Raw genomic sequence first — 57268 nt, 5'->3', positions numbered from 1 at the left:
CGTTCTGGAAGCAGACCGTCCCCGTCGCGGAGCTCGATCGCGCGTGACGACCGACCACCCCTCGACCGGCGGCCCCCTGGCGCCGGACGACCACCGCTCCACCGACGCGCCGGCGGCCCCCCGCACCCGCCGGCAGTGGATCACCCTCGGCCTGGGTGCCGTGCTCCTCGCCGCCGTGTGCGTGCTGGCCGCCGTGTGGCAGTGGCACCGCTACACCTGGCGCGAGGCGCAGATCGACCTGGTGCAGTCCAACTACGCGGCGGCGCCCGTCCCCCTCGCCGACGTGCTGCCCGAGCCCGGCGCCGTCCTCGACCCGGACGACGAGTGGCGACCCGCGGCGGCCACCGGCACCTACCGCCCCGAGGACACGGTGCTGCTGCGCAACCGGCCCGTCGGCGGCCAGCCCGGCTTCCACGTGCTGGTGCCGCTCGAGACCACCGGGGCGGACGGGGAGCCCGTCGTCATCGTCGTCGACCGGGGGTTCGTGCCGCTGGGCGAGGACGCGAGTGCGCCGTCCTCCGTGCCCGACCCGCCGGCCGGCGAGGTCGAGGTGACGATGACGATGCGGCCCGACGAGCCCGCCTCGGACCGCGGCACCCCCGCGGGCCAGGTGCAGGCCATCCACACCGACCAGGTGCTCGCCGCGGGCGCGGACGGCGCCGCGTGGGCCGACGGCGCCACCGTGGGCGGGTACGGGCAGCTGCGCTCCGAGGACCCGGCGGCCGCGACGACGCCGGGCGCGCTCCCCGAGCCGGACACCGATCCCGGCTCCCACCTCAGCTACACCGTGCAGTGGTGCATCTTCGCGCTCGGCGCGCTGGGCGGCTACGTCGTGCTGTGGCGGCGCGAGACCCGGCCGGTGCACGTCACGGCGGGCGACCTCCTCGCGGCGGGCGAGGGCCCGGACCCGCTGGACGGGACCGGCCGGCCGGGCGCCGCCGTGCGTCCGCAGCGCGCCCGGCGGCCGCGGGTGGACGAGGACTACGAGGACGCGCTGCTGGACGCCGCCGAGCAGCCTCAGGCCAGCGACACCAGCTCGGCGTAGTCCGCGGACCACAGGTCCTCGTCGCCGTCCGGCAGCAGCAGCACCCGCTCCGGGTTGAGCGCGTCGACGGCGCCGTCGTCGTGGGTGACCATCACGACGGCGCCCTCGTAGGTGTCGAGCGCCCCGAGGATCTCGGCGCGCGACGCCGGGTCGAGGTTGTTCGTCGGCTCGTCGAGCAGCAGCACGTTCGCGCTGGAGACGACGAGCGTGGCGAGCGCGAGGCGCGTCTTCTCGCCGCCGGACAGCACGTTCGCCGGCTTCTCCGCGTCGTCCCCGCTGAAGAGGAACGACCCGAGCACGGAGCGCACCTGGGTGTCGGTGAGGTCCGGGGCCGAGTGCCGCAGGTTCTCCACGACGGTGGCGTCCATGTCCAGGGTGTCGTGCTCCTGGGCGTAGTAGCCGATCTTCAGGCCGTGCCCCGGCACGACGCGGCCCGTGTCGGGCTCCTCGACGCCGCCGAGGATGCGCAGCAGCGTCGTCTTGCCCGCGCCGTTGAGGCCGAGGATGACCACGCGGGACCCGCGGTCGATCGCGAGGTCGACGCCCGCGAAGACCTCCTGCGAGCCGTAGCTCTTCGACAGCTCCTCGGCGGTGAGCGGCGTGCGACCGCAGGGGGCGGGCTTCGGGAAGCGCAGGTGCGCGACCTTGTCCGCGCGCCGCTCCCCCTCCAGCCCGGAGAGCATCCGCTCCGCGCGCTTCATCATGTTCTGCGCGGCCGTGGCCTTCGTGGCCTTGGCACGCATCTTGTCGGCCTGGGCCAGCAGCACGCCGGCCTTCTTCTCCGCGTTCGCCCGCTCGCGCCGGCGGCGGCGCTCGTCCTGCTCGCGCTGCTCCAGGTACGCGTCCCAGCCCAGGTTGTACTGGTCGAGCTCGCCGCGGTTAGCGTCCAGGTGGAACACCTTGTTGACGGTGGCGCGCAGCAGGTCGACGTCGTGGCTGATCACGACGAACCCGCCGTTGTACGACTTGAGGTAGTCGCGCAGCCAGACGATCGAGTCGGCGTCCAGGTGGTTCGTCGGCTCGTCGAGCAGCAGCGTGTCGACGCCGGAGAAGAGGATCCGCGCGAGCTCGATGCGACGGCGCTGGCCGCCGGACAGCGTGTGGAGGGGCTGGGCGAGCACGCGGTCGTCGAGGCCCAGGTTGCTGGTGATGCGGTGCGCCTCGGACTCCGCGGCGTACCCGCCGGCGGCGAGGAAGCGCGCCTCGAGCTTCGGGTACCGCTCCAGGGCGGCGGCCTGCGTGTCGGCGTCGGCCGAGGCCATCAGGCCTTCGGTCTCGCGCATCTGCGTGACGATGCGGTCCAGCCCGCGCGCGCTGAGCACCCGGTCCATCGCGATGACGTCGAGGTCTCCCGTGCGCGGGTCCTGCGGCAGGTACCCGATGTCGGTACCCCGCGTGATCTGCCCTGCCGCGGGCAGCGTCTCGCCCGCGAGCGTCTTGGTGAGCGTCGTCTTGCCCGCGCCGTTGCGGCCGACGAGCCCGATGCGGTCGCCCGGGGCGATGCGGAACGTCGCCTCGTGCAGGAGGGTACGGGCGCCGAAGCGCAGCTCGACGCCGTGGGCGGTGATCAAGGCAGGGGTGTCCTTCGAAAAGCGGGCGGGGTTCTGCGTCGAGTCTAGTGCTCGGCGCCCCGTCCGACGACGACTTAGGTCACAGGGGGTCCGGCCGCACCCCGCTGTCGATAAGGTTCCCCGCGTGACACGCGCCCCCCGCCCGGCGACCGCCGGCCTCGCCGTCGTCGTGGTCCTCGCCGGCCTCGGCGGCCGCACCCTGCTCCCTCCCGCGGTCGGCGGGCCGCTCGGGGACGCCCTCTACGCGACGCTCGTGGTGCTCCTCGTGGCGTTCGTCGCCCCGCGCACCCGCCCGGTCGTGGCCGGCGTCGTCGGGCTCGTCGTGTGCGCCGGGATCGAGGCCGCCTGGCTGACCGACGTCCCGGCCCAGGTGGTCGCGCGCTTCCCGCTCGCGCGGTATGCGCTCGGCACGGCGTTCACGCCTGCCGACCTGGCCTGGTACGCCGCCGGGGCCGTGGTGGGCGCGGCGCTGCTCGCCCTGGTCCGCCCCCGGTCGCGCGGGGTGGACCTCTCGCTGCGGCACGTGCGCGCCGCGGGCGGGCCCCGGCGGCTGCGCGCGTCGCGCGTGGTGCCCGTCGGGCTCGTCGTCGCGCTCGCCGCGGCGGGCGGGGCCCTCGCCTGGGTGCTGCGCTCCGAGACCCAGGACCTGTCCGCGCGGCTCGTCGTCGCGCAGGACGCGCTCGACGGCTCCGCCGACAAGGTGACCGACCCCGACGTCCGCGAGGACCTCGCCGCGACGATCGTCGACGCCCGCGCGCTGATCGACGCGACGCCGGTCCTCGACCGGCTGCCCGGCGACGCCCCGGCGCTCGGCGCGCGGCTCGACGACGACGTCGCGGCCGTGCAGGCCGCACGGCTCGCGTTCGCCCGCGCGCAGGCCGTCGAGTCCCGCGACGCGCTCGCCCCGGTGGCGCGCCGCGCGGGTCGCGTGCTGGCCGCGACCGACGAGCTCGCCGAGGACGGGAAGAACGCCGGCGAGACGCTGCGCGCCACGTCGCGCGATGCCCTCGGGACCGCCGACGAGCTGACCTCCGAGACCCAGGACGACCGGCTCGCCACGGCGTCGCTCGCCGACCTCGAGTCCGCCGCGGCGGACCTGTCCGCGCTCCGCGACGACCTGGCGGGCACGACCGTGGACCTGCTGACCGCGCAGGACGCCGTCGTGTGCCCCGAGCCGGACCAGGTGTGGTTCCCGGAGGCCGGGAAGATCTCGGCGAAGCGGCTCGCGCCGATCCCGTGGGCGCCGCAGCACTCGGTGCGCGCGGACGTCCTGGACGGGCTGGTGGCGCTCGACGCCGCCTACCGGGCCGAGTTCGGTCAGCACCTCACGGTGAACTCCGCCTACCGCAGCTACGACCAGCAGGTCGCGGTGTACAACCCCGACGACCCCAACCCGCTGGCCGCGCCGCCCGGGTGCTCGAACCACGGCCTGGGCACCGCCGTCGACATCGCCATGGGCCCCGAGGGGTTCGACAGCGCGCGCTACGCCTGGCTCAAGGAGCACGCCGAGGAGCACGGCTGGACCCACCCGGGCTGGGCCGAGCCCGACGGCCGGCTGCCCGAGCCGTGGCACTGGCAGTCGGTCGAGACGCCGACGGAGTACTGACCCGGCACCGCCCCGCCGTCAGGTGCCGGGGAGCCGGCGCACGTCGAGCGGGACCTCCCGGACGCCGTCGCCGTCGCGCTCGACGCGCAGGACGGGGCGGTCCGGGCGCTCGCTCACCGCGTCGACGGGCACGCCGTCGACGAAGCGCAGGGCCGCGTACTCGTCCACCGCGTAGCCGCCCGGGAGCGCCCCGGACGCCACCCAGCCCAGGTAGGCGTCGCGGCGGTCCTCCTCGCCCAGGTAGTGCGGGCACGCGCTGCCCGGGACGAAACCCAGGCCGTCGTCCAGGGGCGCGAGGGGGCCGAAGGAGTCGGTCGAGGAGGACTCGAACCAGCAGTTCATCCCGGCGCTGATGCCGGCGAGGACCGTCCCCTGCGCCGCGGCGCGGGCGAGCAGGTCGGGCAGGCCGTGCCGCCGCCAGACGACCAGCAGGTTCGCCGTCGAGCCGCCGCCCACGTAGACGACGTCCTGCTCGAGCAGCAGCTCCGGGTCGGCGTAGCCCCACGGCTCGTGGCAGAAGAGCGAGAGCACGGACGTCCGGGCCCGCCCGGCGAACGCCTCCTCGAAGCGGTGCGCGTACCCGTTGTCGTCCCCGCTCGCGGTCGGCACGAAGCACACCTTCGGCGTGTCCTTGCCGGTGAGGTCGAGCAGGTGGTCGTCGATCGCCGAGGAGCCGTCGTCCGACATCGAGAACCCGCCCCCGCCGAGGGCGAGCACCGTACCGGTCGTTCTCGTGGGCCTCGTCGTAGGCATCGTCGCGGGCATCGTCGCGGGCATGGCCGGAGCCTACGGAGCGGGCACCCGTCGGCGCTCCCCATTTCCCGCGCGATCGCTCCGGCTGGGGCCTAGCGTGGTGCTCGTGACCTTCAACGAGGGCGGCGAGTTCGAGGGCGGCCGGGTCCGCAAGGGCACGGGCGGACGGCGCGGCGCGGTCGTCGGCGGCGGCATCGGCGCCATCGTCGTCGCGCTGCTGGCCGTGTTTCTCGGCGGCGGCGACCTGGGCCAGCTCACCGGCGCGCTGGGCGGCGCCGTCCAGGACGCCGGGGCGCCCGCGGGGGACGGACAGGAACAGTACGTCGAGGGCTGCACCGCCGAGCAGGCGAACACCGACCGCGAGTGCCGGCTGTCCGCCACGGTGCAGTCGCTCGACGCCTACTGGGACCGCGTGCTGCCGCAGCAGGCCGGGGTGGAGTACGTGCTGCCCCCGGTGGAGAGCTTCTCCGGGTCGACGACGACGGGGTGCGGCTCCGCGACCAGCGCGACAGGGCCGTTCTACTGCCCGCCCGACCAGACCGTGTACGTCGACGTCTCGTTCTTCGACCAGCTGAGCTCCCAGTTCGGCGCCGAGGGCGGGCCGCTCGCCGAGGAGTACGTCGTGGCGCACGAGGTGGGACATCACGTCGAGCAGCTCACCGGCGCCATGGACGCCGCCGACCGCCGCGGCAGCGGGCCCGAGTCCGACTCCGTGCGGATCGAGCTCATGGCCGACTGCCTCGCGGGCATGTGGGCGGGCTCCGCGGCGACGGAGGTCGACCCCGACACGGGGGTGACGTTCCTCGACCCGATCTCCCCCGCCGAGCTGCGGCAGGCTCTCGACGCCGCCGCGGCCGTCGGCGACGACCGCATCCAGCAGCAGGCCACCGGCCAGGTCAGCCCGGAGGGCTTCACCCACGGCACCTCCGAGCAGCGGGTGCGGTGGTTCACCGTCGGTTACGAGGGCGGCACCCTCACCGACTGCGACACCCTGTCCGCCCGCACGCTCTGACGGGGCGCTCCTCGGCGTCGACGCCCGTCAGCCGGCGGTCTCGCCCTCTCCCCACGCTGACCCGGGCAGGCGCACGGTGAACGTCGTGCCTTCCCCCACCACGCTGGCGATCGTCAGCGTGCCGCCGTGGGCGTCGATGATCGCCTTCGAGATGGACAGCCCCAGCCCGACGCCGGGGATGCGTCGCTCGGTCGCGGTGGACGCGCGGAAGAACCGGTCGGTGAGGCGCCGCACCTCGTCGCCGGGGATGCCGACGCCCGTGTCCTGGACGGTCAGGACTGCGGCCGGTCCGCCGTCCTCGGCCGTCCCGGGGGCGGCGCGGACCGTGACCGTCCCGCCGCGCGGCGTGAACTTCAGCGCGTTCGACACCAGGTTGTCGACCATCTGCCCGAGCCGGGTGGCGTCGCCGTCCAAGGGCACCTCGGCCTCGGTCCCGTCGACGAGGTCGACGCCGGCGGCCCGGGCCTGTGGCGCGGCCGTGCGCAGGGCGCCGGCCGTGATCGTGCGCAGGTCGGTCGGCTCGGGCGCCACCGTGAACCGTCCGGCGTCCACCTGCGCCGTGAGCAGCAGGTCCTCCACCAGCCGCAGCAGGCGCCGCGCGTTGCGCTCCACGACCGCGAGATAGTCCCGCTGCTCGTCGGTGAGGTTCCCGTCGTCGAGGCCCAGCAGCTCCAGGTAGCCGAGGAGCGAGCTGATCGGGGTGCGCAGCTCGTGGCTCACGTAGCCGAGGAACTGGTCCTTGGCCCGTTCCGCCTCGAGCTGCTCCGTGATGTCGGTCGAGACGAAGAGGTACCCGGTGTGGCGCACGGACGGCTGCGGCAGGCGGCGGGTGACGGTGACCCGCACCGTCCCGGCGCTCTCCCCGCGCCGCAGCAGCGTCCAGTCGCGCACCTGGACCCCGCCGTCCATCGCGGCGCCGAGCAGGCCCTGCAGGCGCACCGACGCCGGGTCCTCGTCCGGCATCGGCCGCAGCCCGGCCTCCGCGGCAGCCACGTCGAGCTCCGTGGGCAGGCGCAGCTCCAGGATCGAGTGCCCCACCGCCTCACCGGCCGCCCAGCCGGTGAGTCGCTCGGCGCCCTGGTTGAACACCTCGATCCGGCCCTGGACGTCCGTGGCCACGATCGCCTGCTCCGTGGCGGCGTCGACCAGCCCGGCCATGAGGTCGCGCGACGTGCGCAGCTGGCCGGTCAGCTCCTGCAGCCGCGCGTTCCGGCTGCGCTGGCCCTGTGCCGCGGCCGCGACGAAGGACGCGAGGGCGAGGCTGATGAGCGGGATCAGGACGGCTCGCACGATCGAGCTCTGCTGGTCCACCACGTGGCCGTGCCACAGGCGCGGGGCCGCGACCACCGCGGAGGCCGTGATCGTCGCCAGCACGATCCCCCGCCACCCCCCGTTCCAGGCCAGCGACACGACCGGGAGGAGGACGAGCGACGTGAAGTAGATCGCCGTGAACGACGTGCCGCGCTCCAGGAGCACGATCGCGAGCGCGCTGACGATCGGGAGCACGTCCTGCGCCGCCGGCGGCCACCGGTGCCACGGTGCGAACGCGGCCGCGGCGAGCACGAGCAGCTCCACGAGGGCGCCCGCGACGATGAACCAGCCCGACGCGACGGGCACCCCCGCGAGCGGGACCAGCGCCAGCGACACGGCATACAGGACCCCGAAGACGACCTGGCGCTTGAGCACGGTGTCGATCCGCGCCCACGCTGCGCGCACGGGGGCGAACCGTCCCAGCGGCGCGTCGACGCTCACGAGAACAGGGGCCCCGCGTGCAGCGCCAGGACGACCAGGGTCGCCGCGAGGGCCACGCCCGCGGACAGGAAGAGCCAGCGCTCCCGGCGCCGGTTCGTCCGGGTCTCGTCCTCGAGCGCGTCCGGGGCGAGCGTCGCCCACCACTCCTGGCGCTCCCGTCGGGTGCGGGGCTCCGCGGCCGTGCCGGCCGGCCGCTCGTCGGGCGAGGTGCTCATCCCACGACCTTCCCTGTCTTGATCGTCTTGTCCCAGGCCGTCGACGCCCCGCGGGCCTCCTTGACGTACGCGTCGAGGGTGATCGCGCACAGCAGCGGGCCGAACCCGACCACGTACAGCAGCAGGTTCGCGAGCCAGTGCAGCCGCGTCACGCCGTCCACCGCCCGCACGAGCCACGCCAGCAGCATCGCCACCAGCGGCCACGCGTACAGGAGGTACAGGAGCACCGACCGCCCCGTGGGGGACACCTCGAGCCCGAACAGCGACGGCAGGCGCTGGTCCCACAGCCCCGGGTACCAGGCGGCCACCATGACGACCAGCGACCCGATGCCGGGGAAGGTGAGCGCCTCGAACCAGGTGCGTCGCGCGGTGCGCGGGTCCACGAGCACCGTGAGCACGGTGACGTACACGTAGGCGACCACGGCCACCCACCACAGCGTGCGGAAGACCGCGATCGCGGACACCTGGTCGATCGCGTGCAGCACGACCAGCCCGACCGACGCGGCCGTGGCCGCGACCGGCAGCAGGTAGACCGAGAACCAGATGAGCCCGAACGACAGCGACCCCAGGCGGTGCCGGCGCGACGGGCGAAACCACACCCGGCGGAACCGCGACGTGATCTGCACGTTCCCCCGCGCCCAGCGCACGCGTTGCTTCCACAGGGCGCGGACCGACTCCGGCTCCTCGGCGCGCACGATCGCCGTCGGGTCGAAGACGACGCGACGCCCGGCCAGCTGAGTGCGGAAGGTGGTGAAGGTGTCCTCCGCGAGCGTCGTCGTGTCGATCTCGCCGCCGAGGTCCTCGAGGTTGGCCCGCGAGTGCAGCTGCGCGCCCCCGGCCAGGCAGGCGAGCACGCCCAGCACGTTCTGGGCGCGGCGGGCGGCGGCCTGCGCGGTGACGTACTCGTAGCCGATGAACCGCGCCACCGGCCCGGGCCGCTGGCTGCCCTCGGTGATGTAGCCCGTGACGGCGCCCACCTCGGGGTCCGCGAGGTGGCGGGTCATCCGCCGCAGGGAGTCCGGCCGGTAGACGACGTCGGCGTCCATGATGAGCAGGGCCTGCATCCAGTCGTCCGCGAGCGCCGCGCGGATCCCGTGGTTGAGGGTGTGCGCCTTGCCCTGCCCGCCCTGTTCGCGCCGCAGGTGCTCGATGCGGCCGGGGTAGGCCTCGGCCATCGCCCGCGCGACGTCCGGGGTCTCGTCGGTGCTCGCGTCGTCGACGACGAACACCCGCAGCCGGTCGGGCGGGTACTCCAGCCGCATCAGGCGCTCGAGCGAGGCGGCGAGCACGGCGCCCTCGTTCCACGCCGGGACCACGACCACCACGCGCGGCAGGTACGGTCCCGATCGCTTCCAGTGGTTCTTCACGGCGTGGAACGGCAGCAGCAGGTACTGGTAGACGCCGGCCGCCACGGGGACCACGCCGCACACGACGAGGACCATGCAGACGATCGTCACGATCCTCGTCACCGGGTCGTCGCTGAGCTCGAGGGTCATGCGTCACCGGCCAACCAGCGGTAGCGCCCGACGTCGCGGGCGTCGTGCGCGTCCGTCGACGCGACGAGGTCGACCCCCGCGGCCCGCAGGGCGCCGGCGACCCGCGCGCCCGGGCACCGCCACTTCTCGTTGACCTCGACGACGCCGCCCGCGGCGCGCAGCGCGTCCGCCAGGGCGTCCAGGTGCTCGGCCGTGACCTCGTCCTCGGCCAGCCCGATCTTGGGCAGGATCGAGAACGGGTGGGCGAGCTGCGCCGGGCCGCTCGCGGCGAGCGCACGGGCGTAGGCCGTGACGAGGAAGCCCACGGCGTCCGCGGCCGGGAGGCCGGCCGCGAGGCGCTCCCGGGCCACCCGCGGGCTCCACGGCCCGTCGGGGGCGGGCAGCTGGTGGTCGGCCAGCAGCACGCGCCCCGGCCCCCGCGGCGCGCCGACGGCGGCCAGCACCTCCGGGGGCGCGTCGACGGAGCCGGTGGTGTCGAGGAGCTTGGCCTCGACACCGGTGAGGACCGTCAGCCCCTCCGGCGGGTCGAGCGCCTCGGCCGCCCGCAGGAAGTCGGGCACGTGCGTCGCGCCGCGGCGCACGTGCTCCACCATCCGCACGACCGTCAGCCCGCGGTCCCGGGCGGCGTCCAGGTTCTCCGCCAGCGTGCTCACCGCGTCGTCGGAGAACGTCGAGTGCACGTGGTGGTCGCCCCTCAGGTCGAGGCCGCTGGGAGCGGGGCCGCCCGCGGGGGTGGTCACGAGGGCGCACCGTCGTCGGCCCGGCCGACGCGGGGCTCGGGCAGGATCTCCCCCACCGGGAGGAAGCGGTCCTCGAGGAAGCGCACGTTGGCCAGCTCCCGGAAGTCGACGTGCCGCGGGACCTCCCGCCCCAGCACCGCGTCGAGCGTGAGGGACGGCATGTCCACCCCGGCGGCGATCGTGAGCGGCATCGCACCCGGGAACCGGGGGTTCACCTCGAGCAGGGCCGGCACGCCGTCGCGGTCCCGCTTGAGCTGGACGTTGGCCACGGTGGTGAGGCCGATGACCCGCGCCACCTCGGCGGCGGTCGCGACGAGGGCGTCGTCGTGCAGGGTCACGCCGGCGACGGACACCCCCGAGTCGACGCGCAGGCGGGCCCTCGGGACCGCCGCCACCACGTGCCCGGACGCGTCGGCGAGCACGTCCACGGAGTACTCGTCGCCGGGCAGGAGCTCCTGGACCAGCAGGTCCTCGGTGCCGCGCACGGCCTCCAGCTCGGCCTGGTCGGTCACGAGGCGCACCCCGCGGGAACCGGCACCACGGCGCGGCTTGACGATCACGGGGAAGTCCCAACCCTGGTCCGCTCCGGACTCCCCGAGCAGCTCGGTGCGCGGCACGCGGACGTGGCCCGCGCAGGCGCGGGCGAGCGCCAGCTTGTCCAGGGCCGTCTCGAGCGTCGCGAGGCTCGGCGACGCGAGCGTGGTGCCCGCCCGCGCGAGCCGGTCGCGCGCGGCGGCCAGGCGAGGCAGCTCGACGTCGACGGTCGGGAACAGCACCTCGATGCCGTCCTCGGCGCACAGCAGCGCGACGCGCTCGACGAAGTCGTCCGCCAGCCCCGGGGGCACCAGCCGGCGGCGCCCGTCCGGCACGAGGTAGATGCCGCTGGCCCAGCGGTCCATGTCCGCGGCATAGACCTCGACGTCCCCGCGCGCGAGCAGCGAACGGATCACCGCCACCCCCGCCGGTCCCCCGGCCCCCGTCACGAGCACCCTCGTCATCAGGCTCCCCCTCGTCCCTCGGAGCGGGACGCCGGGACGGCGGCGCCGTGCTCCTCGTCCTCGTCCTCGTTCGCGCCCGCGGACTGTCGTCGACCGAGCAGCTGGCTGGCGCGCAGCATCTCGAGCGGCTCCACGTACTCGCCTCCGCCGTACCGCGACCAGTAGCGCGCGGTGGCCCGGACCAGGTCCGGCTGCATGTAGTCCCGGTGGGACTGCGACACGAACGCCGCGAGCATGCGCAGCTTCGTCTCGACGAACCCGTCGACGGGCACGAACCGCGTGGGCCGGAACTCGATGGTCGCCGACGGGCTCTGGTAGCAGGCGACGGTGGAGACGCGCCGCGCCGCCACGTCCACGGCACGGTGCACGGTGCGGTGGTCCTGGTGACGGTCGTTCGCCGAGTGCGTGTAGACGATCGTCGGCCGCACCTCGGCGATCACCTCCTCGATCGCGGTGATCGCCGTCGCCAGGTCGATCCGGGTGTCCTCGAGGTCGCGCACGACGAGCCCCGCCCCGATCTCGGCGGTCGCGGCGGCCGCCTCCAGCCGCCGGTCGGCGGCCACACCGCCCACAGCACCGCCCGACAGGACCAGGACCGTGACCTCGTCGCCGGCGGACCGGTGGGACGCGAGAGTCGCCCCCACCCCGATCTCGACGTCGTCGGGGTGCGCGCCCACGGCGAGCACCCGGTCGGTGGGCCTCGCCCGCCGGCGCGCGGCGTCCACGAGGGCGTGCGCCCGCTCGACGAGCCGCGCGGAGTCCAGCGGCTTGACCAGGAACTCGTCGGCGCTCTCGCGCAGCGCCTCGACGGCGTACTCGACGCTGGCGTGCGCGGTCATGACGATCACGGGGATACCCGGCACGCGCTCCCGGGCCTCGTGGATCAGCTCCAGGCCGGACAGGCCCGGCAGCTCGACGTCGGTGACGAGCAGCTCGGGGTGCTCGTCCAGGCGCTCGAGCGCGGTGTCGCCGTCGCCGGCGACCGCGACGTCCATCCCGCCGAGTCGCGTCAGGACGGTGCGCACGTACGCGGCGGCGTCCGGGTCGTCCTCCACGACGAGCACGCGCGGGCGGTCCTGCCGGCCGTCCGCCCCTCCTGCACCCGTCACGTCGACCACGATGCCAAAGGACCACGCCGACCGCGCGCCGGCGCCGTCGCGTCAGTGGTCCACGTCGCCGTCGCTCCGCGCGGGTCGGGGTGTGGGGGCGGGCCTCGACGTGGTGGGCCGGTTCCCGGCCGCGACGACCGCGGTCACGAGGTGATGCCCGCCCCTGGCGGGCACGAGCCAGGGGTCGGGCCCCCGCTCCCGGCGACGCCGTCAGGCCTCCGTCGGGCCGAGGTCGGGGGCGGCGACGAACCTGGCGCGCGGTGCGGCCGCGCCGTGCAGCTCCAGCAGCAGCAGCTCGTTGCCGGTGGCGCGCACCAGCGGCCCCGGCACGGCGAGCGTGCCCGTGGGGCCCTGGCTCGAGTACCGCCCGAGCAGCTCGCCGTTGACCCAGGCGAGCCCCCGCGTCCAGCCGTCCAGGCGCAGGAAGTGGTCGGCGCCCGCGACGGAGTCGAACGCGCCGCGGTGGAACGACGGCCCGCCGACCGGTGTGTCGGCGCCGCCCGCCGTCGCCCACTCGGCGTCGGCCAGGAGCGCCGGGGCGTCGTCGAGACGCAGGGGCACGGCCTCCCAGTCGGTGAGGGCGCGGGTGGCGGTGCGCACCGTCCCGACGATCCCCTTGGGCTCGCCGATCCGGGGGCCGTAGTTGACGCGGCCGCGGTCCTCGACGAGCAGGGTCAGCGTGCCCGCCCGGCGCGGCAGCGGCAACGACCAGGCGTGGGTGGTGCGGTCGAGCACGCCGACCGGGTCGCCGTCGAGCGCCACGAGCGCCCGGTCGCGCACCTCGTCCACCACGAGGACCGCGTCCTCGGCCGTGACCCGCGTGCCGTACAGCACGAACCCGGACCACTGACGCAGGTCGTCCATCGTCGGCGGCCGGGCGGACGACGTCCGCGACCTCGGCCCGGACACCAGGTCCAGGACGGCGTCGAGCGCCGCGCTCCGGTCGAGGACGACGTCGAGCGCCGGCGCCGGCGCCGGCTCGACGGGCACCTCGTCGGGCACCGGAGCGTGCTTGGCGATCACCGCGCGCAGGGCGTGGAACTTCGCGGTGGGCGCGCCGTGCTCGGACAGCGGCGCGTCGTAGTCGTACGACGTGGTGATGGGCAGGTACGTGCCCTTGTCGTTGGCCCCGTTGGTCAGGCCCAGGTTGGTGCCGCCGTGGAACATGTAGAGGTTGACCGACGCGCCCGCGCCGAGCAGGTCGTCCAGGTCGGCCGCCGTGGTCTCCGGTGCGGTGACGTGGTGCTCCAGACCCCACGAGTCGAACCAGCCGTCCCAGAACTCCGTGCACATCAGCGGCCCGGTGGGCTGGTGACGACGCAGCACGGCGAGGCGCTCGAGGGACCGAGAGCCGAAGTTCGCCGTCTTGTGCAGCTCCGGCAGGCCGCCGAGCGAGAGGTGCTCGTCGTCGGCCTGGTCGCACGTGAACAGCGGCACGTCGATCCCCTGGGCCCGCGTGAGGTCGACGAGCGCGCGCAGGTAGCGCGCGCGCTCGTCGCCGGGCACGCCCGGGTAGGCGCCGTACTCGTTCTCCACCTGCACCAGGAGCACCGGGCCACCGCGCGTCACCTGCCGCTCGGCCACCAGCGGCAGCAGGTGCGCGTAGTAGGTGCCGATCGCGTCCAGGAACGCCGGGTCGTGCCGGCGCACCCCCGTGCCCCCGTCCGCGAAGAGCCACGCCGGCAGCCCGCCGCCGTCCCACTCCGCGCAGATGTACGGCCCGGGGCGCACGATCGCGTGCAGCCCCTCCGCCGCGACCAGGTCCAGGAAGCGGCCCAGGTCGCGCCGGCCGCTGAGGTCGAACCCCTCCGGCTCCGGCGCGTGGAAGTTCCACGGCACGTACGTCTCGATCGTGTTCAGCCCCATCAGCCGCGCCTTGCGGATCCGGTCGGCCCACTGGTCGGGGTGCACGCGGAAGTAGTGCAGCGCCCCGCTGATCACCTGGAAGGGGCGGCCGTCGAGCAGGAAGTCCCGCTCGCCGATCTCGAACGTGGGCATGGGGCGGGGCACCTCTCCGGGTCTGCGGGGCGAAGGTCGGGCACGGGTGTCCCTGCGGTCAGGCCTCCGGGGCCCGGGAGCCCGACCGCAGGGACGCTCGCCGGGACTACTTGTTGACGGTGAAGCCCTGGCCGTTGCCGTACGTGGCGGACTGCTCCTGCCACGTCGCCAGGCCGTCCGTCAGCGTGGTGCCGGAGACGTACGCCTGGCCCACCGTGTCGTTGAAGATGGAGTTCGCGTAGACCTGGAACGGCAGGTACTGCCAGCCCTCCACGACGTTCGCGGCGGAGTCGGCGAGCACCTCGTTGATCTTCTGGCCGCCGAAGTACTCGGACTCGGCGCCGCGGAACTCGTCCGACTCGAGGTCGGCCGTGGTGGCGGGGAACGCGCCGCCGTCGAGGCGGGCCTGCACGCCGTCGCCGTTCGTGGCGTAGTCGACGAAGGCGTAGGCGAGCTCGGCGTTCTCGCTCGCGGCGGGGACGGTCAGCGACGAGCCGCCGTTCTCCGACGTGGCGTGCTGCCCGGCGTCCCACTGCGGCATCTCGGCGACGCGCCACTTGCCCTCGCCCTGCGGGACGCCGGACTCGAGGTTGGCGGGCATCCACGCGCCGATGGTCAGGGTGGCGATGGTGCCGTTGCCGAGGCCCTGGTACCACTCGTCGCTCCACGAGCCGACGGGGGCCAGCAGGTCCTCGTCGATCAGCTGCTGCCACACCTCGGCGAACTTCTGGGTGCCCTCGTCGCCGGCGAAGTCGATCGTCACGTCCGTGCCGTCCACCTGGTACGGGTGGCCGCCCGCCTGCCAGATCATGCTGGTGGTGAAGCCGGCGTCGCCGATGTCGTTGGCGATGTAGGCCTTCGGGTCCTTCTCGTGGATGGTCCGGGCGGCCTCGAGGTACTCGTCCCACGTGGTCGGCACGTCGACGCCGTACTTGGCGAAGACCTCCTCGTTGTAGAAGAGGGCCATGGGGCCGGAGTCCATGGGCAGGCCGTAGACGCCGTCGCCGCTGTGCACGGAGTTCCACGGGCCGGTGCTGAACGTGCCGTCCAGCTCGTCCGCGCCGAGCGGGCCGAGGTTCGTCAGCGCCTCGGAGATGGCGAACTGCGGCACGGCGTAGTACTCGACCTGGGCGACGTCGGGCACCCCGTCGCCGGCCGAGATCGCGTTCTGCAGGGCCGTGTACTGGTCGTTGCCCGTCCCGACGTTCTCGAGGTTCACCGTGACGTTCGGGTACGTCTTCTCGAAGTCCGTCACGACCTGCTCCAGCGTGGGCTCCCACGCCCAGACGGTGATCTCGCCGCCCTTCTCGAGGACGGCGGCGGTGTCGACGGGCGCGGCGTCGCCGCCGCCCGAGCCGGCGTCGTCTCCGGAGCCGCAGGCGGCCAGGCCGAGGGCGAGCACGCCGGCGAGGGCGGTACCGCGCGCCAGGTGGCGGGATCGTGCGTTCATGGGGTCCTCACTTCATCGTCAGACGGGGATACGCGGGGAGGTACGGGGGTCATTCCTTGACGGACCCGGCGGCCAGGCCGGACTGCCAGTAGCGCTGCAGCAGCAGGAAGGCGGCGACCAGCGGCAGGATCGTCAGCAGGGCGCCGGTGATGACCAGGTTGAAGATCGCCTCGCCGCCGGCGGTGGCGGCCTGCGCGTTCCAGGCGTTGAGCCCGAGCGTCAGGGGGTACCAGGACGAGTCGCGCAGCATGATCAGCGGCAGGAAGTAGTTGTTCCAGGTGGCGACCATCGTGAACAGCAGCACCGTGACGATCCCGGGCGCGAGCAGCGGCAGGCTCACGCGGAAGAAGGTGCGGAACTCGCCCGCCCCGTCGATCCTGGCCGCCTCGAGCAGCTCGCCCGGTATGGCCTCCGCCGCGAAGGTCCACATGAGGTACAGCCCGAACGGCGAGATCAGGGACGGGATGATCACGGCCCACGGCGTATTCGTCAGGCCCAGCTGGCTGAACATGAGGAACGTCGGGACGGCGAGCGCCGTGCCCGGCACCGCGACGGCGCCGATGACGAGGGCGAACACCCCGCGCTTGCCCGGGAAGTCGAACTTCGCGAGGGCGTAGCCGCCCAGGATGGCGAGGAACGTCGCGCCGCCGGCGCCCACCACCACGTACAGCACGGTGTTGCCGAACCACCGCACGAAGACGCCGTCGTCGTAGGTGAGCGTGGTGACGATGTTGTCCCACAGCGAGAACGAGTCGCCGAACCAGAGGCCGAACGAGGAGAACAGGTCCTCCTGCGTCTTGGTCGCGTTGATGAGCAGCCAGGCGAGCGGCACCAGCGAGTACACGAGCACGACGGCGGTGAGCACCGTGAGCAGCGGGCTGCGACGCGGCCGGGCCACCGAGTGGTGGCGCGGGGTGCGCAGCCGCGGGGCGGGACGGGCGGGGGCGGTCAGCGTCGACACGGGTCACGGCTCCTTGCGCATGCCGCGCAGCTGCACCACGTAGGCGATCACCATGGTGATCAGGCCCATGATGATGGCCACGGTCGCGGAGTAGTTGTACTGCTGGCCGGAGAACGACAGCGAGTAGGCGTACAGGTTGGGCGTGTACGACGTCGTGATGGCGTTCGGGGCGAGCGACTGCAGGATGCTGGGCTCGTTGAACAGCTGGAAGCTGCCGATGATCGAGAAGATCGTGGCGATGACGAGCGCGCCTCGGATGGCGGGCAGCTTGATGGCGCTGATGACGCGCCACTGGCCGGCGCCGTCGATCTCCGCCGCCTCGTACAGCGAGTGCGGCACCACGCGCAGCGCGGAGTAGAAGATCAGCATGTTGTAGCCGACGAACTCCCAGGTCACGATGTTGCCGATCGAGGCCAGGACGAGGTCCGGCGACAGGGGGTTCGGCAGGCTGATGCCGAAGGCGTCGTTGAGGTTGCCCACCAGGCCGAACCGCGTGCCGTACATGAAGCCCCACATGAGGGCCGCGACGACGGCCGGCACCGCGTAGGGCATGAAGATCGAGATGCGGAAGAAGCTCTTGCCGTACAGGCGGCCGCTGTCGATCGCGAGGGCGACCAGCAGCGCGATGCCGAGCATGATCGGCACCTGCACCACGAGGAACAGGCTGACGCGTCCCAGCCCCGCCCAGAACTGCGGGTCGGCGAGCGCCTGCGCGTAGTTCTCGAGCCCGACGAACGTGGTGCCGCCCACCATCTGCGTGCGGAACACCGACAGGTAGAGCGAGTAGGCGATCGGCGCCAGGAACACCAGCGCGAACACGACCATGAACGGGCCCACGAACATCCATCCCGTCCAGCGCCGACGACTGCGGCGCACGACGGGCACAGCGGTGCGGGCGGGCGGCGAGGATGCCGGAGCGTCAGCGGTCACGAAGCAACTCCCAGGAGGACGGGCGGGCCAAATGTTTACGTAAACATCGTGGCCGGACTAGAGTGTCGCGAGGCGCCAGGGATGTCAAGCCCTCGGACGCCGGCGGAGTCACGAGAGGCGGCACGAGAGGCGGCGATGGTGGAGACGAACGGCGCTCCCGGCGTGCGGTCCCGAGGCCGCGGACGCCCCCGGACGGCCCCCTCGATGGCCGAGGTCGCGGCGCTCGCGGGCGTCTCCTCGCAGACCGTCTCCCGCGTCTCGATGGGGCTCGACAACGTCAGGCCCGCGACGCGCGAGCGCGTGCTCGCCGCGATGGCCGAGCTGGGCTACGCCCCCAACACCGCCGCCCGCGCGCTGCGGTACGGCAGCTTCCGCACCCTCGGGGTCATCGCCCACCGGCTGGCCCGCACGGGCGAGTCGCGCACCGTCGAGGCCGTCGTCGAGGCCGCCCGCGCGGAGGGCTACACCGTCACGATCGTCGACGTCGAGAGCCCCTCCCCCGACGACGTCTCCGCGGCCGTCACGCGCCTCTCCCACCAGGCGATCGACGGGCTCGTCATCGTGCGCGCCGAGTCCGCGACCCCGGACACGCTCGCCCTGCCGGCGCAGCTGCCCGTCGTCGTCTCCGACTCGCGCTTCGTGGGGACGCACCCCGCCGTGCGCGCCGACCAGGCCGAGGGCGCCCGTCTCGCCGTGCAGCACCTGCTGGACCTGGGCCACCGCACCGTGCACCACGTCGCGGGCCCGGACGACTCGCTGCCCGCCCGCAGCCGCACCGACGCCTGGCGCGCCACGCTCGAGGCGGCCGGCCGGACCGTCCCCGAGCCCCTGCACGGCGACTGGACCGCGCGGACCGGGTACGCCGTCGGCCGCGAGCTCGCCGCCGACCCGGACGTCACCGCCGTGTTCTGCGCCAACGACGAGACCGCCGCCGGCATGCTGCACGCCCTGCACGAGGCCGGGCGCCGCGTGCCGGACGACGTGTCCGTCGTCGGCTTCGACGGCATCACCCTCGCCGAGCACCTGTGGCCGCCGCTCACCACCGTGGAGCAGGACTTCGCCCGCATCGGCAGCAGCCTCGTCGACCTGCTGCTGCGCCAGGTGCGCGACGACGTCGACCTCAGCGGCACGCACGAGACCGTGCCCGTGCGCCTCGTGGTGCGCGAGAGCACCGGTCCGGCGCCGCGCACCGGAGCGCGCACCCCCTGACGCCGTCGGGCGGGCTCGCGTCACGCGCCACGATCCGTCGTCCGAGCCGGGGACACGCACCGGCGCCAGAAGTTAACCGTCATTCACATGGTGGGCGTAGGGTGCGCAGCACGACGCCCGTCACGCTCGGCGGGCCGGGCGGCTCGAACGACGAGATCCTGGACCTCGGAGGTGACGGCGGATGACAGCACTCCGGGCGACGTCCGGCGACGACGCCGGCACGCCGCCGCCGCGCGAACGGGCGGTCTACTTCGTCTCCGACGGCACGGGCATCACGGCCGAGACGCTGGGCAGCGCCCTCCTCGTCAACTTCCCTGGCATCACGTTCCGCCGCCACACGGTGCCGTTCGTCGACACCGACCGCGCCGCGCGCGACCTCACCGCCGAGATCGACCGGTCCGCGGCGGACGGGCTGGCCCCGATCGTCTTCACCACGGTGCGGGCGCCGGCGGTCCGCGAGGAGCTCGACCGGTCGCGGGGTGTCCTGATCGACCTCCTCGGCGGGCATCTCGTGGAGCTCGAGCAGGCCCTGGGCACGACGTCCAGCGAACAGCTCGTCCCGTCCCACGGCGTCGGCGACCTGGAGCGGTACTTCGCCCGCATGCGCGCGGTCGAGTACGCCATCGAGCACGACGACGGGCAGAGCCGGCGCGCGCTCGACCTCGCCGACGTCGTGATCATCGCGCCCTCGCGCTGCGGCAAGACCCCCACCACGATGTACCTCGCGCTGCAGCACGGGCTGCTCGTCGCGAACTACCCCCTCACCGAGGACGACTTCCCGGCCGACGGCCTGCCACCCGCCGTCGCCCCGTACGCCGCGCGGTGCTTCGGCCTCACCACGACGCCCCTGCGCCTGAGCCAGGTGCGCCACGAGCGCCGCCCGCACTCGCGGTACGCGAGCCTCGCCCAGTGCCGGCTCGAGCTGCGCCAGGCCGAGGACCTCTACCGCCGCACGCGCGTCCCGTTCCTCAACTCCTCCACCAAGAGCGTCGAGGAGATGTCCGCCGTCATCCTCCAGACCATGAAGCTGCGCGGCTGACGGCACCGCACGATCCGCACCCACGATCCGCACCCACGAAGGGACCGACGATGGCCCATATCCTCTGGTTCGACGAGATCGGCATGGACGACCTGGCCCGGGTAGGCGGCAAGAACGCCTCCCTCGGGGAGATGGTGTCCCGGCTCGCGGCGGCCGATGTCCGCGTGCCGCGCGGGTTCGCCACGACGGCCGAGGCCTACCGCCGGTTCCTCGAGCACGACGACCTCGCCGGACGCATCCGCGCCGCCGTCGAGGGCCTGGACACGGACGACGTCACCGCCCTCGCGCAGGTGGGGTCCGCCGTGCGGGGCTGGGTCGAGGCGCAGCCGTTCCCGGCCGACGTCGAGGCGGACCTCCGCGCGGCGTTCGCGAGGTTGGTCGCCGAGGACCCCGAACCGGAGCAGGTGACGTGGGCGGTGCGCTCGAGCGCCACCGCCGAGGACCTGCCCGACGCGTCGTTCGCCGGGCAGCAGGAGACCTTCCTCAACATCGGGGGCATCGACAACGTGCTCCACGCCGTGCGGTCCGTCTTCGCCTCCCTGTACAACGACCGCGCCATCGCCTACCGCGCGCACCACGGGTTCGACCAGCACGACGTCGCGCTCTCGGCCGGGGTGCAGCGGATGGTGCGCTCGGACGTCGGCGCCTCCGGCGTCATGTTCACGGTCGACACCGAGTCGGGGTTCGACCAGGCGGTCTTCGTCACCAGCTCGTACGGGCTCGGGGAGGCCGTGGTGCAGGGCGCGGTCAACCCGGACGAGTTCTACCTCTACAAGCCCGCGCTGCGCGCCGGCAGGCCCGCGGTCCTCAAGCGGTCCGTCGGCGAGAAGGCGGTCGCCATGCGCTACGCCGCCGGCCGGCACGTCGGCGGCAGCACGGTGTTCGCCGACGTCGACCCCGCCGAGCGCGCGCGCTTCTCGCTCACCGACGCCGAGGTGACCGAGCTGGGCCGCATCGCCCTCGTCATCGAGGAGCACTACGGCCGCCCGATGGACATCGAGTGGGGCAAGGACGGGGTGGACGGCAGGCTCTACGTCCTGCAGGCCCGCCCCGAGACCGTGGTCTCGCGCGACTCGGGGAACGTCATGCGCCGGTTCACGCTGCGCGAGCAGGGCACGGTCCTGCTCGAGGGGCGCGCCATCGGGCAGAAGATCGGCGCCGGCCGCGTCCGGGTGCTGTCCTCGGTCGACCAGATGCACGACTTCGCCCCCGGCGACGTGCTCGTCGCGGACATGACCGACCCGGACTGGGAACCCATCATGAAGCGCGCCGCGGCGATCGTGACGAACCGCGGCGGGCGCACCTGCCACGCCGCGATCATCGCGCGCGAGCTCGGCATCCCGGCCGTCGTGGGCACCGGCTCCGCCACGCACGACCTGCCCGACGGGCACGAGGTGACCGTCTCCTGCGCGGAGGGCGACGAGGGACGCGTGTACGCCGGGCTGCTGGCGTTCGACGACGAGGCGACCGAGCTCGACCGGATGCCCGAGCCGCCCGTGAAGATCATGATGAACGTCGGCACGCCCGACCAGGCGTTCTCCTTCGCCCGGCTGCCGAACCACGGCGTCGGGCTGGCCCGTCTCGAGTTCATCATCAACCGGCAGATCGGCATCCACCCCCGCGCCCTCCTCGACGCGGACGACCTGCCCGCCGAGCTGCGGGACGAGGTCGCGAACCGCGTCGCCGCGTACCCCACCCCGCGCGAGTACTTCGTGCAGCGTGTCGCCGAGGGGGTGTCCACGATCGCCGCCGCCTTCGCGCCCGAGCCCGTCATCGTGCGGCTCAGCGACTTCAAGTCGAACGAGTACGCCAACCTCCTCGGCGGCACGCTGTACGAGCCCGACGAGGAGAACCCGATGATCGGCTACCGGGGCGCGTCCCGGTACCTCTCCCCCGACTTCCGCGAGTGCTTCGACATGGAGTGCGAGGCGCTGCGCCGCGTGCGCGACGACATGGGGCTCACCAACGTGCGGGTCATGATCCCGTTCGTGCGCACCCTCGACGAGGCGGAGGGGGTCGTCGCCCTCCTCGCCGAGAACGGGCTGCGGCGCGGCGAGAACGACCTCCAGGTCGTCATGATGTGCGAGGTGCCGTCCAACGCCCTGCTCGCCGACCAGTTCCTCGAGCACGTCGACGGCTTCTCCATCGGGTCCAACGACCTGACCCAGCTCACGCTCGGCCTCGACCGTGACTCCGCGCTCGTCGCCCACACGTTCGACGAGCGCGACCCCGCGGTCCGCGAGCTCCTCGGTCTCGCCATCGACGCCTGCCGACGCCACGGCAAGTACATCGGCATCTGCGGGCAGGGGCCGTCCGACCACGCCGACTTCGCCCAGTGGCTCGTCGAGCGCGGCATCGGGTCCGTGTCCCTCAACCCCGACACCGTCGTCGACACCTGGCTCGCGCTCGCGGCCGCCTCCGGAGGCGAGCACTCCCGCATGCTCTGACCTGAAGGTTCGCGCACGGTCTCGACGGGGAGCCCCGCGTCGTCGGGTTGCCGTAGGGTCGCGCGCATGACCGACCAGAGCGGTGCCGCCGCCACCGACGGACGGCCTCGGATCTTGGGGCCGGTGCGGACGATCGACTACCACACGGCGGGCGAGCCGTTCCGCATCGTGCCGGCGCCTCCCGTGCCGATCCCCGGCGCGACCGTCGCCGAGCGGCGTCAGCGTGCGATCGACGACCCGGACGTCGACGGGCTGCGCCGCCTGCTGTGCTTCGAGCCGCGCGGTCACGCCGACATGTACGGAGGCTTCGTCACCCCGCCGGACGACGACGGCGCGCACCTCGGCGTCCTGTTCTGGCACAAGGACGGGTTCTCCACCGCGTGCGGTCACGGCACGATCGCGCTCGGGGCATGGGCCGTGCGCTCCGGCCTGGTGCCCGCCGACCCGTCCGGGGTCACCGACGTGGTGATCGACGTGCCGTCCGGGCGGGTGACCGCCCGCGTGCGCACCGGTGACGACGGCCGGGTGCGCGAGGTCGACTTCGTGAACGTGCCGAGCGCGCTGGTCGACGCCGGGGTGCCGGTGGCGACGAGCCGCGGCGAGATCCGCGCCGATCTCGCCTGGGGCGGCGCGCTGTACGCGTGCGTCGACGCCGCGAGCGCCGGCCTCACGGTGACGCCCGAGAACCTGGGCGAGCTCATCGCCCTCGGCCGCGAGGTCAAGGCCGCCCTCGCGGGCGACGCCCGCCTCGAGCACCCGACCGACCCGCGGCTGAGCGGCCTGTACGGGACCATCGTCGTCGACGACCTCGGCACGTCGCCCGACGGGGGCCCGCACCAGCGGAACGTGACGATCTTCGCCGACGGCCAGGTCGACCGCTCCCCCTGCGGGTCCGGCACGGCGGCGCGGGTCGCCGTCCTCGCCGCCACGGGACGGCTGGGCGACGGACAGGTGCTCGTCCACGACTCGATCGTCGGCACCCGGTTCCGCGCCCGGGTCCTGGAGCGCGTGACCGACGAGGGCCGCGACGCCGTCGTCCCGGTCGTCACCGGCACCGCGCACCACGTCGCCACGTCCGTGTTCGAGGTCGACCCGGACGACACGCTGACCCCCGGGTTCGTGCTGCGCTGAAATGGCGCACCGTGGCGCAGTGAGGCCGCGGTGCCGGATACGGTGGGCCGCGTATGAATCACGACGAAATCCCTGTCGCGGCATCCGCGACGGCCGCCGCAGCTGACCGGAGCATCGAGCGGGACGCGCTCGTCGACCTGTGCGAGAGGGCCGTCCGCGGGGCGGGTGGTTCGTCCGACACGGCGCGTGCGCTCGCCGAGGCGGTCGTCGCCGCCGAGTTCCGCGGCAGGCCGGCCGTCGGCGTCGCGCACCTGTTGGACTTCCTCCGCGCGATCTCGGACGGCCGCCTCCACGGCGATCCGAGCCCCGTGGTCGAGCGGCGGCGTACGTCGATCGTCGTGGCCGACGCCGATCGCGGCGCGGCCCAGGTCGCGTTCGCCCGCGCGCTCCCCACGGTGCTCGACGGGGCACGCGAGGCCGGTGTCGCCGCCCTGAGCATCCGGAACTGCTTCCCGGCGGGCGAGCTCGCCCACTACGCGTTGGCGGCGGCGCGAGCGGGATTCGTCGCCCTCGCCGCCACGAACTCGCCGGCGCTGCTGGCGGCCTACGGCTCCCACGTGCCGATCACGGGCACCAACCCGCTGGCGTTCGCGCTGCCGCACCCCGACGGGCCTCGGGCGTTCGACCAGGCGGCGAGCGAGACCGCCTGGGTCTCGGTGCGACAGGCCGCCGAGCGCGGCGACCCGATCCCCGCCGGGTGGGCCCTCGGGCCGGACGGCGCGCCGACCGACGACGCCTCCGCCGCGCTGGCCGGCGCACTCCTGCCGTTCGGCGGGGTCAAGGGCGCGAACGTCGCCGTCATGGTCGAGATGCTCGCGACGCTCTCGGGTGGCGCGTTCTCCGTCGATGCGGCGCCGTTCGACCGCGGCAGCGTCTCGCCGGCGGTCGGGCTCTTCCTCCTGCTGCTCGACCCGTCCGCCTTCGATCCTGGTTTCGTGGAGCGCGCCGAGGCGCACCACCGCCGGCTCGCGGCGGAGCACGGCGCCGACTTCGGTCGACGCAAGCCCGAGCCCGCCACCGTGCGGCTGCCCGCGGCGGTACGTGACGAGCTCGAGGAGTGGGCACGATGAGGACCGACCGGACGATCGAGACCGTCGAGGCGCACACCGAGGGTCTCCCGGTGCGCGTGGTCACCGGCGGGGTCGAGGCGTTCCCGGGCGCCGACATGGCCGAGCGGCGTCGGTGGTTCATCGAGAACTCGGACGAGCTGCGCACCTACCTGATGTGCGAACCACGCGGCCACGGCTGGATGTCCGGGGCGGTCCTGCAGCCGCCCACCCGCCCCGACGCGGACTGGGGCGTGCTGTTCATCGAGGTCACGGGAGTGCTGCCGATGTGCGGGGCGGGAACGATCGCCGTGGCGACCGTGCTCGTCGAGACCGGGATGGTGCCCGTCGTCGAACCTGTCACGACGATCCGGCTGGACGCCCCCATCGGTCTGATCACCGCCGAGGTGCGGGTGCGCGACGGACGTGCCGAGGACGTCACGATCGTCAACGTGCCGTCGTACGCCCACGAGCTCGACCGGCGTCTCGACGTCCCGGGGTACGGCGAGGTCCTGTGCGACATCGCGTTCGGAGGCAACTACTACGCCTTCGTCGACGCCGAGTCGCTCGGCATCCCGTTCGCGCGGGACCGCGTCGACGAGCTGATCGTCGCCGGTCGCGCCGTCATGGCTGCCGTGAACGACCAGGCCCGACCCGTGCACCCGGAGACGGGCTACTCCGGCTGCGAGCACACCGTGTTCCTGGCTCCGGGATCCGACGCGGCGCGCGCCCGCCACGCGCTGATCAACCACCCAGGCTGGCTCGACCGGTCCCCCGGCGGCACCGGGACGAGCGCCCTGATGGCCGTGCACCACGCCCGCGGGCGGCTCCAGCGCGGCCAGGCCTTCGTCAACGAGTCGTTCATCGGCACCGAGTTCACCGGCCGCGTCGTCGAGGAGACGACCGTCGCCGGCTACCCGGCGATCGTGCCGGCCATCACCGGCCGGGCCTGGGTGACCGGCTCGGCGCGGTTCGTGCTCGATCCGACGGACCCCTTCCCCGCCGGCTTCACCGTCTGACCCCGGGCGAGCCCGGCCCGCGGTGCCGCCCGTCACGACCGGTCGAGCCGATGTCGCGACCCCGGGAGGACGACGAAGGCCTCGCCCCGACAGGGACGAGACCTTCGATCCGACGTCGCCGACTCTCTCTCAGACGTTGAAGCCCAGCATCCGCAGCTGCTCGCGGCCCTCGTCGGTGATCTTCTCCGGTCCCCACGGCGGCATCCAGACCCAGTTGATCCGGAAGCCGTCGACCAGCCCCTCGAGCGCGGTGCCGGCCTGGTCCTCGATGACGTCCGTGAGCGGGCAGGCCGCCGACGTGAGCGTCATGTCGATCGTGGACATGTTGTTCTGGTCCACCTGGATGCCGTAGACGAGCCCCAGGTCGACGACGTTGATGCCCAGCTCGGGGTCGATGACGTCGCGCAGGGCCTCCTCGACGTCCGCCGCCGTGGTGGGCGTGGGGGCCGCGGCCGGCTCGGCGACGGGCGGGGCGGCCGCGTCGGTCGTGTTCTCGGTCATCGTGTCCTCTCAGGTTCAGGTCGGCTTCAGCCCAGCGCGCCGCTGCGCGCCAGCGAATCCTTGAGCGCTGCCCAGCCGAGCAGCGCGCACTTGATGCGGGCGGGGTACTGCGAGACGCCGGTGAACGCGCTCGCGTCGCCGAGGGCGTCCAGGGCGTCCTCGTCGTCCAGGCCCTTGCCCCGCGAGGCCATGAGGTCGTGGAAGACGGCGTCCAGGCGCGCGACGTCGGCCAGGTCGTGCCCGGTGACGAGCTCGGTCATCACGGAGGCGGACGCCTGCGAGATGGAGCAGCCCTGTCCCTCCCAGGACACGCCCGACACGGTGGAGCCGTCGACGTCCACGCGCAGCGTGATCTCGTCGCCGCAGGTCGGGTTCACCTGGTGCGACTGCCCCGACCGGTGGTCGGCGGGCGCGTCCACGAGACCCCGCCCGTGCGGGCGCTTCGCGTGGTCCAGGATCACCTGCTGGTACATCTGCTCGAGCGAGCTCACTGCTGTCCTCTCCGCCTACGTCAGTCCACACCGAAGAACGCGCGCACGCCCGCCAATGCTTCCCGGAACGCGGCGATCTCCTCGGCCGTGGTGTACACGGAGGCCGACGCGCGCGCCGTCGCGGCCACACCGAACCGGCGGTGCAGCGGCTGCGCGCAGTGGTGCCCGACGCGGACGGCGATGCCCTTGTCGTCGAGCACCTGCCCGACGTCGTGCGCGTGCACGCCGTCGACGACGAACGACACGACGGCGAGACGGTCGCGCGCGTCGGCCGGCCCGACGATCCGCACGCCCGGGATCTCGCCGATGCGCACCAGCTCGGCCGCGAGCTCGCGCTCGTGCTCGGCGACACGGTCCATGCCGAGCTCGTCCAGCCACTGCGCGGCCACGCCCATGCCGACGGCCTGGGCGACCATCTGCGTGCCCGCCTCGAACCGCTGCGGCGGCGGGGCGTAGGTGGTCTCGGCCATGGTGACGACCTCGACCATCGACCCGCCGGTGGTCACCGGGGGCATGGCCTCGAGCAGCTCCCGGCGCCCGTACAGCGCACCGACGCCGGTGGGGCCGAGCATCTTGTGCGCGCTGAACGCCGCGAGGTCGACGTCCAGGGCGTGCAGGTCCACGGGCAGGTGCGGCACGGACTGGCACGCGTCGAGCACCGTGAGCGCCCCGACCTTCTTGGCGGCGGCGACCAGCTCGGCCACGGGGGCGATCGCGCCGGTCACGTTCGACACGTGGCCGAACGCCACCACACGGGTGCGCCCGGTGATCACGCTCGCGACGTCGGACAGGTCGATCCGCCCGTCGTCGTCGACCCCGAACCAGCGCAGGACGGCGCCCGTGCGGGCGCACAGCTCCTGCCACGGCACGAGGTTGGCGTGGTGCTCCGCCTCGGTGACGACGATCTCGTCGCCCGGGGCGAGCCGGAACCGCTCGGCGGCGGCGCCCCCGCGCCCGGCCGTCGCGTTCGAGAACGCGTAGGCGACGAGGTTGAGCGCCGCCGTCGCGCCGGACGCCCAGACGATCTCGTCGGTGTCCGCACCGACGAAGGCGGCGACGGCCGACCGGGCGTCCTCGAACGCCTCGGTCGCCTCCTCCGCGAGCTGGTGCGCGCCCCGGTGCACGGCCGCGTTGCGCTGCTCGTAGAAGTCGACCTCGGCCTCGAGCACGACGTTCGGCTTCTGCGACGTCGCGGCGGAGTCCAGGTAGACGAGCGGCCGGCCACCCCGCACCGTGCGCCCGAGCAGCGGGAAGTCCGCGCGCACGGCGGCGAGCTCCGCCGCGGTGAGCGACGGGCGCACGGTGTCGGTGGTGGTCATGCTGTCCTCCTGGTGACGGCTCCTGGTCGAATCCTCTCGACGAGGAGGTCAGGCCATCGTCGCGCCGGTGCCGACGTACTTGTCGTAGCCGTTCTCCTCGAGCTGCTCCGCGAGCTCGGGGCCGCCCTCCTCGGCGATCTTGCCGTCGACGAAGACGTGCACGAAGTCCGGCTTGATGTAGCGCAGGATGCGCGTGTAGTGCGTGATGAGCAGGACGCCGACGTCGGTGTTCGACTTGGCGCGGTTCACGCCCTCCGACACGACGCGCAGCGCGTCGACGTCGAGGCCGGAGTCGGTCTCGTCGAGGATCGCGAAGTGCGGCTTGAAGAGCTCCATCTGCAGGATCTCGTGGCGCTTCTTCTCACCGCCGGAGAAGCCCTCGTTGACGGAGCGCTCGGCGAAGGTCGAGTCGATGCGGAGGTTCTCCATCGCACCCTTGACCTCCTTGCCCCACGTGCGCAGGGCGGGCGCCTCGCCGTCGATGGCGGTCTTGGCGGTGCGCAGGAAGTTCGCCACCGACACGCCCGGCACCTCGACCGGGTACTGCATGGCGAGGAACAGGCCGGCGCGGGCGCGCTCGTCGACGGTCATCGCGAGGAGGTCCTCGCCGTCGAGCGTGACCGTGCCCGAGGTCACCGTGTACTTCGGGTGGCCGGCGAGGGCGGAGGCGAGGGTCGACTTGCCGGAGCCGTTCGGCCCCATGATGGCGTGCGTCTCGCCCGAGTTGATGGTGAGGTCGACGCCGCGCAGGATCGGCTTGGCGCCTTCCTTGGTCTCGACGCTGACGTGCAGGTCGCGGATCTCCAGGGTGGGCATGCTTCGTGTCTCCAGGTCTGTGTTGCGAAAGTCTGAGGCAGGTCAGGACGCGACGGCGAGCCGCTCGTCGACGTCCACGAGGATGCGGTCGCCGTCCACGGTCACCGGATACACCGGCACGGGCTGCGTCGCGGGGAGCTGGACCGGCTTGCCGGTGCGCAGGTCGAACTGCGAGCCGTGCAGCCAGCACTCGACCAGGCAGCCCTCGACCTCCCCGTCGGACAGGGAGACCTGTCCGTGCGAGCAGATGTCGGAGAGAGCGTGCCAGTCGCCGTCGGCGTCGCGGACGACGGCGACCGGGACCGGGGCCCCGTCCGCGCCGTCGAGCTCCACGAGCATGGCCTCCTCGGGGGCGAGGTCGTCGGCCATGCAGGCCAGCTGGGAGGTCATCGGGACGTCACTCGCCCGTCGCCGGCGTCGCCGCGACGCCGGTGATGGCGCTCATCGACTTCTCCAGCTCGGCCTCGATCGACGCGAGCAGGCGCTCCTCGACCGACGGGACGCCGATCTGGTCGATCAGCTCCGCGAAGAAGCCGCGCACCACGAGGCGACGGGCGTCGACCTCGGGGATGCCACGGGCCATGAGGTAGAAGAGCTGCTCGTCGTCGAACCGGCCGGTCGCCGACGCGTGCCCCGCGCCCTCGATCTCGCCGGTCTCGATCTCCAGGTTGGGCACCGAGTCGGCGCGGGCGCCGTCGGTGAGGACCAGGTTGCGGTTGAGCTCGTACGTGTCGGTGCCCTCGGCCTCGGCCTGGATCAGCACGTCCCCGACCCACACCACGTGGGCGCCGGCGCCCTGGAGGGCGCCCTTGTAGGTGACGCGCGACTTGCAGCGCGGCACGGCGTGGTCCACGAAGAGGCGGTGCTCCTGGTGCTGCTCGGCGTCGGCGAAGTACAGGCCGACCATCTCGACCTCGCCGCCCTCGCCGGTGAACGTTGCGTCGGGCGTGATGCGCACGACGTCGCCGCCGAACGTGACGACGACGTGCTTGAGCTTCGCGTCGCGGCCGATGCGGGCACGGTGGCTCGAGGCGTGCACGGCGCCGTCGGCCCAGTCCTGCACGCTGACGACGGTGAGGTGAGCGCCCTCGTCCACGACGATCTCGACCGTCTGGTTGAGGACGGCCTCGCCGCGGTGGTCGATGACGACGACGCCCTCGGCGTGGTGCTCCGCGTGCACCAGCAGGTGCTGCGCGGTCGCGTCCTTGGTCGCGCCCTCGACCCGCACGGAGGTGACGTCGGTGGCGACGGCCTCCGCGGGCAGGGTGATGACGGTCGCCTCGGTCGCGGCGTTCCACGCGGTGACGGCGGTACGGTCGCCCGGCTTGCCGGCCGTGCCCAGGCGCGGGTCGTCCTTGCCGACGATCTCGACCTTGGCCTCCGGCGTCTCGACGACGCCCGTGAGGACGCCGCCGGCGCCGAGGTCGTCGTCGAACAGCGGCTGGAGCCGCGCGACCGGCGAGAACCGCCACTCCTCCTCGCGCCCGGTGGGCACGGGGATGTCGGCGAGGTCGAACGACGTCTTGCGCTCGGCGCGCGAGCCCGCTGGGACGACCCCGTGGGAGTGGGCGCCGTCGGCCACGGCGCGGGAGTGATCGGTAGTGATGGCCATCAGCCGACGGACCCTTCCATCTGCAGCTCGATGAGGCGGTTGAGCTCGAGCGCGTACTCCATGGGCAGCTCGCGCGCGATGGGCTCGACGAACCCGCGCACGATCATGGCCATCGCCTCGGTCTCCTCCATGCCTCGGGACATGAGGTAGAACAGCTGGTCCTCGCTCACCCGCGAGACCGTCGCCTCGTGCCCCATGGACACGTCGTCCTCGCGGACGTCGACGTACGGGTAGGTGTCGGACCGGGAGATCTGGTCGACGAGCAGCGCGTCGCACAGCACGGTCGACGCGGAGTGCTTGGCACCCTCGAGCACCTGCACCAGGCCGCGGTACGACGTGCGGCCGCCGCCACGGGCGACGGACTTCGACACGATCGACGACGACGTGCGGGGCGCCGCGTGCACCATCTTGCAGCCGGCGTCCTGGTGCTGGCCCTCGCCCGCGAAGGCGATCGACAGGGTCTCGCCGCGGGCGTGCTCGCCCAGCAGGTAGATCGCCGGGTACTTCATGGTCACCTTGGAGCCGATGTTGCCGTCGACCCACTCCATGGTGGCGCCCTCGGCGGCCGTGGCGCGCTTGGTCACCAGGTTGTACACGTTGTTCGACCAGTTCTGGATGGTCGTGTACCGCACGCGGGCGTTCTTCTTCACGACGATCTCGACGACCGCGGAGTGCAGCGAGTCGCTCGAGTAGATCGGCGCGGTGCAGCCCTCGACGTAGTGCACGTAGGAGCCCTCGTCCGCGATGATCAGCGTCCGCTCGAACTGGCCCATGTTCTCCGTGTTGATGCGGAAGTAGGCCTGCAGCGGGATCTCGACGTGCACGCCCGGCGGCACGTAGACGAACGAGCCGCCCGACCACACGGCAGAGTTCAGCGCGGCGAACTTGTTGTCGCCCGCCGGGATGACGGTGCCGAAGTACTCCTGGAACAGCTCGGGGTGCTCGCGCAGCGCGGTATCGGTGTCGAGGAAGATGACACCCTGCTTCTCGAGCTCCTCGTTGATCTGGTGGTAGACGACCTCGGACTCGTACTGCGCGGCGACGCCGGCCACGAGGCGCTGCTTCTCCGCCTCGGGGATGCCGAGCTTGTCGTAGGTCTCCTTGATGTCCTCGGGCAGGTCCTCCCAGCTGGCGGCCTGCTTCTCCGTGGAGCGCACGAAGTACTTGATCCGGTCGAAGTCGATCCCCGTGAGGTCGGCGCCCCAGTTGGGCATCGGCTTCTTCCCGAACAGCCGCAGCGCCTTGAGACGGAACTTCGCCATCCACTCGGGCTCGTCCTTCAGCGCCGAGATGTTCTTGACGACGTCCTCGTTCAGACCGCGCGTGGCGGCCTCGCCGGCGGCGTCGCTGTCGCGCCAGCCGAACTGGTACGCGCCGATCGAGTCGATGATCTCGTCATCGGACCGCTTCTCGGTGCCCTGTGCCAAAGCCGCCTGGGCGGCGTCCTGGGTGGGAGCGCTCATCGTGTTCCTTCCTGCGTGCCGCGGGTGCGGTGGGCCGGGGTGGGGAGGTTCTGGGGGGACGTCGGTGTGGAGACGATCGGCACGTTCGTGACGCACGCGTGCGCGCCGCCCGCGATCGTGGCCAGTCGCTGGACGTGCGTGCCGAGCAGCTCCGAGAACGCACGGGCCTCGGCCTCGCACAGCTCACCGAACTCCTCGGCGACGTGCTGCACCGGGCAGTGGCCCTGGCACAGCTGGACGGTGGGCAGCAGCGGGCCGCTCACCGGGCGGACCGAGGCGGCGTAGCCGTCGGCCGAGAGCAGGTCGGCGAGCTGGGCCGCACGCTCCTGCGGGTCGGTGGCCGTGAGGCGGGGCGCGTACCGCGCGACGACGGCGTCGTACCGGTCGGCGGCGAACTGCGCGACCGCGTCCGTGCCCCCAATCTCGCGCAGGTAGCGCATGACCTGCGCCGCGAGCTCGGAGTACCCGCCGGCGAGGTCGGACTGGCCGCGCGCGCTGACGACGTAGCGGCGGGCGGGGCGGCCCCTGCGGCCCGACGACGGTCCGGCGTGCACCGCGATCGTGCCGTCCTCCTCGAGACAGGCCAGGTGGCGGCGGACGGCGGCCGAGGTGAGGCCGAGACGGTCGGCGAGCTCTCCCGCCGTCACGGGGCCCTCGCCGGCGACGAGCTCCAGGACGCGACGGCGGGTGGTGCCGTCGGTCTCGGGGACGCCGTCGAGGATCACCGGGGCGACGGGGGCACGGCGCGCGGGCGTGCGGGCGGTCGTGCTCGTCGGCATGCGCTCATCCCCCCATCCGGCTCGTGGACCACCCGGGGGCGGGTCTCCCACTGCAGACCTCGACCACCGGGAACGACGTCGATATAGGGAACATCCTTGTTGCGTAATCCAGGATGTCAAGCAAGGCAAGCCTCACCGGGGGCCCCAGGAGCCCCGGTGTCGCGAACGTCACTCGTCGGTGACGATGCGCCCCTCGATGACCTCGCCCGGGCGGCCGCCCGCGCCCCCGCCGGGCCCCTGCCGGCCGAGCTGGCGCAGCTTGATCCCGAGGGCGACCATCACGATCCCGATGACCACCGCGAACACACCGATCACGATCGACAGGCCCACGATCGCCTTCGGCGGGTTGGCGAAGCACACCACCGCGAGCGCCACCAGCAGCAGGCCGGCGAGCAGGTTCCACACCCACGACGCCCCGCCGCGCCGCCGCATGGCCGGCACGACGAAGAGCTGCAGGAGGCCGAAGATCAGGGCCCAGATGGCCACGAGGATCAGCACGACGCCGAGGAACACCTTGGGCAGGAGCAGCAGGAGCGCGCCGAAGACCAGCGCCACGATCCCGATGCCCGTGTTGACCGAGCCCGCGGACGTCCCGCGCCGGCGGATCCCGTCCACGATGCTCACCAGGCCGTCGACCAGCACGAACACCCCGAAGACCTGGACCAGCACCGTCGGCGTCTTGTCCGGCAGGAAGATCGCCAGCAGGCCGAACAGCAGCGCGAGCACGCCCCGCACCACCGGCCAGTACCAGAGCCGCCGCGCCAGCGCGGCGACGTCCTGGGGCGGCGTGAACGCGTAGAAGGTCATGTCCGTCCTGCTCCTCGAGTCGTACGAGCGTGCGCCACCCGGCCGGGCGACGTCCGTAGAATCTTCCGGTGCCCACCTCGATCGCGCCATCGGGCGCGGACGGCGTCACGCCGTCCGCGCACTCTGCCGAGGACCTGCGCGCCGGCTCCGTCGACCCCGTCGCCGGGGCCGCCGTCCGCGTGCGGGGCCTGGTCAAACGCTACGACGGGCGCGACGTCGTCGCAGGCCTGGACCTCGTCGCCGACGCCGGAGCGGTCACGGCCGTGCTCGGCCCGAACGGCGCGGGCAAGACCACGACCGTCGAGTGCTGCGAGGGGCTGCGCTACCCCGACGGCGGCTCCGTGCGCGTGCTCGGCCTCGACCCGGTGGCCGACGCGCGCGCGCTGCGCCCCCGCGTCGGCGTCATGCTCCAGGACGGCGGCCTGCCCACCGGCGCCCGCGCCGGCGAGGTCCTGCGCCACGTCGCCTCCATGTACGCGGCGCCGCGGGACCTCGGAGAGCTCGGCGAGCGCCTCGGCCTCGGCTCGTTCGCCCGGACCACGGTGCGTCGGCTGTCCGGCGGTCAGCGCCAGCGGCTGTCCCTCGCGGCGGCGGTCGTCGGACGGCCCGAGGTGGTCTTCCTCGACGAGCCGAGCGCGGGCATGGACCCCCAGAGCCGGCACGCCGTCTGGGACCTCGTGCGGGAGCTGCGCGACGAGGGCACCGCCGTCGTCCTCACGACGCACCTCATGGACGAGGCCGAGGACCTCGCCGACCGCGTGCACGTCGTCGACCACGGCCGCGTCATCGCGAGCGGCAGCGTGCCTGAGCTCCTCTCCCCCGACGCGCAGGACGACCGCACGCTCCGGTTCGACGCCGTCGCGGGGCTGGACCCGGCCGCCGTCGTGGGCGCCCTCGACGCCACGCTCGACCCGTCGTCCGGCTCGTCGTCCGGCTCGTCGTCCGGCTCGGTCGGCGAGCGGGGGCCCTGGGCGGTGACCGAGCCGCAGCCCGGCTCGTACGTCGTCGCCGGTCCCGTCGGGCCGCGCACCCTGGCCGCCCTCACCGCGTGGCTCGCCGACCACGACGTCCTCGCGAGCCGGCTCACCGTGGGCCGGCGCACGCTCGAGGACGTCTTCCTCGACCTGACGGGACGGCACCTGCGATGACCACCACCACCGGCCCTGCCCCCGCCGTCGCGGCTCCCGCCTGGCGGCGCGTGCTCTCGCAGGCAGGCTTCGAGACCCGGGCCGTGCTGCGCAACGGGGAGCAGCTGCTCGTCACGATCGTGCTCCCGGTCATGGTGCTCCTCGGCCTGACGCGGACCAGCGTCGTCGAGATCGACACCGGCGGCCTGGCCCGCATCGACTTCGTGACGCCGGGCGTCCTCGCGCTCGCCTGCGTCTCGACGGCGTTCACCTCGCAGGCCATCGCCACCGCGTTCGACCGTCGTAACGGCGTGCTGCGGCTGCTGGCGACGACGCCCCTCGGCCGCGGCGGGCTCCTCGCCGGCAAGCTGCTCGGCGTCCTGGCGGTCGAGGTGGTGCAGGTCGTGGTGATCGGCGCGGTCGCGCTCGCGCTGGGCTGGCAGCCCGCGGCGGGCGGGATCCTGGCGGCCGTGGGCGTCGGGCTGCTCGGCACGGCGTGCTTCACCGCGCTGGCGCTCCTGCTGGCCGGCACGCTGCGCGCGGAGGGCGTGCTGGCGCTCGCCAACCTCGTCCTCGTCCTCCTCGTCGTGGGCGGCGGGCTGCTGGTGCCGCCGGAGCAGCTCCCCGGCGCGCTCGAGCACCTCGCGACGTTCCTGCCCTCGGGGGCGCTCGGCGAGGCGATGCGCGGCGCTCTGCTCGGCACCGGCGTCCCCGCGCTCGCCCTCGTGGTGCTCGCCGCCTGGACCGCGCTGCTCGGATGGGCCGCGGCCCGCTTCTTCCGGTGGCAGTGACCGGACGCTGACCCGACCGGGCCAACGTCACATCGCGGGGCGGCCGTCGCCGCCCGAGGGGCCCGGACCGAGGGATAGCGTGGACCCGTGACCTCGCCGAGCCCCGCCGCGCCCGCCCCCGAGGCGGGCGCGGGCGCCACGCCCGACCAGACCGACCGCCCCGACCGCCTCGCCCGGTTCCGCCCCTGGACCCGCGGCGTGCTGCTGGCGAACGTCATCGGGCAGATCCTCGTCATCGGCACGGGCGGCGCGGTGCGGCTCACCGACTCCGGGCTCGGCTGCTCCACCTGGCCCATGTGCGAGCCGGGGCACTTCACCCCCGTGTTCCACGAGGCGTCCTCGATCCACTCGTTCGTCGAGTTCGGCAACCGGACCATGACCGGCGTGCTGAGCGTCATCGGCGTCATGGTGCTGCTCCTGGTCTGGACGGACCGCCGCCGGTCGGAGTCCTACCGTGCCCTCGGCATCGTGCCCCTGGCGGGCGTGCTCACCCAGGCGGTCATCGGGGGCATCGTGGTGCTGCTGCACCTGCACCCGGGCTGGGTCTCCCTGCACTTCGGCGTCTCCGTGGCGCTCGTGTGGTTCAGCGCGTACCTGCTGCACCGGCACGGCGAGGGCGACGGCCCCCCGCAGCGCGTCGCGGGCCGCGGCGTCGCGACGGTCGGCGCCCTGCTCGGCCTGCTGCTCATCCCGGTCGTCACGCTGGGCGTGCTCGTCACGGGCTCCGGCCCGCACTCGGGCGACGACACGGTCGGGTACCGGCTGGCGCTCGACCCGCTGACCATGACCCGGGCGCACTCCGAGTCCGTGTGGCTGTTCCTCGTCACGCTCGTCGTGCTGCTGGTGCTGCTGCACCGCGCGGCCGCCGGCCCGCGCGTCGCCGCGGCCCGCAAGGGCGCGTGGCTGCTCCTCGCCGTCACCCTGGCGCAGGGTCTCATCGGCTACGTGCAGTACTTCACCGGCCTGCCCGAGCTGCTCGTCGGCTTCCACCTCGTGGGCGCCGGCTGCCTCGCCTGGGCCACCGCGAACGCCGTCCTGCAGTTGCGCACCCGGTCCTGACGCCCGGCGTCCCCGGGCCGCCGCGCTACCGTGGCGCCGTGCACATCGAGGTCGACGGCCGCCCCGCGACGGCCGAGCAGGTCGTGTCCACCGACGGCCACTTCACCGCCATGCAGGTGCGCGGCGGCGGCGTGCAGGGACTGAGCCACCACCTCGCGCGGCTCGACGCCGCGCACCGCGAGATCTTCGGGCAGGGGCTCGACGGCGACCGGGTCCGCCGCCTCGTGCGGCACGCGCTCGCGGGGCGGGCCGACGCCTCCGTGCGGGTCGTGCTGCGCGACCCGGACCACGTCGCCGTGCAGGTGGCCGACCCCCGCCGTCCGCCCGCCCTTCCCCAGCGCCTGCGCTCCGTGCCGTACCTGCGCCCGTTCGCGCACCTCAAGCACCTGGGCGGCTTCGCGCAGGCCCAGTGGGCGCGGCAGGTGGGGCGCGAGGGCTACGACGACGCGCTGCTCGTCGGCCCGGACGGCGCCGTCGCGGAGTCGACGATCGCCAACGTCGGCCTCCTCGGGCCGGCGGGCGAGGTGACCTGGCCCGACGCCCCGCACCTGCGCGGCACCGGACTCGCCCTGGTCGAGGAGACGACGCCGTCCCGGACCGCCGCCGTGCACGTCGACGACCTGGGCCGCTTCGCGGGGGCGTTCCTCGTCAACTCGATCGGCATCGTCGCCGTCGCCTCGGTCGACGGGGTGGACCTCCCGGACGCGACGAGGCCCGTGGAGGAGATCCGGCGCCGGGTGGCCGCGCTGCCCTGGCAGGTGCCGTAGGTCGCGCCGACGGCAGGCGTGCGAGCGCGTGACAGCGCCGTGACAGCACGCTGGGAGCGGCACCCCGCACGGTGGTGCCATGACCACCACCGCGATCGAGGCCGAGGGCCTCGTCAAGACCTTCGGCGACAACCGCGCCGTGGACGGGGTCGACCTCGAGGTCGCCACCGGCACGGTCTACGGGGTCCTCGGCCCGAACGGCGCCGGGAAGACCACCACGATCCGCATGCTCGCGACGCTCCTGCGGCCCGACGCCGGCCGGGCGTCCGTCTTCGGCCACGACGTGTCGCGCGAGCCGTTCGTCGTGCGACAGCTCATCGGCGTCACGGGGCAGTACGCGTCCGTCGACGAGACGCTCAGCGCCACCGAGAACCTCCTGCTGTTCTGCCGGCTCAACGGGCTCAAGGGCTCCGCCGCGACGCGACGCACCCGCGACCTGCTCGAGGAGTTCAGCCTCACCGACGCCGCCGCGCGCCCGCTGAAGAACTTCTCCGGCGGCATGCGGCGCCGCCTCGACCTGGCCGCGAGCCTCATCGCGCAGCCCCCGCTGCTCTTCCTGGACGAGCCCACCACGGGCCTCGACCCGCGCACCCGCGCCCAGATGTGGGACACCATCCGCCGCCTCGTCGCGACGGGCTCGACCGTGCTGCTCACCACGCAGTACCTCGACGAGGCGGACCAGCTCGCCGACCGCATCGCCGTGATCGACCGCGGCCGCGTGGTCGCCGAGGGCACCGCCGACGAGCTCAAGTCGTCGGTCGGGCAGCAGTCCCTGCAGCTCGCCCTCGTGCGCCCCGACGACGCCCCCGCCGCCCAGGTGGCGGTGCAGGAGGTGCTCGGCGTCGCGGCGACGGTCTCCCCCGAGGCCCGACGCCTCACCGTGCCCGTCGCCGACCCTGCCCGCGTGACCGACCTGCTGGTCCGCCTGCGCGGCGCCGGCATCGACCTCGACGGCCTGTCGATGGACAAGCCGACCCTCGACGAGGTGTTCCTGACCCTGACCGGCCACGACGCCACCGACCAGTCCGCGACGAACCGGTCCGCGAGCGCCGCCGCCGGCTCCCCCGAGCTCGAGGAGATCTCCGCATGACCACCCTCACCACCGCGCCGGCGCAGGTCCGCGGCGGACGCATCGTCCCCGGCGCCGACCGCACCCTGCGCAACCGCGTCACCGTCGGACAGGCCGTGTCCGACTCCCTCGCCATGGCGCGCCGCGGCCTCATCAAGATCCGCCGCACGCCCGAGCAGCTCATCGACGTCACGGTGCAGCCGATCATCTTCACCCTGATGTTCACGTACATCTTCGGCGGGGCGATCTCCGGCAGCATCGCGGCCTACCTGCCGGTCATCATCCCCGGCATCCTCGTGCAGACCGTCATCACGGCCTCCGCCGTCACCGGCACCCAGCTGCGCGAGGACATGGACAAGGGCGTGTTCGACCGGTTCAAGTCCTTGCCCATCGCCCGCATCGCCCCGCTCGCCGGTGCCCTGGTCGCGGACCTCGTCCGCTACCTCATCGCCACGACGCTGACCATCGTCATGGGCCTCGTGATGGGCTGGCGACCGGGCGGTGGCGTCGGCGGCGTGCTGCTCGCCGGCCTGCTGGTCATCGTCTGCGCGTGGTCCCTGAGCTGGATCTTCGCCTTCTTCGGCGTCATCGGCCGCTCCGCGTCGTCCGTCCAGGGCATCTCGTTCCTGGTGCTCTTCCCGCTGACGTTCCTGTCCAACGCGTTCGTCCCGGTGGACACGATGCCCGGCTGGCTGCAGGGCTTCGTCAACGTCAACCCCGTGTCGCACCTGGTGACGGCGGTGCGCGACCTCGCCAGCACCGGCAGCGTGACCGGCCAGGTCGGCATCGCGCTGCTGAGCTGCGCGGTCGTCGTGGCGGTGTTCGCCCCGCTCGCCGTGCGGAGCTACATGAAGAAGGCCTGATCCGGCCCGTGGTGCCCCTGCTCCTGGTCCACCTCCCCCACGAGGCGGACCAGGAGCTCGTCCGCGCGCGCCACCAGGTCGCCGCGGTCGAGGGCCTCGGCCCGCCGCTCCCCCGCGCGCACGACGTCCGCGCCGTGCGCGGCGAGGGCGTCGACCACCTCCGCGCGCAGCGCGTCGAGCCGCAGGGCGGGCAGGTCCTGACGCGCCCCCAGCAGGCCGGCGATCGTCAGCAGCTCGACGCCCTCCGTCACCCGCCCGGGGTCCAGGTCGCCCGACCCCGCGGGGACGAGGCAGGCCCAGTACGCGACGCCGACCGACGACGTCGCCAGCACGGGCCGGTCGACGAAGCCGCGCCCGCCGCCGCGCACCTTCCGACCCACGTCGACGATCCGGCGCGCGAGGCCGGCCTCGTCGGCCCCTGCCTGCACCTGCCGGACCAGAGTGGCCGACGCCAGCAGGAGGAACCACGGCGCGGCGTCCCCCTCCGGCTGTCCCGCGCCGAACGTCTCCAGCGACCGCGCGAGGTGCGCGAGCGCCGCCGTGCGGTCGCCGCGTGCCCACGCCAGCTCGCCGCGACCGAGCTCGACGACGCCGCGGGCCTGGGCCTCCCGCCCGCCGTGCGCGCCCTCGACGGTGGGGACCATCGACGCGACGACGGCCTCGGCCGAGCCGAGATCACCGAGGGTGAGCGCGGCGCCGAGCTCGATCCAGCGGACCTGCCACTGCATCTCCTCCGCCCCGATCGCGATCACGCCCTGCTTCGCGGCGGCGACCCAGCGGACCGCCTCGGCCGACTCGCCCCGTTCCGCGAGGAACGACGCGAGGACCATCGCCGTCATGGCCGACGCCGCGGCGTCGTCGATCCCGCGCGCGACGTCGTGCGCCGCCCGCGCGAGCTCGACGGCCCGCGCGATCTCGCCGTCGTTCTCCCGCTGCTGCGCCTCGAACATGTGCCCCAGCAGGGCGGTGTACCCGTCGTCCGACCCCTGGAGCCGGGTGAGCACGACCTGCACGTCCTCGGGGGTCCTGGCCAGGACGAGGTCCGCGAGCTCTCGCGTGCGCGACCCCACCGACCCGCTCGTACGCAGCAACCGCCGCAGGCGCGCCAGCGGGCGCGCCGCCTCGCCGGGGACGCCGAAGACCGACGCCGCCGCGATCGCCTCGAGCGCGATCGCCGTGGCGTCCGCATGCTCCTCGGGCACCGCCCACCCCTCGAGGGAGTGCAGCACCCCGGGCACCAGACCGATGACGCGCTCCTCCGCGCCGCGCACGGCCCAGGTGCCGAGCAGGCCGACGAAGCCGTGCACCACGGCGTCGGGCCGGCCCAGCTCCATCGCGCGCCGCACCGCGAACAGCAGGTTCTCCTGCTCCCGGCCGAGCTCCGCGACGGCGTCGCGCTGGCGCGGGCTCAGCATCCGGGAGGCGCACCGCCGGGACACCGTCAGCGACCACGCGAGCACGGCCGCGTCGGCGGCCGCCTCCTCCCCCGCCGCGGCGAGCCGCAGCAGCCCGAACTCCCGCACGGTCTCGACCATCCGGTACCGGGTGGCGCCGTCGGCCTCCTCGACGCGCACCAGCGACTGCAGCTCCAGCGCCGTGACGTCGTCGTCCACCTGCCACCCGGGCACGCCGGGCAGCAGGGCGCGCGCCGCCTCCGCGGAGAAGCCGTCGGGGAGCGTCGCGGCACGCCGCCACAGCGCCTGCTGCCCGGCCGTGAGCAGGTTCCAGCTCCAGTCGAGCACGGCTTCGAGCGTGCGGTGCCGGTCGGGCACCGAGCGGTCGCGCACCCGGAGCAGGGCGAACCGCTCGTCGAGCCGCGCCTCGACCTCGGCGACGCTGAGGGTCCGCACGCGCGCGGCCGCCAGCTCGATGGCCAGCGGAAGGCCGTCCAGGCGGTCGCACAGGCGCGCGACGGCCGCGCGGTCCAGCAGGGCGTCAGGGCGCACCGCGCGGGCCCGCTCGACGAACAGCCGCACCGCGGGGCCGCCGTCCTCGCCGTCCGGGTCGGCACCGAGCGGCGCGGGCGCGTACGTCGACTCCTCCTCCAGCAGCAACGGCGTCCGGCTGGTGGCCAGCACCCGCAGCCGCGGCGAGACGTCCAGCAGCGTGCCGGCCCACCGGGCGGCCCCCTCCACGACGTGCTCGCAGTTGTCCAGGACGACGAGCGCGTCGGCGTCGCGCAGCCGCGCGGCGACCTGGCTCGCCAGGTCGCCGGCCTGGAGCCGGTCGGCCAGGCGCAGGGTGCTCGAGCCGGGCGCCACGCCCAGCGCGTCGGCGAGCGCCAGGACGACGTCGTCGTCGGAGCGCACGCCGACCAGCTCGACGACGACCACGAGGCCCGTGTCGTCGACCGCGCGGCGCGCCACCTCCTGCGCGAGCCGCGTCTTGCCCAGCCCGCCCGGCCCCAGGACCGTGACGAGCCGCGCCGTCCCGAGGGCGTCGCGGACGGCGGCGACGTCGGCCTCGCGTCCCAGCAGGGGCGTCGGGTAGCGCCGGAGGCCGCGGGCCGTCCCGGCGGGCGCCCGGGCGGGCGCCGCGGCCGCTCCCCCCGCGCCGGTCGGCACGGCCGAGGGCGGGGCCGGGGACGGCACCGCCGGCGTGCCGTCCCCGGCGACGTCGGCGGCGAGGCGTTCGTAGAGCGCGACGGTGGCGGGGCCGGGCTCGCTGCCCAGCTCGCGCACCAGGACCGACCGCAGGCGGGTGAAGACGCGCAGCGCCTCCGCCGGCCGGCCGAGCCCGCCCAGGGCCCCCATGAGCGCGCGGGCGGCGTCCTCGTCCGTGGGGTCCGCGGCGACGTCCGCCCCGGCGGCCTCGGCGACGACGGCGTGCTGGCCCGCGGCCTCGGCCGCGTCACGACGCACCAGACGGAGCTCGTCGCGCCAGCGCTGCGCGACGGTCGCCAGCTCGCGCGCGACGTCGGCGAACTCGCCGCCCTCGAGGTCGCCGCCGGGCGTGCCGGCCCACAGGCGCAGGGCGTCCTCCGCGGTCGCCTGGGCGACCGCCGGGTCCCCCGAGACGACCTCGCGGCGCGCCCGGGTCAGCCCGTCGCGCACCCGGTCCAGGTCGGAGGTGACGCCCAGGGCGTAGCCGGTCTCGGTCGCGCGCACGACACCGCGGCCGGCGACCGCACGCAGCCGCGAGACGAGGTTCTGGAGCGCGGCCCGCGGGTCGCCGGGAAGCGACTCCTGCCACAGCCGGTCGACGAGGGCGCCGGAGGAGACGCCCCGGTGCCCGGCGAGGGCCAGGAGCGCGACCAGCGCCGCGGCACGGGCCCCGCGGGGAGCGCGCTCGGCTCCGTCCGGACCCGCGACCCGGACCGGGCCGAGGACCCGCACCCCGGGCGCGCCCGCCGGCGCGTCGTCGGGAGCGGCAGCGGGGTCGAGGGCGTCACGCACGCCTGTGGAGCCTACCGGCCGCTCAGGCGCCCCGCCGCGAGGGCCAGGGGGCGTCCGCCGGCCGCAGCGACGCCCACCCGCCCGCACGGCTCGTCGCCGCGGCGAGGACGCCCACCACGGCCGACGGGTTGTGCAGGCTGCCGTCGAGCACCCGGGCGACCGCCTCGTCCAGCGGCACCCACCGGAGCTCGATCTCGGACTCCTCGCCCGTGCGCGTGTGCCGGTCGGCGTCGGGCACCCGGCCGAGGCCGCGGGCGAGGAAGACGCGCACCGCCTCGTCGCTGCTGCCGGGCGACGACGCGAAGTCGGCGAGCACGTGCCACCGCGCCGCGGTGGTGTCGGTCTCCTCCGCGAGCTCGCGGGCGGCCGCCTCCGCCGGGGGCTCGCCGTCGACGTCGAGGAGCCCGGCCGGGACCTCCCACATCCGCGCCCGCACCGGGTGACGGTACTGCCGCAGCAGCAGGACCCGGTCGGCGTCGTCGAGCGCGACGACCGCGACCGCGCCCGGGTGCACCACGTACTCCCGGGTCACCGTGCCCGCGGCGCCGAGGTCGACGTCGTCGCGCACCAGGTCGACGATGCGGCCGTGCTGCAGCACCTCGTGCCGCAGCACCGGCCGCGGGAAAGGCTCGTCCACGACGGACGGGCCGGCCCCCGGTGCGCCGTCGGGCGCCGTCACGCGCCCTGGCGCTCGAGCGCCGCCGCGACCAGCCCGGAGAAGAGCGGGTGCGAGCGGGTCGGGCGCGACTTGAACTCCGGGTGCGCCTGGGTGCTCACGTAGTACGGGTGCACGTCCGCGGGCAGCTCCACGAACTCCACGAGCTGCGCGTCGGGGGACGTGCCCGAGAACACCAGGCCGGCCTCCTCGAGCTGGGCGCGGTACGCGTTGTTGACCTCGTACCGGTGGCGGTGGCGCTCCGACACCCGCTCGCTGCCGTACGCCTTGGCGACGACCGAACCCGCTCCGAGGTGGGCGTCGTACGCCCCGAGGCGCATGGTGCCGCCCAGGTCGCCGTCGCCGCCCACGATCGCCAGCTGCTCGGCCATCGTCGCGATGACGGGGTGCGTGCTGTTCGGGTCGAACTCGGTCGACGAGGCGTCCTCGAGACCGAGCACGTTGCGCGCGTACTCGATGACCATCGACTGCAGGCCCAGGCAGATGCCCAGCGTCGGCACGAGGTTCTCGCGCGCCCAGCGCAGGGCACCGACCTTGCCGTCGATGCCGCGCACGCCGAACCCGCCGGGCACCAGCACCGCGTCGACGCCCTCCAGCGCCTCCTGCGCGCCCTCGGGGGTCTGGCAGTCGTCGGCGGCCACCCACCGGACGCCCACCTTCGCGTCGTTGTCGAAGCCGCCGGCGCGCAGCGCCTCGGTCACCGACAGGTACGCGTCGGGAAGGTCGATGTACTTGCCGACGAGCGCGATCTCGACGTTGTGCTCCGGCTCGTGCACGCGCTCCAGGAGCTGGCTCCAGCCGTCCCAGTCGACGTCGTGGAAGGGCAGGTCGAGGCGGCGCACGACGTAGGCGTCCAGGCCCTCGGCGTGCAGCACGCGCGGGATGTCGTAGATGCTCGGCGCGTCGACCGCGTTGACGACGGCCTCGTTGTCGACGTCGCACATGAGCGCGATCTTGCGCTTGATCGACTCCGGGACCACGCGGTCGGCCCGCAGCACGATCGCGTCGGGCTGGATGCCGATGGAGCGCAGGGCGGCCACCGAGTGCTGGGTCGGCTTGGTCTTCAGCTCGCCCGACGGGCCGATGTACGGCACGAGCGAGACGTGCAGGAAGAAGCAGTCGTCACGGCCGAGCTCGTGCCGCACCTGGCGCGCGGCCTCGAGGAACGGCTGGGACTCGATGTCGCCGACGGTGCCGCCGATCTCGGTGATGATCACGTCGACGTCGGGGCCAGCCTGGTCACGCATGCGCGACTTGATCTCGTCCGTGATGTGCGGGATCACCTGGACGGTGTCGCCGAGGTACTCGCCGCGGCGCTCCTTGGCGATCACGCGGGAGTAGACCTGACCGGTGGTGACGTTCGAGGAGGCCGGCAGCTCCACGTCGAGGAACCGCTCGTAGTGACCGATGTCGAGGTCGGTCTCGGCGCCGTCCTCGGTGACGAAGACCTCGCCGTGCTGGAACGGGTTCATCGTGCCCGGGTCCACGTTGAGGTACGGGTCGAGCTTCTGCATCGTGACCCGCAGGCCCCGCGAGCGCAGCAGGCGCCCGAGCGAGGAGGCGGTGAGTCCCTTGCCGAGAGACGAGGCCACACCGCCCGTCACGAAGATATGCCGCGTCTGGTGCGTGGCACCCGTACGGCTGGAGGAGCGGGGCTGGAGTCTGTTCGCGGTGTCGGCCACGGAACTCCATCCTAACAGCGGGTCGGACGGCGGCACGCGGGCCCCGCGGTGTGTCTGGTCACTCCGCGGGTCGGTCGGCCGGTTCGGCCGGCTCGTCCGACGGCGCGGGGCCGCGGCGCCGCACGATCCCCGTCACGGCGGACCGGTCGGCCAGCAGGAAGCCGCCCACGACGACGACGCCCCCGACCACTGCGGCGAGCACCCCGACGCCCAGCGCCGGGAGGATCGCGGCGTCCGCCGGGAGCAGCGCGCCCGACACCAGCGACCCCGCCCACGCCCCGAGCCCGGTCGCGACGACGAGCACGACGAGGGTCCGTGGGACGCCCCGCAGCGCCTCGCGCCCGGCGTACCGGCCCACGGCCACGAGCAGGCCCGCCCCGGCGACGGTCATGCCCACCGCCGTGGCCAGCCCGAGCTGGGCGAGCACCCCCGCCTGGTCCCGGACGCCCGTCGCGGCGGGCAGCGCGAACGCCGCCACGGCCACGACCAGCCACCCGGCCGCCGTGACGACCACCGCCACCCGTTGGTGGTCGATCGCGTACAGCGCCCGCGACAGGTGCAGGATCAGCGCGAACCCGACGATCCCCGGCGCCATCCACGCGACGGCGTCGCCGAGCCCCGCGACCGACCCGCTCGCGATGCGCGCGAACACCGCCTCCACGGCCTGCGACGCGGCGACCAGCGCGCCAGCGCCCAGCCCGGACACCACGAGCAGCGTGCGGGTGGTCGTGGCGAGCAGCCCCCGGAACCGGTCGTGGCGACCGTGCGCCACGTGCTCGGCGAGGCGCGGGAACGCGCTCGTCGCGAGCGGGAACGCCAGCACGGCGTAGGGCAGCAGGTACACCTGCTGGGCGAACGTGTACGTGGGGAAGGTCTGCGACGGCCCGAACTGCAGGGCCGCGCCCATCACGGCGAGCACGGACAGCTGCTGCGCCACGAGGGCGCCGACGCCCGCCAGCGCGAGGTTGCGGGCGCGGGTACCCTCGCCGCCCGGAAACCGCAGCGTGGGGCGCAGCCGCGTCCCCGTCCGCCGCACCGGCAGCACGAGGGGCAGCGCGAGCACGGCGACGCCCGCCGTCGTGCCCCAGCCCAGCCAGCCGATCGCGGAGGTGGAGATCGCCTCGATGTCGTCCCGGTTCCCGCCCGCCATCGAGACGAACACGAGGTACACGACGATGACGGCGACGCTGGACAGCAGCGGGGCGAACGCCTGCCAGAAGAACCGCTTGTGGGCCTGCAGGATGCCGCCGAGCACCACCGCGAGCCCGTACAGGGGCACCTGGAGCGCGAACGTCCGCACGAACGTGGCGGTGACGTCGACGAGCTCGGGGTGCTTGGCCGCCATGAGCAGCGTCGCGATCGGCCCGGCCAGGATCGCGAGCAGGGCGCCGAGCGGCACGAGGACCGCGAGGGTCCACCCGAGCAGCGCCGAGGCCACCCCGGAGGTCTCCCGTGCGGAGCGCCGCGCGATCGGCCCGGCGAGCAGCGGCACGACGGCGCCCGCGAGGGCGCCGCCCGCGGCCACCTCGAACAGCACGTTCGGCAGCAGGTTGGCCGCGCTGTACGCCGGGCCGACGCCTTCGGTGCCCACCGCCCACGACAGCACCAACGACCGGGCGAACCCGACCAGCCGGCTCGCCACCGTCACGACGGTGATCATGACGGCGGCGCCGGCGAGCGTCTGGGTCGCCGCCCGCAGCCCGCCCGGGCGCGACGTCATGGGTTCACTCCCCCGCGGCGGGTTCCCGCGCCGGGTCCTGCGGCCGGTCCGGCGTCGCCGCCGGGCGGCGACCCCACCCGTCCGCGGCACGCAGCCACGGCGTGCGCTGGATGACGGCGGAGAAGCTCACGCGCTCGGACGCGAGGGTGAGCCCGACGACCGACGCCAGCGCGGCGAGGCGCACCCCGCGCGGGGCGCCGAACGCCCACTGCGCACCGACCAGCGCGCCGAGCGCGTTCGCGCCGCCGTCGCCGAGCATGTCGCGCTCGGCGAGGTCACCCGGCGCCGCGACGGCGGCCGCCCCGAGGACGACGCCGGTCCCCGCGCCGGCCGCGCCGCCCGCCACGGGCAGGCTCAGGGCCGCGGACGCCTTGAGCGCCCGGCCGGGACGCAGGTCGAGGAGGTTGAGCAGGTTGGCCGTCCCGGCCACCAGGGCGCCGTTCACCGCGACGTCCAGCAGGTGACCTGCCGCGCTCCCTCCGGGGCGACGACGGGTGCCGACCGCCGCGCCGGCGAGCGCCGTCGCGCCGATGCCGAGCACCTTGAGCCCGCCCGTCGTGAGGCGCCCCTCGGCGAGCGCGCCCAGGTGGCCGCGGAGGCCCTTGACGCGGGTGCTGGTGTCCTCGGCGAGGTCGTCGACGAGCCCGAACGCGGCCGCACCGGCGGTCGCGAGCGCGGCCCCGGTCCGCGCCCGTCCGCCGCCCGCCGCGAGGGTCCCCGCGACGAGCCCGGCCGCGACGGCCGGGCCCTCGAGCATGCTCACCGGTTCCCCGCGGTGGTTGGTGCGGGTCCAGCGCGCGGCGCCGCCGGGCGGGTCGGTCTCGAGCGCGCGCCGGGCGAGCGCCGTGCCCGCCGCCGCGACGGCCGCGCCGCGCAGCAGCGCGCCGATGCCGGTACCGCCCGCCATCAGCCGTTCCCCTGCGTCTCACCCTGCTCGACCACCGGCGGGAGGACGGACGCGCCCTCCTCGAAGCCGTACTGGTCGACGGCGCCGGCGTCCTGGGCCGCGATCGCGAGCGGCACGACGATCTGCCCCGTCGTCTGCTCCACCCCGCTGACCGTGCTCACCAGATCCCTGAGCCGGTCGTCGGCGCGGATCGTGGCGATCAGGTCCCCGTCCTGCGTCGTCGGCCCGGCGACCACCGAGGTCCCCGCGATCTCCGCGGACGTCCCCGCGAGCGCGGCGAGCGCGCCCATCCCCGTCTGCTCCGGGTCGGCGTCCTGCGTCTGCTCCTCCTCGTCGGCCACCGTGGCGCCGCCCGACAGCAGCAGGATTGCGTCCGCCGGCGCGCTCGGCTCGGCCACCTGCTCCACGAGGCCCACCTGCTCCAGGAGGTGCTGCTGCTCGAGGGCGGCCTCGCTGAACGAGGACGGGCCCGCGCCCGCCGGAGCGGCGTCGGTGAGCGCCACGGTGAGCGACGCCGCGAGCAGCTCGGCCGGGCCGGAGTCCTCGTCGATCACTCCCTCGACCGCCTCGGCGGGCAGCTTCTCGCGCAGCCCGTCCGCGACCGTCTCCCGCATGGTCAGCTCGTCGGCCGACGTCCACGACGCGGCCAGCCGCTCCTGCGCGACGACCGTGCCGTCCGCCGCCTCCAGCTGGTCCAGCATGGCCTTCCGGCTCGCGTCGCTCACCTCGTCCACCTCGACGACGGCGACGTTCATCCCCGCGAGCGACCCGGCGACCAGCTGGTCGCCTGCGGTCTCGATGAAGCGCCGCTGGTCCTGGGCCGTGGTCTGCGCCTGCCCGAGCTCCTCGCGCAGCGTGTTGCGCTCGGTGCGCAGCGCGTCCACCTGCTCGGTGAGCTGGTCCCCGAGCGTGCCCTGGAGCGGGCCGGCACCCAGGATGATGCCCACCGCGAGGGCGAGGAAGACGGAGATCAGCGAGACGAGGTGATACCTGAAGTCGATCACGGTCGGCAGAGGTTCCTTGTCAGGTCGGGGCGGTCAGGTCGGGGCGGTCGGGTCAGGTCGGGCGGGATGCCAGGGGGGCGCGCAGCAGCGTCACCCGCCGAAGAGGCTACCCACCCAGGAGACGAGGTCGTCGATCCGGGCACCGATCAGCCCGAAGAGCGTCTGCCCCGCGGCGGTGGACCACAGCGCCGCGACGACGGCGGCCACGCCCGCCAGGGACAGCAGCGTGAGCTGCAGGTTCGAGATCCGGGTGCGGTACAGCCGGGACACACCCTTGGCGTCGACGAGCTTGCCGCCCACGCGCAGCCGGGTGAGGAAGGTGCTGGCCATGCCCGCCCGCCCCTTGTCGAGGAACTCGACCAGCGTCGCGTGCGTGCCGACCGCGACGATCAGCTCGGCCCCCTTGTCGTCGGCGAGGAGCATGGCGATGTCCTCGCTGGTCCCCGTCGCGGGGAACACCACGGGCTCGACGCCGAGCGCCTGCACGCGGTCCAGCCCGGGCGAGTTGCCGTCGCGGTACGCGTGCACCACGATCTCCGCCCCCGACGACAGCGCACGGTCGGACACCGAGTCCATGTCGCCGACGATCATGTCCGGCTTCCAGCCCGCGTCGATGATCGCGTCGGCACCGCCGTCGACACCGACCAGCACCGGCCGGTTCTCCGTGATGTAGGACCGCAGCATCGCCAGGTCCTCGCGATAGTGGTAGCCGCGCACGACGATCAGCACGTGCCGACCGTCGAACTTCGTCCGCACGTCCGGCACGCCGACGCCGTCGAGCAGGAGGTCCCGCTCGCGACGCAGGTACGTCATCGTGTTCTCGGCGAAGTTCTCGATCTCCTCCGACAGCCCCTCGCGCGCCGCGACCATGTCGGCCGCGACGGTCTCCGAAGACTGGCGCACGCCCTCCGCCACGGTGGTGCCGTCGACGACCACGGTGCCGCCGTCGATCCGCACCGCGGCGCCCTCGGGCAGCGCCATCACGGCGGGGCCCAGGTCGTCGACCAGGGTGATGCCGGCGTCGACGAGGATGCCGGGCCCCGCGTTCGGGTACCGGCCCGACGTCGAGCGGGCGGCGTTGAGCACCGCCGCCGGGCTGACCGCCACCAGCGCGTCCGCCGCGACCCGGTCGATGTCCACGTGGTCGATGACGGCCACGTCACCGGCGTGCAGACGCTTCGTGAGGTCCTTGGTCCGCGATCCGACCCGGGCCGGCCCTGTCACGTCGGTGTTCTCGTCGCCGGCGTCGGGCGCACGCTCGGACTTGCGCAGGATCATTCTCATCGCCCCTATCGTCCCACGGTGGAGGACTCCAGGAGCTCGACCGCGTGCTGACGGGCGGTCGCGGACTCCTCCTGCCCCGAAAGCATCCGCGCCAGCTCGCGGACCCGGGCGTCGTCCGTGACCTCGCGCACGCCCGTCACCGTGATGCCGGCCCCCGGGTCGGCGCCGTCGTCCGCCGCGGCCCCGCCGCCCTCGGGGGTGGACTTCGTCACCACCAGGTGCGAGTCCGCGAACGCGGCCACCTGGGCGAGGTGCGTCACGACGACGACCTGCGTGCTGCGCGCGAGCACCGCCAGGCGCCGCCCCACCTCGACCGCCGCGCGACCGCCGACGCCGGCGTCGACCTCGTCGAAGACGAACGTCGGCAGGGGCGTCGTGGCCCGGCCCGATCCCGCGCCCGCCTCCACGCGCGCGGTGGCGAGCGCCACCTCGACGGCCAGCATCACCCGGGACAGCTCGCCGCCGGACGCGCCCTTGCCCAGCGGGCGGGCGGGGGCACCGGGGTGCGGCTCGAGCAGGAACGCGACCTGGTCGGCGCCCCAGGGCCCGGGCTCGTCGGCGGGCGCGACGTCGACGACGAGCCGCGCACCCTTCATGGCCAGCCCGGACAGCTCCTGCGTCACCGCGTCCGAGAGCGCCTCCGCGGCCTTGCGGCGGCCCGTCGTCAGCCGCTCCGCCGCGCCGGCGAGCTCGGCGTCCAGCTCGGCCGTGCGCTCGCGCATCCCGGCGAGCCGCTCGCCACCGTCGTCGAGGTCGAGCAGGCGCAGCCCGGCGTCGCTCGCCCACCGCAGCACGTCGTCGATGGTCTCGCCGTAGCTCCGGGTGAGCGTCGTGAGCGCGGCGAGCCGCGCGTGCGCGGTCTCGAGGCCCGCCGGGTCCGCCTGCAGGTCGTTCACGTACGACGACAGCTCGGTCGCGACGTCGGCGAGGAGGTACCCCGCCTCGGCGATCCGGGTCGCGTGGCCACCGAGCGTCGGGTCGTCCGGGGCCGCGGCCTCCAGCGCCCGCCGCGCCCGCTCGACCGCCTCCACCGCGCTGCCGGCCGTCTCCACGTCGTCGCCGGCGACGGCGTCGTGCGCCTCCTGGGCCGCGACGCGCAGCTGCTCCGCGTTGCCCAGCCGCCCCACGAGTGCGGTCAGCTCGGCGTCCTCTCCCGGCTGCGGGTCCACGCGCTCCACCTCGGCCAGGCCGAGCCGCAGCAGCTCCGCCTCCCGGGCGCGCTCGGCGGCCCGCGCGGTGAGGTCGTCGATCTCCGCCAGAAGCCCGGCACGCTCGGACCACGCCGCCCGGTAGGTGTCGAGGTCGTCCTGGTGGTCGGGGCCGGCGAAGGTGTCCAGCGCCTCGCGCTGCTTGGCCGCCGTGCGCAGCCGCAGCTGGTCGGCCTGGCCGTGCACGGTCACGAGCTCGTCCGCGATCTCGGCGAGCACGGCCTGCGGCACGCCACGCCCGCCGAGGTGGGCGCGGGAGCGGCCTGCCGCCGCGACCGTGCGGAGCACCACGACGGTCCCGTCGTCGTCGACCTCGCCGCCCGCCTCGTCGACCCGCGCGGCGACGCCCGGGTGCGCGGCGACGCGGAGCCGGCCCTCGACGACGGCGCCGTCCGCGCCGGGTCGGACGGCGGCGGGGTCGGCCTTGCCGCCCATGAGCAGGCCCAGCCCGGTGAGCACCATCGTCTTGCCCGCGCCCGTCTCGCCCGTGATGACGGTCAGCCCGTCGGCCAGGGGCACCCGGGCGGCGCGGATCACGCCCAGGTTCTCGATCGCGATCTCCTCGAGCACCTCACGCCTCCTTGTCGTGCTCGTCGAGCTTCTCGTCGTCGCCCGGCCCGGGCGCCGGCGCCCGATGGTCCGGGCGCTGGGCCGCCAGCTCGCGCCAGCCGACGACCGGCAGCGAGAACTTGGACACCAGCCGGTCGGTGAACGGCGCGGGCGAGAGCCGCGCGAACCGCAGCGGCAGCGCGCCCCGCCGCACCTCCACCCACGACCCGACCGGCAGGTCGATGCGTCGCCGGCCGTCGCAGGTCAGCACCGCCGGGACCGGGCTGCGCTCGAGCACCTTGACCGTGTACGTCGAGCGGGGGCCGATCACCAGGGGGCGCGCGAACAGCGCGTGCGCCGACAGCGGGACCAGCAGCACGCCGTCCACCTCGGGCCACATCACCGGCCCGCCCGCCGAGAACGCGTGCGCCGTCGAGCCGGTCGCCGTGGACATCACCACGCCGTCGCAGCCGAACGACGAGAGCGGGCGACCGTCGACGGCGATGCCGACCTCGACCATGCGCTCGCGCCGCGCCTTCTCCACGGTCGCCTCGTTGAGCGCCCACCCGGTCCGGGGGGTCTCCTCCCCCGGCAGGTGCACGGCGACGTCGACGACGGCGCGCTCCTCGACCTCGTAGTCGCGGGCGGCCAGCCGCCGCACCGCGTGGCGCAGGTCGTCGCGCTCGCTCTCGGCGAGGAAGCCGACGTGCCCCAGGTTGACCCCCAGGAGCGGGACCCCGGTGCCGTGCGTCAGCTCGGCGGCACGCAGGATGGTGCCGTCGCCGCCGAGCACCATGACGGCCTCGGAGTCCGTGACGCCCTCCCGGGCGCGCGCCGCGGCCATGTGGTCGCCGAACGACTCGGCGAGGTCGTCGTCGTGCAGGGCGACCTCGAAGCCCGCCTCGGTGAGCTCGCGCACGGCCTCGGACAGCGCCGCCACGGCCTCCGGGCGGCCCCCGTGGGTGACGATGAGGACTCGGCGGCTCACTGTGCTCCTCCGATGGGCAGGACGGGCGGGACGGACGACGGCGCGTCGGGGGCGCCCGGCTGCCAGGCGACGGCGGCCGCCACGGCGCGCTCGGCCGTGTCGGCGGCCGTCGCCGCAGCCTGGCCGTCGGGGCGGAACCAGCAGAAGTACTCGCGGTTGCCGCTGGGCCCCGGCAGCGGGCTCGGCACCACCGCGCACGCGCGCAGGCCGTAACCCGCCGCGGCCCGCACGACGGCGAGCACCGCCTCGGCGTGCAGGGCCGGGTCGCGGACGACGCCACCGCTGCCGAGCCGCTCGCGGCCGACCTCGAACTGCGGCTTGACCAGCAGCAGGGCGTGCCCCTCCGGGGAGAGCACGGCGGCGAGCGGGCCCAGCACGAGCGCGAGGGAGATGAAGGACAGGTCGCCCACCACGACGTCGGGGGCGCGCTCCAGGTCGGACGGCGTGAGGTCGCGCAGGTTGAACCCCTCGACGACCGTGACCCGGGGGTCGGCCCGCAGCGACGGCACGAGCTGGTCGTGCCCGACGTCGAGGGCCACCACGTGCCGCGCGCCCCGGCGCAGCAGCACGTCCGTGAAACCGCCGGTCGACGCGCCGACGTCCAGGCACCATCCGCCGTCGACCGCCCGCAGCAGCTCCTGCCCGGCGGGGTCGTCCGCGAGCGCGTCGAGCGCCCCGGCCAGCTTGCCGCCGGCGCGCGACGCGTACGCCTGGTCCTCGGGGTCCGGGAGCACCGTGACGGACGCGCCGTCGGGCACGGGCGCGGAGGGTTTCGTGACCACGCGGTCGCCCAGCCGTACCCGGCCCGCGTCGATCAGCTCGACCGCCTGCCGGCGCGACCGGGCCAGGCCGCGGCGGACGAGCTCCGCGTCCATCCGGACGTCCGTGCGTGCCACCGCCGTCAACGCCGTGGCCCTGCCGCCGGGCCGTCGTCCTGCCCGGCGTCCGGTGCGCCGTCGAGCCGTGCGCGCAGCGCGTCGTGCACCGCGGCGAACCGCTCCACGTGCTCGGCGACGGGGAGGTCGTCCAGGCCCTCTAGCTCGTCGACACCGGTCCGCGGGCCGGTATCGGCGCCAGGGGCGCGGGGAGACCGAGGTGTCGGCCGGGCCGCGGCGGGAGCTTCGGCAGCGGGTCCGGTGGCGCGGTCGGCCGTCGGGTCGGCGGGCACGGCTCCGGTCGTCGGCTGGTCCTGCGTCATGGTCCCTCCCTGCCGCTCGCGGTCGTGGTCTCGTCGCCGGCACCCGGGCGGGTGCGCGCGGACCGCCGGTCCGAGGGGCGGCTGGTCGCGCGGGCTGTGCCGCCGTCCGAGGTCCGGGTCCACGCTACCTGCTGGCGCGGGCGTCGAGCGCACGACGCACAGCCCGCGACCAGGTCCGTCGCGACCGTTCCCGAGATGTCCTCCGCCGCCGTGCCCACCGGGCGGCGGCACGACGGCGGGGCGTGCCCCGGGCCCCGCGACCGTGCGGTCAGGCGCGCAGCTCCGGAACGGTCGACGCCGCCGCCGGAGCACCTCGGTCCGCGGCGTCCCACGCGGCCGCGCAGGCCGCGCGGACGACGTCGATCCCGTGCGGGCCGCGGCGATCGAGCTCCAACGCCCCGTCCACCACCCGTGCCGCGCGGCCCTCGCACGTCCACCAGCCGTCGGTGGATCGCTCCGGGAGGGGGTGCGGCTCGAGCAGGGCGCGCAGGTCGGCGCCGACGAAGTCCGGGCGCTGGCCGGGCTCCGCCAGCACGGCGTCCCGCGCCGTGGACACACCCGTCAGCACGTGCAGGCCGGGAAAGCCGCCGGCGCGGGCACCCGCGAGGTCGGTGTCGAGGCGGTCCCCGATCACCAGCGGGCGTTCCGCACCCGCCCGGTCGACCGCCAGGCGGTACATCGTGGGTGACGGCTTGCCCGCGCTGTCCGGCTCGACCCCGGTGGCGGCCACGACCGCCCCGACGAGCGCCCCGTTGCCGGGAGCGAAGCCCCGCGCCGTCGGGAGCGACAGGTCGAGGTTGCTCGCCACGTGCCAGGCACCGCCGGCGACCGCATAGGCCGCCTCGGCGAGGTCGCTCCAGGCCAGGCCCGTCGCGTAGCCCTGGGCGACGGCGTCGGGGGCGTCGTCGGCGGAGTCGACGACCGTCAGGCCCGCTCCGGCGACCGCCGTCCTCAGGCCCGCCCCGCCGACGACGAGCACGCGGGCGCCGGGCTCCAGTCGCGTGCGCAGCAGCGCCGCGCACGCCTGGGCCGCCGTCATGACCTCGTCCGCGTCGGTCGGGATGTCCAGCCCGGTGAGCTGGCCTGCCACCTCCTCGGGCTCGCGCGACGCGTTGTTCGTCACGAAGACCAGCTGCAGCCCTGCGGCCCGTGCCGCCGTCAGGCTCTCGGCCGCGTGCGGGATGGGCAGGTGACCCTTGTAGGCGACACCGTCGAGGTCGACCAAGGCCAGGTCGTGCGCCGCTGCGAGGGGGCCCGTGCTGCCCGACAGGGACGCCGTCATGCCTGGCCCGCGTCCGTCCCGGGCTCCTTCGCCTGCTCCGTCCGGTCGGTGTCGGACCCGGGGACGTCGGACCCCGCAGCGTCCTCGGCCTCAGCCCTCTCGCCGTCGTCGTCCACGCCGACGGCAACCGCGTCGTCCGCGTCGCCGGGGTCCGCGGCCGCGTCGTCCGCGTCGACGGCATCCTCGTCGTACGTGTCGTAGACGACGACGTCGTCGGACTCCTCCGGCACGCCGGAGGCGCGCGCGAGCTCGGCCGGGTCGACCCCCGCCAAGAGCTGTGCCGCCTCCTCCTCGCGGCCTGCCGCTTCCAGGGCTGCCGCGCGGGCCTGGAGCACCCGGAGCCCGAGGTCGCCGCGCCGCTCGGCAGCGGGGATCCGGTCGAGCACGGCGAGCGCGGCGTCGTGCTCCCCGAGGTCGCTGCGTGCTCCGCTCGCGACGATGGCGAGCTCGGTGCGCCCCTCGGCGTCGAGCGTGCGCGCCTCCTCGCTCGAGGCGAGGGCGAGCGCGCGCTCGGGGCGCCCGAGGCCGCGCTCCGCGTCCGCCATCAACGGGAGGTGCTCGGAGGAGCCGTTGAGACGTCGCACCGTGCGAAGCTCCCGCAGCGCCTCGGCGAAGCGCCCGGTCCGGTACGCCGCGATGCCCGCAGCCTCCCGGACGACGTCCACCCGGCCGCCGCGGCGCACCGCTGCCTGCGTGTGCTCGTACGCGCGCTCGGGGTCGACCTCGAGGAGCCGCCCCGCCATCACGAGGTGCAGGCCGATGCGCTCGGCGTTCTCCTTGGTCAGCCCGCGCAGGCGGCCGCGGACGTCGCGGCTGAGCTGACCCATCGACGCGTCGTCGGCGATCTCCGGCTCCACGACGCGGGGGCGCCGCTCCGCACCTGCCGCGGGCCGTGCGGGTCGTCCCGCACCCGCCGCGCGCCCCTGGCCGTCCGAGCGGCCGCGCCCTCCACCGTCCGGTCGTCCGCCGGAGCGGTAGTCCGGACGTCCGCTGCCGTCCCGGTCCCCGCGCGCGGGGCGACGGTCGTCGTCGCGGTCGCGACGCGGGCCGCGAAGGCGGTCGTCCCGGGTGTCGCGGGTGTCGCGGGTGCGGCCGTACCCCGAGTCCGGACGGCGTCCGGTGCGCTCGCCCGAGCCATGCGCGTCGCGAGCCTCGCGCTCATCGGGCCGGCGCCCCTGGCGCGCCCGGTCCTCACCGGCACCGCGAGCGTCGTGCCCGCCCGGCCGACGTGCCGTACGGGGACGCTCCTCGCGGGCGGTGTCCCGGTCCCGAGAGTCTCGCCTGTCCGTACGGTTCGCGGCCCCGCCGCGGTCCTCCCGTCGGCCGTAGCCGTCGCGGCTCTGGTCGCGGCCCCGGCCGGGGCGGTCGTCGCGCCACTCCCGCGCACCGCCGTCACGGCGGTCGCGCGAGCCCCGGGCGTCGCCCGACCCACGGCCGTCCTCCGGCCGCCGTCCGGTGCGCTCCCGGTCGCCGCGCGAGGGGCCGTCGGCACGCCCCCGGCGCTCCGCACCACCCGCGCGGTTCTCCCGGTACTCGCGTCCACGACCGCCGGGCGCCCCCTGCCCGTCGCGGGAGGAGCCACCACCCGCCGGCCGTGCCCCGCCCTGGCGCGCGCCCGGACCACCCGCGCGCTGCGGGCGATCGCCACGGCCCGACGCCCCTGACGACGAGGACGAGCCGCGACCACCGTCGCGAGCTCGATCGCGTGAGCCGTCACGGGACGACGATGCGCGACCCCCCGCACCGCCCCTGTTTCCGTCCCGCTCTGAATCGCTCACGATCTTCCTTTCCGACGCCGACACGAGCGGTATTCTCCCACGCCACGCTGCTCGAAGAGCGAGTGCACGGCCCTCACCGGATGTGACGGCAGGCACGGACACGGCACCCCCTCGGGCACCCGCTCAGGCGCGATCGCGTGCCCTGTCGATCCCCGCGCACCGCGCGGTCTTCCCCGCGATCCCATGCCACCACGCCACACCCTCACCCGCCACGGACCCGACCAGCAAACCTCGTCCCGGATGCCGCCGCGCGCCGTGCAGGCGGCCAGTGAGGCGCGGACGCGACGGACACGGAGTAGTGGGGTCGGTGGTCTTCAAGGTGCCGCCGCCGCCGCCCGTGCCCGACCATCGGGGCAGGCCGCCGGCCCACGCCAGGGCCGACACGGGAACACCGACGGCGCGGGAGCGGGCATCGCCCGGTCCGTCGAGGAGCGGTAGGCACGCCGCGAGGCGGACCGTCAGAACCCCGTGGCCGTCAGGGTGTGGGAGATCCTCGGGCTGCCGGGTTGGGTGTTCGGGGGTATGCGAAAGGCCCACCCCGGTGTGGGGTGGGCCTTTCGTGAATGGGTGTCCGGCGGCGTCCTACTCTCCCACCCCCTCGCGAGG

Annotated in this window: 50 protein-coding genes (1 of these 50 cut by a window edge); 16 read left to right on the top strand and 34 right to left on the bottom strand. The window is 74.5% G+C overall.

The annotated features are described in order from the left end of the window. Both ACFQ8Y_RS16990 and ACFQ8Y_RS16985 read left to right on the top strand, forming a co-directional pair. Nucleotides 1–47, top strand: partial view of a hypothetical protein gene (locus ACFQ8Y_RS16990; RefSeq protein ID WP_430551756.1) — the 3' end only. 190 nt of this gene lie to the left of the window's left edge; only the last 47 of its 237 coding nucleotides appear in the window; the start codon falls outside the window, past its left edge; the stop codon is at nt 45–47. Further along, nucleotides 44–1045: an SURF1 family protein gene (locus ACFQ8Y_RS16985; RefSeq protein ID WP_430586224.1), complete on the top strand. Its 1002-nt coding sequence runs from the start codon at nt 44–46 to the stop codon at nt 1043–1045. Before ACFQ8Y_RS16990 ends, ACFQ8Y_RS16985 begins: the two co-directional genes overlap by 4 nt. On the opposite strand, the gene ACFQ8Y_RS16980 is transcribed toward ACFQ8Y_RS16985, so the two are convergent. Then, on the bottom strand, nt 1018–2616 hold the full coding sequence (locus ACFQ8Y_RS16980; RefSeq protein ID WP_430551754.1) for an ABC-F family ATP-binding cassette domain-containing protein: 1599 nt from the start codon (nt 2614–2616) through the stop codon (nt 1018–1020). The genes ACFQ8Y_RS16985 and ACFQ8Y_RS16980 overlap by 28 nt on opposite strands. A gap of 124 nt (nt 2617–2740) precedes the next feature. Here ACFQ8Y_RS16980 and ACFQ8Y_RS16975 point away from each other — a divergent pair, with 124 nt between their 5' ends. After that, nucleotides 2741–4222: a DUF2809 domain-containing protein gene (locus tag ACFQ8Y_RS16975; protein WP_430586223.1), complete on the top strand. Its 1482-nt coding sequence runs from the start codon at nt 2741–2743 to the stop codon at nt 4220–4222. Nucleotides 4223–4240: 18 nt separating this feature from the next. On the opposite strand, the gene ACFQ8Y_RS16970 is transcribed toward ACFQ8Y_RS16975, so the two are convergent. After that, nucleotides 4241–4999, bottom strand: coding sequence for a Type 1 glutamine amidotransferase-like domain-containing protein (locus ACFQ8Y_RS16970; protein ID WP_430586222.1), 759 nt, complete (start codon nt 4997–4999; stop codon nt 4241–4243). An 82-nt stretch (nt 5000–5081) separates the two neighbouring features. Between ACFQ8Y_RS16970 and ACFQ8Y_RS16965 the strand changes: the two genes are divergently transcribed. Continuing rightward, a complete protein-coding gene (locus tag ACFQ8Y_RS16965) occupies nt 5082–5987 on the top strand; it encodes a neutral zinc metallopeptidase (RefSeq protein ID WP_430586221.1) in 906 nt (301 codons plus the stop codon). A gap of 27 nt (nt 5988–6014) precedes the next feature. On the opposite strand, the gene ACFQ8Y_RS16960 is transcribed toward ACFQ8Y_RS16965, so the two are convergent. The 10 genes from ACFQ8Y_RS16960 to ACFQ8Y_RS16915 all read right to left on the bottom strand — a co-directional run bounded on the left by ACFQ8Y_RS16960 (nt 6015) and on the right by ACFQ8Y_RS16915 (nt 17549). Further along, nucleotides 6015–7739, bottom strand: coding sequence for an ATP-binding protein (locus ACFQ8Y_RS16960; protein WP_430586220.1), 1725 nt, complete (start codon nt 7737–7739; stop codon nt 6015–6017). Then, nucleotides 7736–7954: a hypothetical protein gene (locus ACFQ8Y_RS16955; protein ID WP_430551749.1), complete on the bottom strand. Its 219-nt coding sequence runs from the start codon at nt 7952–7954 to the stop codon at nt 7736–7738. The genes ACFQ8Y_RS16960 and ACFQ8Y_RS16955 overlap by 4 nt, the downstream gene beginning before the upstream one ends. After that, nucleotides 7951–9450 (bottom strand): glycosyltransferase, encoded by a 1500-nt coding sequence (locus ACFQ8Y_RS16950; RefSeq protein ID WP_430551748.1) that lies wholly within the window; start codon nt 9448–9450, stop codon nt 7951–7953. Before ACFQ8Y_RS16950 ends, ACFQ8Y_RS16955 begins: the two co-directional genes overlap by 4 nt. After that, nucleotides 9447–10190 (bottom strand): PHP domain-containing protein, encoded by a 744-nt coding sequence (locus tag ACFQ8Y_RS16945; RefSeq protein ID WP_430586219.1) that lies wholly within the window; start codon nt 10188–10190, stop codon nt 9447–9449. Before ACFQ8Y_RS16945 ends, ACFQ8Y_RS16950 begins: the two co-directional genes overlap by 4 nt. Further along, nucleotides 10187–11188 (bottom strand): ATP-grasp domain-containing protein, encoded by a 1002-nt coding sequence (locus ACFQ8Y_RS16940; protein ID WP_430551746.1) that lies wholly within the window; start codon nt 11186–11188, stop codon nt 10187–10189. Before ACFQ8Y_RS16940 ends, ACFQ8Y_RS16945 begins: the two co-directional genes overlap by 4 nt. After that, nucleotides 11188–12297 carry a response regulator gene (locus ACFQ8Y_RS16935; protein WP_430551745.1) on the bottom strand — a complete coding sequence of 370 codons (1110 nt, stop codon included), beginning with the start codon at nt 12295–12297 and terminating at the stop codon, nt 11188–11190. The genes ACFQ8Y_RS16940 and ACFQ8Y_RS16935 overlap by 1 nt, the downstream gene beginning before the upstream one ends. 210 nt (nt 12298–12507) lie before the next feature. Then, a complete protein-coding gene (locus ACFQ8Y_RS16930) occupies nt 12508–14295 on the bottom strand; it encodes a beta-galactosidase family protein (RefSeq protein ID WP_430586218.1) in 1788 nt (595 codons plus the stop codon). A gap of 106 nt (nt 14296–14401) precedes the next feature. Then, complete coding sequence (locus ACFQ8Y_RS16925) at nt 14402–15745, bottom strand: ABC transporter substrate-binding protein (RefSeq protein WP_430586217.1); 1344 nt, start codon at nt 15743–15745, stop codon at nt 14402–14404. A gap of 49 nt (nt 15746–15794) precedes the next feature. Then, a complete protein-coding gene (locus ACFQ8Y_RS16920) occupies nt 15795–16706 on the bottom strand; it encodes a carbohydrate ABC transporter permease (RefSeq protein ID WP_429763272.1) in 912 nt (303 codons plus the stop codon). Nucleotides 16707–16709: 3 nt separating this feature from the next. After that, the gene (locus ACFQ8Y_RS16915; RefSeq protein WP_430563039.1) at nt 16710–17549 is read right to left on the bottom strand and encodes a carbohydrate ABC transporter permease; all 840 of its coding nucleotides are present in this window, start codon (nt 17547–17549) and stop codon (nt 16710–16712) included. Nucleotides 17550–17840: 291 nt separating this feature from the next. On the opposite strand from ACFQ8Y_RS16915, the gene ACFQ8Y_RS16910 reads away from it, so the two are divergent. From ACFQ8Y_RS16910 to ACFQ8Y_RS16885, 6 genes are all read left to right on the top strand, one after another. Beyond that, the gene (locus ACFQ8Y_RS16910) at nt 17841–18845 is read left to right on the top strand and encodes a LacI family DNA-binding transcriptional regulator (RefSeq protein WP_430586216.1); all 1005 of its coding nucleotides are present in this window, start codon (nt 17841–17843) and stop codon (nt 18843–18845) included. Between the two features lie 181 nt (nt 18846–19026). Further along, nucleotides 19027–19884 carry a pyruvate, water dikinase regulatory protein gene (locus ACFQ8Y_RS16905; protein ID WP_430586215.1) on the top strand — a complete coding sequence of 286 codons (858 nt, stop codon included), beginning with the start codon at nt 19027–19029 and terminating at the stop codon, nt 19882–19884. A gap of 50 nt (nt 19885–19934) precedes the next feature. Continuing rightward, nucleotides 19935–22331, top strand: a complete 2397-nt coding sequence (ppsA, locus tag ACFQ8Y_RS16900; protein ID WP_430586214.1) for a phosphoenolpyruvate synthase — start codon at nt 19935–19937, stop codon at nt 22329–22331. 66 nt (nt 22332–22397) lie between these two features. After that, nucleotides 22398–23462, top strand: a complete 1065-nt coding sequence (locus tag ACFQ8Y_RS16895) for a proline racemase family protein (RefSeq protein WP_430586213.1) — start codon at nt 22398–22400, stop codon at nt 23460–23462. 53 nt (nt 23463–23515) lie between these two features. After that, nucleotides 23516–24532, top strand: coding sequence for an Ldh family oxidoreductase (locus tag ACFQ8Y_RS16890; RefSeq protein ID WP_430586212.1), 1017 nt, complete (start codon nt 23516–23518; stop codon nt 24530–24532). Beyond that, nucleotides 24529–25527 carry a proline racemase family protein gene (locus ACFQ8Y_RS16885; RefSeq protein ID WP_430551737.1) on the top strand — a complete coding sequence of 333 codons (999 nt, stop codon included), beginning with the start codon at nt 24529–24531 and terminating at the stop codon, nt 25525–25527. The genes ACFQ8Y_RS16890 and ACFQ8Y_RS16885 overlap by 4 nt, the downstream gene beginning before the upstream one ends. 129 nt (nt 25528–25656) lie before the next feature. On the opposite strand, the gene ACFQ8Y_RS16880 is transcribed toward ACFQ8Y_RS16885, so the two are convergent. From ACFQ8Y_RS16880 to ACFQ8Y_RS16840, 9 genes are all read right to left on the bottom strand, one after another. After that, entirely contained in the window at nt 25657–26028 is a 372-nt protein-coding gene (locus tag ACFQ8Y_RS16880) for a metal-sulfur cluster assembly factor (protein WP_430551736.1), read from the bottom strand. A 26-nt stretch (nt 26029–26054) separates the two neighbouring features. Continuing rightward, complete coding sequence (gene sufU, locus ACFQ8Y_RS16875) at nt 26055–26519, bottom strand: Fe-S cluster assembly sulfur transfer protein SufU (protein WP_430551735.1); 465 nt, start codon at nt 26517–26519, stop codon at nt 26055–26057. A gap of 20 nt (nt 26520–26539) precedes the next feature. Further along, entirely contained in the window at nt 26540–27838 is a 1299-nt protein-coding gene (locus ACFQ8Y_RS16870; protein ID WP_430562989.1) for a cysteine desulfurase, read from the bottom strand. Between the two features lie 48 nt (nt 27839–27886). Next, nucleotides 27887–28654, bottom strand: a complete 768-nt coding sequence (gene sufC, locus ACFQ8Y_RS16865) for a Fe-S cluster assembly ATPase SufC (protein WP_429767169.1) — start codon at nt 28652–28654, stop codon at nt 27887–27889. A 42-nt stretch (nt 28655–28696) separates the two neighbouring features. After that, nucleotides 28697–29044, bottom strand: coding sequence for a non-heme iron oxygenase ferredoxin subunit (locus ACFQ8Y_RS16860; protein ID WP_430551733.1), 348 nt, complete (start codon nt 29042–29044; stop codon nt 28697–28699). Between the two features lie 7 nt (nt 29045–29051). Beyond that, complete coding sequence (gene sufD / locus ACFQ8Y_RS16855) at nt 29052–30266, bottom strand: Fe-S cluster assembly protein SufD (RefSeq protein ID WP_430586211.1); 1215 nt, start codon at nt 30264–30266, stop codon at nt 29052–29054. Continuing rightward, complete coding sequence (sufB, locus tag ACFQ8Y_RS16850; protein ID WP_416343677.1) at nt 30266–31729, bottom strand: Fe-S cluster assembly protein SufB; 1464 nt, start codon at nt 31727–31729, stop codon at nt 30266–30268. The genes sufD and sufB overlap by 1 nt, the downstream gene beginning before the upstream one ends. Beyond that, entirely contained in the window at nt 31726–32508 is a 783-nt protein-coding gene (locus tag ACFQ8Y_RS16845) for a helix-turn-helix transcriptional regulator (protein WP_430551731.1), read from the bottom strand. The genes sufB and ACFQ8Y_RS16845 overlap by 4 nt, the downstream gene beginning before the upstream one ends. Nucleotides 32509–32676: 168 nt before the next feature. Next, nucleotides 32677–33315: an HdeD family acid-resistance protein gene (locus tag ACFQ8Y_RS16840; protein WP_430562987.1), complete on the bottom strand. Its 639-nt coding sequence runs from the start codon at nt 33313–33315 to the stop codon at nt 32677–32679. Nucleotides 33316–33449: 134 nt separating this feature from the next. On the opposite strand from ACFQ8Y_RS16840, the gene ACFQ8Y_RS16835 reads away from it, so the two are divergent. The 6 genes from ACFQ8Y_RS16835 to ACFQ8Y_RS16810 all read left to right on the top strand — a co-directional run bounded on the left by ACFQ8Y_RS16835 (nt 33450) and on the right by ACFQ8Y_RS16810 (nt 38991). Next, nucleotides 33450–34463 (top strand): ABC transporter ATP-binding protein, encoded by a 1014-nt coding sequence (locus ACFQ8Y_RS16835; RefSeq protein ID WP_430586247.1) that lies wholly within the window; start codon nt 33450–33452, stop codon nt 34461–34463. Beyond that, a complete protein-coding gene (locus ACFQ8Y_RS16830; protein WP_430562986.1) occupies nt 34460–35233 on the top strand; it encodes an ABC transporter permease in 774 nt (257 codons plus the stop codon). Before ACFQ8Y_RS16835 ends, ACFQ8Y_RS16830 begins: the two co-directional genes overlap by 4 nt. An 87-nt stretch (nt 35234–35320) precedes the next feature. Further along, on the top strand, nt 35321–36292 hold the full coding sequence (locus tag ACFQ8Y_RS16825) for a heme A synthase (RefSeq protein ID WP_430586210.1): 972 nt from the start codon (nt 35321–35323) through the stop codon (nt 36290–36292). A 38-nt stretch (nt 36293–36330) separates the two neighbouring features. Continuing rightward, a complete protein-coding gene (locus ACFQ8Y_RS16820) occupies nt 36331–37059 on the top strand; it encodes an aminotransferase class IV (protein WP_430586209.1) in 729 nt (242 codons plus the stop codon). A 79-nt stretch (nt 37060–37138) separates the two neighbouring features. Further along, complete coding sequence (locus ACFQ8Y_RS16815) at nt 37139–38149, top strand: ATP-binding cassette domain-containing protein (protein WP_430586208.1); 1011 nt, start codon at nt 37139–37141, stop codon at nt 38147–38149. Continuing rightward, a complete protein-coding gene (locus ACFQ8Y_RS16810) occupies nt 38146–38991 on the top strand; it encodes an ABC transporter permease (protein ID WP_430551725.1) in 846 nt (281 codons plus the stop codon). The genes ACFQ8Y_RS16815 and ACFQ8Y_RS16810 overlap by 4 nt, the downstream gene beginning before the upstream one ends. Here ACFQ8Y_RS16810 and ACFQ8Y_RS16805 read toward each other — a convergent pair. The 13 genes from ACFQ8Y_RS16805 to ACFQ8Y_RS16745 all read right to left on the bottom strand — a co-directional run bounded on the left by ACFQ8Y_RS16805 (nt 38973) and on the right by ACFQ8Y_RS16745 (nt 55711). Continuing rightward, on the bottom strand, nt 38973–42386 hold the full coding sequence (locus tag ACFQ8Y_RS16805) for a BTAD domain-containing putative transcriptional regulator (protein WP_430586207.1): 3414 nt from the start codon (nt 42384–42386) through the stop codon (nt 38973–38975). The genes ACFQ8Y_RS16810 and ACFQ8Y_RS16805 overlap by 19 nt on opposite strands. Nucleotides 42387–42408: 22 nt before the next feature. Beyond that, the gene (locus ACFQ8Y_RS16800) at nt 42409–43065 is read right to left on the bottom strand and encodes an NUDIX domain-containing protein (protein WP_430586206.1); all 657 of its coding nucleotides are present in this window, start codon (nt 43063–43065) and stop codon (nt 42409–42411) included. Then, nucleotides 43062–44744: a CTP synthase gene (locus ACFQ8Y_RS16795; RefSeq protein ID WP_430551722.1), complete on the bottom strand. Its 1683-nt coding sequence runs from the start codon at nt 44742–44744 to the stop codon at nt 43062–43064. Before ACFQ8Y_RS16795 ends, ACFQ8Y_RS16800 begins: the two co-directional genes overlap by 4 nt. Nucleotides 44745–44802: 58 nt before the next feature. Further along, entirely contained in the window at nt 44803–46464 is a 1662-nt protein-coding gene (murJ, locus tag ACFQ8Y_RS16790) for a murein biosynthesis integral membrane protein MurJ (RefSeq protein WP_430586205.1), read from the bottom strand. Nucleotides 46465–46468: 4 nt separating this feature from the next. Further along, nucleotides 46469–47371, bottom strand: a complete 903-nt coding sequence (locus ACFQ8Y_RS16785) for a hypothetical protein (protein ID WP_430562978.1) — start codon at nt 47369–47371, stop codon at nt 46469–46471. Next, a complete protein-coding gene (locus ACFQ8Y_RS16780; protein ID WP_430586204.1) occupies nt 47371–48375 on the bottom strand; it encodes a copper transporter in 1005 nt (334 codons plus the stop codon). Before ACFQ8Y_RS16780 ends, ACFQ8Y_RS16785 begins: the two co-directional genes overlap by 1 nt. A 90-nt stretch (nt 48376–48465) precedes the next feature. Continuing rightward, entirely contained in the window at nt 48466–49659 is a 1194-nt protein-coding gene (gene steA, locus ACFQ8Y_RS16775) for a putative cytokinetic ring protein SteA (RefSeq protein ID WP_430586203.1), read from the bottom strand. Nucleotides 49660–49664: 5 nt separating this feature from the next. Then, nucleotides 49665–51437 carry a DNA repair protein RecN gene (gene recN / locus ACFQ8Y_RS16770; protein WP_430565142.1) on the bottom strand — a complete coding sequence of 591 codons (1773 nt, stop codon included), beginning with the start codon at nt 51435–51437 and terminating at the stop codon, nt 49665–49667. Nucleotide 51438: 1 nt separating this feature from the next. Next, nucleotides 51439–52404: an NAD kinase gene (locus ACFQ8Y_RS16765; protein WP_430551716.1), complete on the bottom strand. Its 966-nt coding sequence runs from the start codon at nt 52402–52404 to the stop codon at nt 51439–51441. Further along, the gene (locus ACFQ8Y_RS16760; RefSeq protein ID WP_430586202.1) at nt 52401–53300 is read right to left on the bottom strand and encodes a TlyA family RNA methyltransferase; all 900 of its coding nucleotides are present in this window, start codon (nt 53298–53300) and stop codon (nt 52401–52403) included. The genes ACFQ8Y_RS16765 and ACFQ8Y_RS16760 overlap by 4 nt, the downstream gene beginning before the upstream one ends. A gap of 5 nt (nt 53301–53305) precedes the next feature. Next, entirely contained in the window at nt 53306–53602 is a 297-nt protein-coding gene (locus tag ACFQ8Y_RS16755) for a hypothetical protein (RefSeq protein WP_430586201.1), read from the bottom strand. A 268-nt stretch (nt 53603–53870) separates the two neighbouring features. After that, complete coding sequence (locus ACFQ8Y_RS16750; RefSeq protein WP_430586200.1) at nt 53871–54884, bottom strand: HAD-IIA family hydrolase; 1014 nt, start codon at nt 54882–54884, stop codon at nt 53871–53873. Next, a complete protein-coding gene (locus tag ACFQ8Y_RS16745; RefSeq protein WP_430586199.1) occupies nt 54881–55711 on the bottom strand; it encodes a hypothetical protein in 831 nt (276 codons plus the stop codon). The genes ACFQ8Y_RS16750 and ACFQ8Y_RS16745 overlap by 4 nt, the downstream gene beginning before the upstream one ends. Nucleotides 55712–57268 lie beyond the last annotated feature (1557 nt).

Origin of the sequence: Isoptericola sp. NPDC056605 (assembly GCF_042792795.1) — a bacterium.
GTDB lineage: Bacteria > Actinomycetota > Actinomycetes > Actinomycetales > Cellulomonadaceae > Isoptericola.
Note: the sequence above shows the minus strand (reverse complement) of the source record. Positions and strands in the feature narration are given on the sequence as shown.

Bases quoted from the DNA above. Each gene is read 5' to 3' on its own strand.
- ACFQ8Y_RS16970 (WP_430586222.1), bottom strand. From the start codon at position 4,999: ATGCCCGCGACGATGCCCGCGACGATGCCTACGACGAGGCCCACGAGA.
- ACFQ8Y_RS16955 (WP_430551749.1), bottom strand. From the start codon at position 7,954: ATGAGCACCTCGCCCGACGAGCGGCCGGCCGGCACGGCCGCGGAGCCC.
- ACFQ8Y_RS16950 (WP_430551748.1), bottom strand. From the start codon at position 9,450: ATGACCCTCGAGCTCAGCGACGACCCGGTGACGAGGATCGTGACGATC.
- ACFQ8Y_RS16940 (WP_430551746.1), bottom strand. From the start codon at position 11,188: ATGACGAGGGTGCTCGTGACGGGGGCCGGGGGACCGGCGGGGGTGGCG.
- ACFQ8Y_RS16930 (WP_430586218.1), bottom strand. From the start codon at position 14,295: ATGCCCACGTTCGAGATCGGCGAGCGGGACTTCCTGCTCGACGGCCGC.
- ACFQ8Y_RS16925 (WP_430586217.1), bottom strand. From the start codon at position 15,745: ATGAACGCACGATCCCGCCACCTGGCGCGCGGTACCGCCCTCGCCGGC.
- ACFQ8Y_RS16915 (WP_430563039.1), bottom strand. From the start codon at position 17,549: ATGTTCGTGGGCCCGTTCATGGTCGTGTTCGCGCTGGTGTTCCTGGCG.
- ACFQ8Y_RS16910 (WP_430586216.1), top strand. From the start codon at position 17,841: ATGGCCGAGGTCGCGGCGCTCGCGGGCGTCTCCTCGCAGACCGTCTCC.
- ACFQ8Y_RS16905 (WP_430586215.1), top strand. From the start codon at position 19,027: ATGACAGCACTCCGGGCGACGTCCGGCGACGACGCCGGCACGCCGCCG.
- ppsA (WP_430586214.1), top strand. From the start codon at position 19,935: ATGGCCCATATCCTCTGGTTCGACGAGATCGGCATGGACGACCTGGCC.
- ACFQ8Y_RS16895 (WP_430586213.1), top strand. From the start codon at position 22,398: ATGACCGACCAGAGCGGTGCCGCCGCCACCGACGGACGGCCTCGGATC.
- ACFQ8Y_RS16890 (WP_430586212.1), top strand. From the start codon at position 23,516: ATGAATCACGACGAAATCCCTGTCGCGGCATCCGCGACGGCCGCCGCA.
- ACFQ8Y_RS16885 (WP_430551737.1), top strand. From the start codon at position 24,529: ATGAGGACCGACCGGACGATCGAGACCGTCGAGGCGCACACCGAGGGT.
- ACFQ8Y_RS16880 (WP_430551736.1), bottom strand. From the start codon at position 26,028: ATGACCGAGAACACGACCGACGCGGCCGCCCCGCCCGTCGCCGAGCCG.
- ACFQ8Y_RS16870 (WP_430562989.1), bottom strand. From the start codon at position 27,838: ATGACCACCACCGACACCGTGCGCCCGTCGCTCACCGCGGCGGAGCTC.
- sufC (WP_429767169.1), bottom strand. From the start codon at position 28,654: ATGCCCACCCTGGAGATCCGCGACCTGCACGTCAGCGTCGAGACCAAG.
- ACFQ8Y_RS16860 (WP_430551733.1), bottom strand. From the start codon at position 29,044: ATGACCTCCCAGCTGGCCTGCATGGCCGACGACCTCGCCCCCGAGGAG.
- sufD (WP_430586211.1), bottom strand. From the start codon at position 30,266: ATGGCCATCACTACCGATCACTCCCGCGCCGTGGCCGACGGCGCCCAC.
- sufB (WP_416343677.1), bottom strand. From the start codon at position 31,729: ATGAGCGCTCCCACCCAGGACGCCGCCCAGGCGGCTTTGGCACAGGGC.
- ACFQ8Y_RS16845 (WP_430551731.1), bottom strand. From the start codon at position 32,508: ATGCCGACGAGCACGACCGCCCGCACGCCCGCGCGCCGTGCCCCCGTC.
- ACFQ8Y_RS16840 (WP_430562987.1), bottom strand. From the start codon at position 33,315: ATGACCTTCTACGCGTTCACGCCGCCCCAGGACGTCGCCGCGCTGGCG.
- ACFQ8Y_RS16830 (WP_430562986.1), top strand. From the start codon at position 34,460: ATGACCACCACCACCGGCCCTGCCCCCGCCGTCGCGGCTCCCGCCTGG.
- ACFQ8Y_RS16815 (WP_430586208.1), top strand. From the start codon at position 37,139: ATGACCACCACCGCGATCGAGGCCGAGGGCCTCGTCAAGACCTTCGGC.
- ACFQ8Y_RS16810 (WP_430551725.1), top strand. From the start codon at position 38,146: ATGACCACCCTCACCACCGCGCCGGCGCAGGTCCGCGGCGGACGCATC.
- murJ (WP_430586205.1), bottom strand. From the start codon at position 46,464: ATGACGTCGCGCCCGGGCGGGCTGCGGGCGGCGACCCAGACGCTCGCC.
- ACFQ8Y_RS16785 (WP_430562978.1), bottom strand. From the start codon at position 47,371: ATGGCGGGCGGTACCGGCATCGGCGCGCTGCTGCGCGGCGCGGCCGTC.
- steA (WP_430586203.1), bottom strand. From the start codon at position 49,659: ATGAGAATGATCCTGCGCAAGTCCGAGCGTGCGCCCGACGCCGGCGAC.
- ACFQ8Y_RS16755 (WP_430586201.1), bottom strand. From the start codon at position 53,602: ATGACGCAGGACCAGCCGACGACCGGAGCCGTGCCCGCCGACCCGACG.
- ACFQ8Y_RS16750 (WP_430586200.1), bottom strand. From the start codon at position 54,884: ATGACGGCGTCCCTGTCGGGCAGCACGGGCCCCCTCGCAGCGGCGCAC.
- ACFQ8Y_RS16745 (WP_430586199.1), bottom strand. From the start codon at position 55,711: ATGGGTCAGCTCAGCCGCGACGTCCGCGGCCGCCTGCGCGGGCTGACC.